Here is a 57,671-nt window from a genome sequence, read left to right on the forward strand (position 1 = left end):
TGTTGATGGGGAGATTATCCGTGCCGGGGCTGATATTGAAAAGATTGCAGCCTTTCTTGCAAAGTGGTGCTGATGAACCCGATTCGTCTTCGTGATTTTATCAAAGATAAAAACGGGTGGTATTATGCCGTTGCTGCTTATGATAATGATTCCCGGATAGGTTCTGTTTTACGGTATATCCCAGATAATTCCGGAGATAGGGTAGATAGTGCGGGCACCAGGTACCGAAAGGTGGATTTTGAAGAGGCATATCAGATAATTTCCAGAGCCCATCCGGACTGGAGTGACCTGGTACATCGGGTTCCGCAATCAGAGGTTTCCTCGGTTCTTAAACCGGATGAACGGTTCGAAGATATCATGGCATCCCACTCCAGGGTTTCAAAACTGGTCAAAGCACTGCATCTGCCTCCCTGTTCGTTTGGGGTCACCGGATCCCTTCTTTGTGGGCTTGGAAGTGTCAGTTCAGATATTGACGGGGTGGTTTATGGTGACGCATTCAGGTATGCCCAAAAACAACTTGTCCAGTCGATAAAAGAAGGGAGTATCGAGGAACTAAGTGATGAACTCTGGAATACGGTGTATAAAAAACGAAATCCTGACACTTCATATGAAGAATTCATTCTGCATGAGAAAAGGAAACTCAACCGGGGACAGGTAGACGGGACCTATTTTGATCTTCTCTATACCCGGGCATACCAGGATCTTCCGGGATTTAAAATGGAGAAAGGGGAGATCCTTGGGAAAAAGACAATTGAAGCAATGGTTACCGATGATCGCTTCGTATTTGATAGTCCGGCTATCTATGAGATTAACCACCCGGAAATCTCAAGAGTCTTATCATTTACCCATACTTACACCGGTCAGGCTTTTACCGGAGAATTGATTGAAGCCAGGGGAGTTATTGAACAGCATGGGAAGGAAAAATGGCTGGTCGTCGGCACCACCCGTGAAGCGAAGGGTGAACATATCCGATCGTTATCACTTCTTGAACAGGCCGGATAATCTCCGTGGTTCATGGCTTTTACATTTTTCTTCAAACCGGCACCATGAACAGGGCGGTTTCATTGGTTTTGGAGGGAATTCTCCATTTTCAATCTTTTGAATCTGCCTGAGGATAAGTAGCACCTGTCTTTTGTCCCTGGGTGATGGTTCGTAATATCTGATGATTCCGGAGGGAATGTATTCAATATAGATACCGGATGGCCGGCCGTTTCCGGTCTCCCATATGCAAAGAAGAAGAGCAGCGGCTCTGATACGGTCTTCCGGCCAGCATCCGGTTTTAGGTGATGGTGTACATCTGGTAAGAGTGCATTCACCCGTTCCGGCATCATATTTGTCAAGAAGTCCGTATAGGTGAAGTTTATTGGAATGGACAGTAATATCAAGATCTGTCCAGGGTCTTACCGGAGCAGTTATCATAGCCTGAAGACAGGATGTGAGAAAGGGTCGTTTATCTGGTGAAATATCCGGGTGTATCATGCAGATGGTATTCCAGATGTTCTCTTCATCTGCATCCTTTTCTGCGACTGATATTTGTTTACAAATGGAATATTTCTCCGACGATTTCCATTCAGTGTTTTTTAAAAAATAATATTGCCTGGGACAATGAAATGCCCGGATTAATGATGATATGGCAATTTCCGGATGATTTTTTTTGCCAGATAAAGATGCGGTCATTTTATGGGAATGGCTGTCACATAGGTGAGAGATGGCATCAAACGAAATTCAGGTAACCATCCCGCCACAATTAGAGCCTGTCTACAGTAATATGATCCAGATTGCGTATAAAGAGGATGAATTTACATTTCTCTTTCTCCACCAGATACCGGGGATCAACCAGGCTAAGGGAAAAGCAGTCGTCAGTATCAGCCCGACACATGCAAAAAACCTGCTAGCAGTTCTGCAACGGACCGTCGGAGAATATGAACAGAAATTCAGAACTCTTGACGCTCCCCAGGAAAAGCCACAAAATGTTACGGCAATGACCGGATATTCTTAAAAAAAATATTTTTTTGGGAGTCTTTTTAGTAGACACCCTGAGCTTTTACCCGGTAGATCTGGTAGAGTAGTCTTCCTACAACCCTGAACATCATATCCAGTTCTTCAAAGGTTGGGATACTGTGTGCATGGAGAATATGTCTTCCTCTATCCATGGATGCTCCACCAAGGAGTGTTGGAACAATTCTTTTATCCGTGGATTTTGAGAATTTCAGGATTTGGTTTGCAAGCTGCTCGGATGAAAGGATGTTATTTGGGAACCCGATGATAAAGCACATGTCCCAGAGTGCATCGTTCTTTGCAAGCACCTCAAAAGTCTTTTCAAACCGTGCCTCGGTTGCGTCACCAAGCAGATCTACAGGGTTTCCCCTGTTCCAGAACTCAGGCAGGAATGAGTCCATCTCTTTTACGAGGTAATCGGGGAGGTCAATGATCTTAATTCCGTACCGTTCTGAGTAATCAGATGACAGGACGGCAAAACCTCCTGCATTAGTAACAACAATTGCACGGCGACCTTTCGGATATCTCTTCGGGTGTGATAGCATCTCTGCTGCAAGGAAAGCTCCGGAGAGCGTGTGAACTAGGAGAACTCCGGATTTTCTAAAGGCCTCGACATAGACATCATATGAACCAGAAAGTGAACCGGTGTGAGACGCGGCTGCAGCCTGACCACGGGCAGATGAACCGGCTTTCAATGCTACAACCGGTTTATGGCGGGATACTTCATTCACTATTTCCATGAATGCTTTGCCGTTCTTGATCTGTTCAATGTACATGATGATGACTTTTGTCTCCGGATCTGCTGCTGCAGCACGGAGATAGTCAAAGAAGTTCAGATCTCCCTGGTTTCCTACAGATACAACCATAGAAAACCCGATATCCTTGGTGAGAGACCAGTCTACAACCGTGTTGACAATTGCGCCACTCTGGGAGATGAATGCAATGTTTCCGGGGTTTGGTGACTGGGACACGTAGGTTGTATCCAGACCGATGGGCGGAATAATAAGTCCCAGACAGTTCGGACCTACGATGCGGGTACCATACCGGTGGGCAATCTCAACAATTCTTTCTTCCAATAACCGGCCTTCATCACTCATCTCCTTAAATCCGGCAGTGATAACCACGGCAATTTTTACGCCCTTCTTACCGCATTCTTCCATGACTCCCGGAACATGACGGGCAGGGACGGTAATGACGGCAAGATCAATCTCTTCTTCAGGAATCTCAAGAACAGTTGGATAAGCCTTCAGCCCCTGGATGGTATCTCGTTTATTATTAATTGGGAAAACCTTGCCTGGGAAATGAAGCAGGTTGTGCATTACTGCATATCCCATCTTGGACTTCTCATCTGAAGCACCAATGACGGCAACAGACTTCGGTTTGAAATATTCAACCGGAACGGGATCACGTTCATCCACATGCAGAAGCTGGATGTTGTCATCAAGAATTACTCTGGCATCCACTGCACAGGCACCGGAGTCATAGAGCCTGATTGGATTGATGTCAAATTCGCGGAGATTTGTGTGGGATTCAAACATCTTGCAGACATTTTTAATGATTTGAATCAGGCATTCAATGTCTTTTGGTTTGGATCCCCGGTATCCGGTGATGAGTGGGTATGAATTAATTTCAGTAACCATTTTTCGGATTTCTTCTTCATCAATCGGAAGTATCCGAAGTGTTACATCTTTCATCAGTTCAACAAGAGTTCCACCAATACCAAAGGTTATAACTTTTCCAAAGGTCGGGTCGGTCTTCCCACCGATAATCAGTTCCAGTCCGGGTGCTGCCTGGTTTTCAACAATGACTCCTTCAATGTGGGCATTCTGGTCGTAAGCCCGGGCATTGGAGATAATCTGGTTAAATGAAGACTGGGCTGCCTCTTTTGTTCCTACTCCGACAATAACACCGCCAGCATCACTCTTGTGGCTGATGTTCGGGGAAATAATCTTCATTACAACCGGAAACCCGATTGCCTCAGCAGCAGATCCCGCTTCTTCGGCTCTGGTTACAATGCGGTACTTGGGTGTTGGTATCCCGTATTTTGAAAGCAGATCATATCCTTCAGATTCACTAAGCATCCATTCTGTCATATCTTACCTCTGAGTGCTCACCGGGATCTCCGGCATCAACAAATGACGTATGAAGGTTCGTCAAATTCTTCACTTACGATTTGATCCATTAAAACATATAAATGATTTGTAATATTTGATCATGAACAATTATGGGAAATAATAAAGACTTTAAGGATTTGTCCATGATAAATAATGATAATTGGAGTGAATTATTATCCCTGCTGAAGAAGTTCTAAAACCGGATCAGAAAGTCTATTATCCTGACCCCTCTTACCAGAATTCGGCGCTTATTCGCGATTATGATGAATTATATCGTGAGTTTGAAAAAGACCCTGATGCCTTCTGGCGCAGGATCGCGTCAGATCTGCTCTGGTTTAAGCAATGGGATACGGTCAGGACATGGGATCACCCACATGCCAGCTGGTTTACCAACGCAGAATTGAATATTACCTATAATTGTCTTGAGCGGCATGTCAATAATGACCGGAGAAATAAAGTCGCAATTTTCTGGGCTGGTGAGAACGGAAAAGAGAGGATTCTGACTTATTACCAGCTGTACAAAGACGTCATGCGAATGGGTAATGCCCTTAAATCTCTTGGTGTCCGGAAAGGTGACAGGGTTTGTATTTATCTTCCTGGTATACCTGAACTGGTCGTTTCCATGCTTGCCTGTGCACGGATAGGTGCAGTTCACACGGTGGTGTTTGCCGGGTATGGTGCAAAAGCTCTGAATGAACGTATCACCGGAGCCGGAGCAAAAATTGTTATCACTGCTGATGCATCGGTCAGGCGTGGGGGAAGTATTCCATTAAAACCGATTGTCGAAGAAGCTCTTATCCATGCCCCGACGGTTGAGAAAGTCATCATCCTCAGGACTCAGGAACCAAAAGTAGGTCTCCTTGATGATTTTGAACTGGATTATGAAGAACTCATATCACAGGCAGACCGGAACTGTGAACCTGAACATGTCAATTCAGAAGATCCTCTGTTTATTCTTTACACCTCCGGAACTACCGGAGCACCTAAAGGAATAGTTCATACCGCAGGTGGCTATATGGTCGGAGCATATTATACGACGAAATATGTTCTGACACTCCGTGAGAATGATGTGTACTGGTGTACTGCTGATCCTGGCTGGATCACCGGTCATACGTATGGTATTTATGGGCCGCTGCTTGTCGGAGGAACTATCTTTCTGACTGAATATACTCCGGATTATCCGGATGCCGGTATCTGGTGGAAACTTATCGAAGAGTACGGAGTAACAATTTTTTATACGGCTCCTACAGCAATCAGAATGTTCATGCGGATGGGTGAAGAATGGTCTGAAAAATATGATCTTTCTTCTCTGCGTCTTCTCGGGTCCGTTGGTGAACCACTCAATCCTGAAGCATTTGAATGGTTTTACAAACATATCGGGAAGAAAAACTGTCCGATTCTTGACACCTGGTGGCAGACTGAAACCGGTATGCACATGATCACAACGATGGTTGGTCTTCCGATGAAACCAGGATTTGCGGGAAAACCAATACCCGGGGTAGTTGCAACAGTTGTTAATGAAGAGGGAGATCCGGTTCCCCCTGGAACAAACGGGTTCCTGGCTATCAAAGAGCCATGGCCATCTATGATGAAAACCGTATATCAGAATGATGAAAGGTATCGTCAGTACTGGAATTTTGGTAAATACGGATACTATAGCAGTAATGATATTGCCATGATGGATGAAGATGGGTATATCATGCTGCTTGGCCGTTCTGATGATATCATCATTGTAGCAGGGCATAATGTGGGAACTGCAGAAATTGAGAGTGCTTTGGTATCTCATAGTGCCGTTGCCGAAGCAGCAGCTATTGGAAAACCTGATCCTCTGAAAGGAAATATTATTAAGGCATTTGTCATCCTGAGAAATGGAGTAAGCCCCACACCAAAGCTCATTCATGATTTGAAATATCACGTCAGAATAATGCTTGGACCGATATCTGTCCCCGCAGAACTTGATTTTGTAGACAATCTGCCTAAAACACGAAGTGGTAAAATTATGCGGCGTGTTTTAAAGGCACAAGAAATGGGAATTGATCCCGGTGATGTCTCAACTCTGGATGAATAATCATCCAACTCTTTATATACTGTTTTAATAGATTTATATCCATGTCTGCAACTCCTGATACTTCGCTCCGGATAGAAAATATCGTGGCTTCAGCGAAGATCTCTGAATCCCTGGACCTTCCTCAAATTGCATCTAGTATAAAAGATGCAGAATATAATAAAAAGAGATTTCCGGGTGTTGTAATCAGAATGCAAAACCCGAAGATAGCAGCTCTTGTGTTTGGATCCGGAAAGGTGGTTCTCACCGGTGCAAAAAGTATGGATAGTCTGAATAAAGGACTTGAAATTCTTGGCGGATTATTACGGGATCTCAATATTGAAATTGCAAGCGAATTGACTTATAAAGTCCAAAATATTGTCACTTCAGCTGATCTTGGTTCTGGTATCAATCTGAATAAAATTGCAGTCGGTTTTAATCTTGAACGTATTGAATATGAGCCTGAACAATTCCCGGGTCTTGTCTATCGGCTGGATGATCCCAAGGTGGTTGTCCTGTTATTTGGATCTGGAAAACTCATCATCACCGGAGGGAAAGAGCCGGAGGATGCAAAGAAAGCTGTTCTTAAGATAGTTGATGATCTCAAGGGACTCGGACTTTTATAATTATCGAATAATTCACAAAATTTTATATTTAAAATTCTATATTTTTAAATACTATAAAATTAAAAATTTATTATACCGCTATCCGGGGGATTTGTTGTGGTAATATCACAAGGATACGGCTCCTTTTTTTTTAAAAAGATTTGATGATTTATCACCGGAACTATTCTATGTTCCTGCCGGATGAATTCATAATGAAATAACTCTTGGTCCTTCTTCTTCACCAATAATTACCGTGGTTTTTTCTGAAAATTCGGCAAATATCCCGCAACAGACTACTCCAGGTATCATGTTGATTGCCGTTTCCAGATCCATCGGATTATATTTTTGTGCCGGGTGGTAATCCAGGATGATATTTCCGTTGTCTGATATGACCGGACCATCCTTTTTCACCCCATCCCGTAAAACCGGATTACCCCCCATTTTTATTAGTACGTTTTGTACATGAGAGAGAGCAAACGGTATAATTTCTATTGGGACCGGGCCGGTGAGTTCCGTGCACAATTTCGTAGGATCAGCAACGATGATAAGTCGGTCAGATATATCTGCAAGTATTCGTTCTCTAACATGAGCAGCACCCCGGCCCTTAATTAACCTGAGCTGAGGATCTATCTGGTCAGCTCCATCTATTGTGAGATTGATTTTTTCTGCCTGTTCAAGACCTATGATCGGGATCCCGAGTTCTCCTGCCCGTATCAGGGTCTGGATGGATGTAGGAACTCCCCGGATTGTTAGACTTTCATCACGTATCCTCTCTTTAAGCCTTGCCATGGTGAATGCAACTGTAGAGCCGGTTCCAAGGCCGATAGTCATTCCATCTTTGACATATTCTGCAGCTTTAAATCCTGCCCGCTGTTTTGCTTTTTCCTGTGGTGATAATTCTATATTGCTCATGGTTTTCACGTATATGATTTTATAAAAAAAGTTTTTTCAATTCATCTGAACCCGAGTATGCCGTACAATCAAGGGTAATCGGGGTAATAGAGATATTTCCCTTATGAATAGAATGAACATCAGTTCCTTCCGGTGCATCTGTAATCAGGGGGCCGTTTATCCAGTAGTACGGTTTTCCTCTTGGATCCAGTCGTTTTTCTACACCGGTTACAAACAGGTGTTCGGCAAGATGGGGTATCTCATATTCTCCGGTTATCACTGATGGAATATTTACATTGATGACATGAGTGAATGTGGGAAATCCTTTTTCGAGGACCCGTAAGATAATATCTTTTACAACCCCTTTTGATTCCAGAAATCTATCTGCCAGATGTCGTGCATCATCGAATTTTTCTTTCTGATCTTCTATCTGGAGTGAGAATGCAACGGAAGGATACCCGTGGTTTGCTGCTTCAAGTGCAGCTCCGACGGTACCGGATGTGGTTATCGCTTCATATGAGACATTTTCACCGATATTAATCCCGGATACGACAATATCCGGTTTCACTCCCAATGCAAAAAGTGCCAGTATTACCGAATCAGTAGGTTTACCACCAACTGCATATGCGGTAACATGACCTCTCTTAACGGTATTAACCCTGAGTGGCTCAAAGATTGAAAGGGATCGTCCGACTGCACTCTGCTGGGTTGCCGGGGCACAGACAATTACTTCCCCAAGTTCTGAAAGGGCTTCATAAGCTGCCCATAAACCCTCGGAATTTACTCCGTCATCGTTGGTAAGAAGAATACAGGGTTTATGAGTCTCGTGAGGGTAGTGGGAGGCCTGGGTTTCAGGAGGAAATCCTGATATCATGTATCCGGATCATTCGCTCTTCACATTCATAAATGGATGAGGAAAACAAGAACTCTTTCCAAATATTGTAAACCTGTTGTAACCCGAAAGACAGATTTTTTTATTCTATTCAGGCAAACAAGTAGCGATGAATATTCTGCTCGCTGAATATACTGTCAGTCATGACCCTGCCCTTGCACCTGAAGGTCGCGCCATGCTTGATGTTCTGACAAGGAGTTTTACAAAAATCGGTTATACGGTTTATACACCTGAAGAAGGAAAAAATTTTGCTGAAGAGATCACCCGACTTGGAAAGATTTGTGACGAAGGTCTTGTCATTGCTCCTGATCATCTGCTTGCAGGATATACAAAGAAGCTAGAAGATGTCACACGCAGCATCGGATGTAATTCATTCTCTATTGCAGTTTGTGCAAATAAAAAGAGAACCGGACAGATATTACGGTCTCATGGTATCGATGTGCCTGGCGAAGTAGAATCCGGAAAAAGAATAGTGAAACAGATATCCGGTTGTGGAGCGGTTGGAGTCAGGATAACAGACGGGCCTTTGGAAGACGGAGAGTTTGGTCAGGAGTATATCGAAGGTGAGCACTTTTCCATAAGCCTTATCGGATCCCGTGTTGTAGGAGAAACCTGCCTTTATTATACCGGTTCTGCTCCATTATTTCTTGCGTTAAATCGTCAGGATATCAGATTTGGTCCGGATGGAACGGTCAGTTATCATGGGGGTGAAACCCCGTTCCTGCATCCGAGAAAAGAGGAGATGTTCGAACTTGCCTCAAAGGCAGTCACAGTACTTGGATGTCAGGGGTATGTTGGGATTGATTTGGTGGTAACACCCGGAAGGATCGTTATTGTTGATGTTAACCCACGACCGACAACCAGTATTGTCGGAATTGCCGCCTGTATGGAAGAAGAGATAGGGCAGCTAATTCTTGATGCTTCGTATGGTAAAGCTCCTGCATCTGTCCATCTGAATGGTCATGCCAGATTTACAGCAGATGGGAAAGTTACGTATGATCGGTGTTGATATCGGTGGGGCTAATCTGAAGGTCTTTGATGGATCTGGGACGCACATTCACTACTGCCCACTTTGGAAAGAGACTCCAATCCGGGAGATATTATCAGAATATTCGTTTGCGGATAATGCAGCGGTGGTGATGAGTGGGGAACTTGCCGATTGTTTCTCCTCCAAGCAGGAAGGAATTGAATTTATCGTGAGTGCTGTCAAAGATGTTTTTCCGGGTGCATGGTTTTACGGGACAGACGGATGCTTTCATCAGGATGCTGTCCCTGAACTTGCTGCTGCAAACTGGCTGGTTATGGCAGATGTCCTTAAGGAGAGATACCCGAATGCACTCCTGATTGATATGGGGAGCACAACTACGGATATTATCCCGCTCAATGCCTGGGATATCCTGAAAGGGCAGACAGATTATACTCGTCTGAAGGCCGGGTTACTCCTTTATTATGGGTTACTGAGAACCCCTGTTTCTTCTCTTCTCCGAACGGTTTCGATTAAAGGGCAGGAAACCGGAATCAGCACGGAATATTTTGCATGCTCTGGTGATGCTCACGTGCTTACAGGAATTATTACTCAAGAAGAATATTCAACGGCAACTCCGGACTCCTGCAGTCCATCAAGGGAACATTCAATGCGACGAATGGCCCGGATGATCTGTGCAGATATTGAAGAAGTCGGTGAAGAGCAGGTTCTTGCGATAGCAGAATCGTTTGTGAATGAAGAAAAACAGGTACTAATACATGCAGTTCAGAGGATCATGGATACGTATCATTGTAACCGGATAATAACTGCCGGAATTGGTTCCCGGCTCCTTTCAACCTGGTTTGATGCCATTGATCTGAATCGTGAGATGGGATCATATTCTGATGCGATGCCAGCATGGGCAGTCCGGGAGGCTTTCTTACGAACCGTCTGATCCTTTCGTTCGTCCTCTTTTTTGGATCACTCGGCCTCAGTGTTCTTCTCTGGACTCTGGGATTTCCTTTCTTCTTTCTGTTTCTCTTCATTCCGTTAATACCATTCCTGGGACAGAAACAAAAAATCCGGAAATGTCCTATCTGCGGTTTTGAGACAAAAGGGAATGAACGATACTGCCCGTATGATGGTGTTCTGCTCGATGAAATTAATCCTGATTGATTATTTATTTAAAAATCAGGTGCTGTTGTCCGTATTGTTTTGTGTCTCCTGACGAAGGAGAGGTTCTTACAGAGCAGGGGGATTCATTGAGTGTTTTCTGTATTTTGTGATTTCTTCCTCCAACTGACTTCCTGATTTTATCTGAGAGAATGATGTACCGGTCAGACAGTGTTCCAAGAGCTTCGATGATGTTGTCATGCCGGACCGATAGCAGAACAACCGGTGCAATGTATCGTGCATGGGTTTTGCATTCCTCGGCAAGGGCAGGGATACTACTCTCGTATTCTTCCAGGTGTTCATGAGAGTACTGGATGAAGAGCAGATGTGATTCATCTTTTTTCATGGCACCGATAAGACCGGAGATTCCCTCAACATTTCTGTAATGGATACGGTGTTTAAGATTTACCGGGAGTGTAAGGAGTGGGTCTGTATATCTGAATGAAAGGTATGAGATTGGGCCATGAGTTGTCTGTACTGGGCCTGATATTAGTGCAATCTGAAGATCCCGTCCTGGAGCGATATAAACTGAGAACGTATTCTGGTTAATTTTCTGAAGTAAATCATATCGCCCGGTCATCAACTACGCATCTTTCACAAAAGGTATGTAAAGATTATCCAAACAGGGTGAAAGTGAAACCGAAATAGAATTGCGTTTATTTCCCGGTTCTTGGAACAGAAGTTATTCTCATCTTTCGAGACTTAAAAGTATATGAAATAATCTGAAAATAATCAGTACCACTATCAAAGAAGGGTCTGACCTAGTACCTGATTTTTATAAAATAAAAATAGTATTCCGGGTTTTAGATTTTCAATAAGGGTCTGAACGGTTCTTTAATTTAACCGTGGTTGTGATAAGGACACATCCAGCCAGCATAATGATGATTCCCAAAATTATGAATAATAATTCAAGAATAATTGCAGGAGCATAAAAAATTGTGATAAAGAGAATCAAAGAGATGATGGCAATTGCTAATCTACTGTAAAAACCTTCGGGTACAGCAGATTTTCCTTTCCTTATCCGGTTAAAAAGAAGAGCTGCACTAAAAAACATCCAGGCACCAAGAATAGAAATCAGGAGCAGGCTCCAGAAAATGAGGGGAATGTATCCGAGAATACATCCGAGAAAAATAGTAAATCCACCGTAAATTATCTCTTTTTTCTGATTCACAACTCGTGATCTCCAATCAATTCCTTTCACAATTGCAATAATACCTACCAGAATGACAAAAAATGGAATAATTTCCTCGAAAAGGCTAACGTACATTTTCTCCGGAGATAAGACGAAGGTTAATCCAAGGAGAATGAGAAATAATCCAAAAAGGGTGCCGTTTCTGATAAATGTTTCCTGGTTTTTTATTATATCCTGGGTATGGGTTGATCTTCCCCTGGCTTCAGAAAAGAGTGTGATTATTGTTTCTGAAATCATGAGGAACAGGGGGGCATCATCGATAAGATGAAGAAACGGGTGTTTCTTTGGATCATAACGGTCAAGATGAATTCGCCACTCTGTTTTAGTCTCATGGACATGATATTGACCATTCCGGTAACTGGCAATAGTTCCTGGTGAAGGAACATTAATGGTGGATTTTACCCATTCTTCACCGGGCAATTCTGTCACATTTTCTTTTGGTATTGCAATCTCCCATACTCCCTGATGCAAAGGTTTTAGGTAATCGTCGATTTTTGTCATAATAATCGAAAGATCTGATGGAATTTTCTATGCGATTAAGAATCTTTATTTGAGAATATTCTTGTAAATGAGTATTGTTTCAATTGATATATGAAGTAAACACATTTTTAAACCGGAAACGGTCTCGACAAATTATTTTTATGAGACCCGGTCATTGAATAATTTTCTTCTTGATAAATTCATATTCTTCTTCTGTAATATTTCCCTCGTCTCGTAATTTTTGTAATTTAATAAGTTCGTCCACGATAGAAAGATGGTTTGATTCATTTTTACTTTCTTTTTTTAATTTTATCTCCTCAAGAAATCCGGAAGCAATGATACCGGTTGGTAATGCAATGATTCCGATTCCAATAAGAAGGCAGATGATAGTTAGAAATTTCCCGAGGTCTGTAACCGGCAGAACATCCCCGTAACCCACCGTAGTCAGGGTAACTACTGCCCACCAGATTGCATTGTCAATATCATGGAATTTTTCCGGCTGTACATCTGATTCGATGATATAGGTTGCATATGAAACAAAAATAAGAAAAATGGTAAGAACGGTCAGAACAGTGAATAAATACTCCTTGTTTTTCCTGAACACGTTCCAGATGACATCTGTTGATCCATAATACCGGAACAGTTTAAAAATTCGGAATAACCGGAATAACCTGAGGAATTTTACAATCCTTGGATCAAGAGGTAAGAGGATTGCCAGATAAAATGGGAATATTGCCAGCAGGTCAATGAGCATATTCAAAGTACAGGCATATGCCATTCTTCCGGTAATAGGGTGTCTGTATTCAGGATAGCAGGTACATGTCCATAATCTGAGGATGTATTCGATGGTGAAAACAAGAATTGTGAAGTATTCAAAAGTATCTAATATCGCTTTATATTGGACATAGATTGAGACGTAAGTTTCAATAAAAATTACAAACAGGTTGAGGATGATGAGGGTAATAATAAACCAGTCAAAAAACTTACTTAGTAATCCCTGCTCATTTCCGGTATCAACTATAGAAAATATCTTTTTTTTCAATGAAATATCATGATTCAAGAAATCACCTGTGATCCGGTTAATGGCAGTAATTAATTATACCTATAGTGGGATTATGACGTTTTTACCTATGTGTAAAAGTATAGTTTTAAGAGATAGTCATATGTAGTTTATCAGAATATAAACAGATTCAATTATCCTGCCTGTTAAAACAAAAGAGTGCGAGAAGCCGGATTTGAACCGGCGAACCCCTACGGGATTAGGCCCTGAACCTAACGCCTTTGACCTAGCTCGGCGATCCTCGCATTTTAGTATGAAAATATACTCTCGTGATTCATCTGATTAAGAATCAGATGCAATCGTGCTTTTACATATTGAACTTCTTCAATATTAAGGATTTGGAATCCTCTTAAAAAAATTATGATTCCTTATATTTTCGCAATTCACGTTCACGAAGTTCGGCACGTTTTATTTTTCCTGAAAGGGTCTTTGGTAATTCATCGACAAATTCAATAATCCGCGGATATTTATAGGGAGCAGTTACTTTCTTTACGTGCTTTTGGATATCACGAATTAGCTGTTCTGATGGTTCATACCCTGATTTCAGAATAACAAAAGCCTTAATTATGAGGCCTCTGATGGGGTCTGGTGATCCAACAACCGCAGATTCCTGCACTGCCGGATGTTCCTGGAGAGCGCTTTCAACTTCAAATGGCCCAATCCGATATCCTGAACTTTTTATGACATCATCGTCACGGCCAACAAACCAGAAATACCCTTCTTCATCCATGTAGGCTTTATCTCCGGTGTAATAAAAACCATCTTTGAAAACCTCTGCATTTGCTTCAGGATTGTCCAGGTATTCTACTACCAGTCCTACCGGGCGGGGGTTTAAACTAATTGCAATTCTTCCTTCCGTCCCCTGGGGTACTGGTTTTCCTTCCTCATCGTGAAGTTCAATCTTCCATCCGGGTGAAGGTTTTCCCATCGAACCAGGTTTGTGTTTCATACAGGGAAACGTCGCAATACAACAACATGTCTCACTCTGTCCATATCCTTCATAAATCGGAAGGCCTGTTTCTTCTTTCCATATTCTGATAACTTCAGGGTTTAATGGTTCTCCGGCAGAAATACAGTGTCTGAGAGAACGAAGATCATATTTTGCAAGGTCAGCGATGATAAGCATCCGGTACACAGTCGGCGGACAGCAGAAGGTGTTAATCTCATATTTTTCAATCAGTGGAAGGAGTTCGGTTGCTTTGAATTTTCCTCTGGCATCGTAAATAAATATACAGGCGCCAACGATCCATTGTCCGAAGATTTTTCCCCATCCGCATTTTGCCCATCCGGTGTCAGAAGAGGTAAAGTGCAGATCATTACTATTAAGGTCCTGCCAGAGACGGGCCGTTACGATATGACCCAGAGGGTGTCCGTGGTCATGGAGAACCATTTTTGGTTCACCGGTTGTTCCTGAAGTAAAGTATATGAGCATCGGATCTGTTGCATGTGTCTTCATAGAAACCGGCATACTAATCGCAGACCGTGAAACCGGAGCCGGGTAAAAGAGTTCGTACTGGAAACTTATCCAGTTCGGGAGCTGACCATCAACAAGCATCCGGTGTTTGATAGAAGGACAGAACCTGCAGATTTTCTCAACTTTTTCTGCATTTTCAGTATCGGTGATGATAAAACTAAATTTTCCCGCATTCACCCGGTATTGTAGATCTTTTGGGGTAAGCATTGTTGGCGCAGGACAGAATATTGCTCCGAGTTTGATTAATGCGATTACAAATATCCACCATTCAGGAATGCGATGAAGCATCAGCATCACGCGGTCTCCTTTTTTTACGCCATACTTCAGGAGGATGTTTGCTGCTTCAACTGAGAGATTCCGGAGGTCACGGAAGGTATATTTCTTTTCTTCTCCAGTCTGACTGACCCATATCATCGCGAGTTTATTTCTGTCAGTTTCTGACCATTTGTCAATGACATCAAATCCGAAATTAAAAAATTCAGGCACATCAATCTTGAATGACTCGGTGAATTCTTCATAAGATGTCATCTGATGCGGGATCTCATATTTCATGGTTACAAAAGGTTGCGCCTTCTGCTTTAATATACCATTGAAAGGTGATGATTGGAGTTAATATAATCGAGACCGGATAGTTTTTCAAAATATTACTGGCATTTCAGAATAATCGTCAATTTACCCGAATTCACCATTAGTATTATGGTATGGAACACCCCATGATAACTGGAATGGAAGATAAACGATACGATAGCCTGAAGATTGAAAATATTGTAGCGTCTGGGGCTATCGCAGACTCAATAGATCTTGAGATTATTTCAAAAAATATCGATGGCTGTGAACTAAATACCAAACGTTTTCCGGGAGCAGTATACAGGATTGAAAACCCGAAAATTGCTTCACTTATTTTTTCATCCGGAAAAGTGGTACTTACCGGTATCAGGGATACTGATTCACTGGAAAAAGGCCTGGTCCTCATCATTGAAAAAATGAGAGCTGCAGGAATTACCTGTTTTGAGGAACCACGGGTTGCGGTTACAAACATTGTCTGTTCTTATGATATCGGAAACAAGATTAACCTGAATAAAGTCGTGATGACCTTAAATCTTGAGAATATTGAATATGAACCTGAACAATTCCCGGGTCTTGTGTACCGAATCAGTGATCCGAAAATTGTTGCACTCCTGTTTTCTTCCGGAAAAATCATTCTGACCGGTGGAAAGAATATGGAAGATATCAAAAAAGGATTAACGTTCCTCGAGCAGAAGCTCGGGAACATCATGTAACTTTTTATTGCCAGAACCGGTGTGTTTTTACAAAATTTCGTTCTGCTTTTAAAATTTCCCGCATCAGTGCATCTCCGTCTGTATATGTGGCAAGAATACGGGATGCAGTCTCCGGACCTACGCCTTTTGCAGAAAGGATAAGTATGGCTTTTTTTCCACTGGAAAGGACCATGTTTGCATTCCGGAAAAGCTTCTGCTCTAGGGCTTTTTCTTCCGGATTCTTTGTTTTTTTATTCGCTGCTGAGTATAGTTCTGTTTCGTAGGGTTTTAGTGCTGCAATGAGTCGTGCTCCACAATTTCCACAGACCGGTTGGTCAGGCACTCTTGAAACAACCGTTTTAGTCTTCCATTTTCTGCAGTTCATACACACAAGAAGTACTTCCTGTTTGTCAAGCCGGTGTTTCAATGCAGATATCACTGCCTGGTCTGCTGTTGGCGGTGGGATCTGATCCCGTGATGAGGAAAAAAGAGCAGCAGCTCCGATCATACTGACCGGGGCGATTGTTACTTCAGTTTCATCATTTTTAATTGCCCTGATAATCTCAATTGCATGTGAAACATCCATGTATCTGCTGAATAATTCCCGGTATGTCTCTTCCTGAATCTGGGGATGGGCAAGGAGGTCAGAGAGGCGATGCAGACTAAGCCGCTCGTAATCTGCATCAGGGTCTATTGCTCCAAATTTTTTTGCAATCTGGACCAGTTTCCATCGAAAGAGAGATGTTCGTTTTAGTGCAAGTTCAAGAATTCCTCTGATGTGTTCAGGCTGCAGTCCAAGCAATGTTTCTCTTACATCTCTCACAGAGATCTCCCGGGGGACCCGGAAAAGAATGCGGTATGCATCAAGTTCAAGGCCGATGGTTGTTCCAAATCTTGCAGAAAGAAGAATTGATATCACTCTCCCGAGAGCTTCGTTTGTCTGGTGCCCTGCACAATTGTTCAGGACAACTCCTTCATCTGATGGTTCCAGGGTTATGAGATGGTCTGTCGGGATTATGCCGTGGTTTTTACATACCAGGTCCAGAAAACCGTTTGCAAATGCAATTGCTGCTTTGTCTGTCGTATAATCTTTAAATGTTCTGGTCCGGCGAAGTCTTCCAACTTCCTGTGCAATCTCGAATGGGACCGGGATCTGCTCACCTTCCCAGGATGGCAATTCTCCCTCGGTATTCCTGGCAGGTTCGACAGTTACTTTTCCTTCTTCAAGGTCAAGAACCCGCCAGAGCTGACCTCGGGCGATAAATACGGCACCGGTATGAAGGGAGGTGATGATAAAAGACTCATCTAGGGTACCCACGGTTCTCCGGGTGACAATATCGTAAACCGGAAATTTTCGTTCATCCGGAATCATCGAAAGATTTCCGGAAAGGTATCTTCTTGCCCGGCTGGTAGTAATTATCTTGTTTCCATCCCGGCGGATAAGATAGTGTTCAGTCAGTTGGGAGATGATTCTTTCAAGTGTGTCTTGTTCTTTTATCCCGATGGATGAATGGGATATGATGGAAAAAATATCATCAATAGAAATTTCCCCATATTCTACTGCAATTGCTGCTATCTGGTTTCCAATAACATCTCCGGCCTGGTACGATGGAATAACATTTTCTACGGCCCCCTGCCGTGCCCGCCCCGCAATTACCAGTGATTCACACAGGTCATCAAACCCACTGGTGATTATGGTTCCGATGGATACTTTTCCTATTTGGTGCCCGGCCCGCCCGACTCTCTGCACCAGTCTGCTGACTTCCCTGGGGGATCCAAACTGGATGACATGTTCGACATGACCAATATCTATTCCCAGTTCCATCGAGGAAGTGCAAATAAGTGTTTTAATATCACCTTGTTTAAACCGGTCTTCCGCTTCTATCCGGATATCCCGCGAGAGAGAACCATGGTGAACATCCACGTTCCCATCTTTAATCAGGGCATGGCCGAGAGATTCAGCGGTAGATCTGGTATTTACAAATATCAGGGTTGAATTGTCCTTTTTTATATGCTTACGAATTGCTGATACCTGGCTTTCGAAACGTTCTCCAGTAATCTCTACATGAATGTCCAAAGTTTTTGCAACCGGAACTTCAACAATAGAGCAGGGTCTCTCACCAGTGAGAAATTCTGAAACCTCTTTGGGATTTCCAACGGTTGCAGAAAGACCTATCCGCTGAAATTCTCCTGCATATCTGCATAATCTTTCAAGAGCAATGACCAGCTGAGTTCCCCGTTTTGTTCCTGCCAGGTCATGGATTTCATCAACAATGACATATCTGATACCCCGGAGATGTTCCCTGAGCCTTTTCCCCATGAAAAGTGCCTGCACTGTTTCCGGGGTCGTAATAAGGAGATCTGGTGGGTGGAGCACCTGTTTTCTTCGTTCAGCCTGTGATGTATCGCCATGTCTGACGCCGCTGGTAAGACCCAGATTCTGGCACCACCATTCCATACGACGGAGAATATCTCTGTTTAAGGCGCGAAGTGGCGTAATATATAGTGTGGTAAACCCGCTTCCGGTTCCTTTAAGCATCCCGCTTAAGACCGGGATCATGGCACTCTCAGTTTTTCCTGTTCCAGTCGGAGCAATGAGAAGGAGATGATCCCCATTCAGGATCTTCGGGATTGCCTGTTCCTGAACTAATGAGAGTTCTGAAAATCCCCGGTCCCGGATAACATCAATAATTCTACTGTCAAGTTGTTGCTGTTTCGTCATAGTGGAGATGAGAGTGAAGACTTCCGGCGTACGTTCCGTCAGGGAGCAGAACTTCGGCGGTTTCAATAATGAGTGACCGTGAGAGCGGAGAAAACGGGGAATGAAATGTTTTCTCAATTCCATACCCGGTCATTTCGTTACATGACGGAATCATCAGGAGTGTTGTTGTTTCACTATCCATTTCTTCTGGAAAGATATGAGAATCAACCTCCCCGAGAATGAAACAGGGGGAACGAAGAGCAACTCCTACCTGGTCCCGAAGTGTAACTGTCGGGTGATGATGTCCACAGAGAATGAGTTTTCCCTGAAGCTCTTCATCCGGTATAGTATGACCATGGAGAATTCCTACCTGATCGATGATTGATCCTTCTTTCTTTCTCATTTCTTCCGGTTTTAAAAATTCTTCTATACCCGGATCATGGTTTCCTGGAGTGACATAAAATGGAATTATCTTCCGAAGAGCTGAAAAAAGGTTCCCCAGTTCATAAAATTCCTGGTATGAGGTTCCCGGGATCCGGTGTTTTACATCACCAAGGATAACCAGAATATCAGGATCTGCTTCTTTTACCAGATCACAAATGCGGGTAATCCGGTCCTGTCCTCTGGTCCGGATAAAAAACCCATGCTTTTGGAGTTCATATTCAATCCCCATATGGATATCTGCAATGAAAAGAATGCGTTTTTCTTCCTCTATCTGCACAGCCGGCCCTGAAGGAAAAAAATCAATGTTCATTCAAATTCAGAGAAGTTTAATATATCCTGGTGAGGGCTGATATACTTCATCCTCGGCAACCAGTGAATGGATTGTTTCTTTGACCTGTTCATCAGAAAGTCCGGCCTTCCTGGTGTACCGGTAAATATCATCAGTATTGATCCCTTTTGGTCCGGAATATTCCTTAATGATTGATAAAATCAGTTCGGCTGGTTCTACCGCGGGCCCAGGCTCTTTGATCACTTCAAGGGCCTTTTTCGTAAGTTCGGCGATTTTTTTCAGATATTCCTGCCGGACGTGATAATGGGAAAGGGCTGATTGTATTGATTTGGTCCCGTTTCCTGTCTGGATTGCAGTATTTGTCTCCTGAAGCCGTTTAGTAAGTGTGTCTGCTGCAGAGAGAATCCACAAATCACGTTCCTGCCTGGTTACGATTCGCGAGGTCTCAATTGTCCACCTGATCAATTTTTCGTTTTGATCAGGATTTTTTTCTCCATATCCGGTAATTGAAAGAAAAAGAGGAGGATCTAAATCTGAAGGATCTACATTCATTCCGTTTGACTGATACTTCATATGCAGAGTGATAACTCCGGTAGGATCGGCAATTCTGATTATCGTCCCTTTTTTTGATGAACTACAGGAAGTAAGGGCTCCGACCATCCAGAAATGAGTAAATTTCAGACCGGAAGGGGTGATAAAGGAGGAAGTCGCTCCTGAATCATAAATAAAGTCAATCGTATCCAATTCAAATGCAAAGACGGGCACATAAACCGGGAGCATGTCTGATGATTGGGATTGATGGATGTTGAGATTATTATTTGTCACGTATGCCGTTTTGTTTGGTGGTGCTGATTGATAGATGCATTGGTTAGATCTGCGCCGCTGTAACATTTTTGCGCTAATATTTTGAATGAAAATTTTGAAAAATAAGGTTGAATAAATCCGAGTACAATTATTATGGGGTAAATTTCGCGGTGATTTTGAAAAAAAGGTAGAATTTCTCCTGAAAGTTTTAAAATCCGAATTTTGTTCATAAATAAAATATCATCCTACATCCAGCGTGGTTCTCAAATAGCCAAACTGAATTTTTCTCCGAATGACCAGATCTTTCGATATGTTTTTAATCGTTTGTGATTTATAGATCCGTATAGATAATTTCGACCGCGGGTAATTTGTATGATGGGGAATGCGAAGACTGTGTGGTGCCTCATTCTGGCCATATTCTTATTCTCAGGTACTCTTGTATTTGCAGATGAGATTGCGGACGAGGATACGAAGGCTCTGCAAGCAAATCTGGCTTCAATGCCCCTTGTTTTTATTCAGAACAATGGGCAGTTTGAAGATGATGTATCGTACCAGACCCGTTCCACAGACCAGGTAATTACGGTCTTTGAGAATGGAATGGAATTTAATCAGAACCCGGGAAACAGTTCTGTGTTCATGCTTTTAAACGGGTCTAACCCGGAAAAGAAGATCATAGGTCTGAATCCGCTTAACGGAACAGCCAACTTCTATCATGGAACTGATCCTTCTGCATGGGTGACCGGAGCACAGCTTACGTCCGGTGTCATGTATGAGGATGTCTATGAAGGAATTGACTATACGGTGTCAGGAACGGAAGGACTTCTGAAGAGTGAGTTTTTCCTCGATGCCGGAGCAGATCCGTCACAGATCATGCTGGTTTACCAGGGACATACTGGAATCAGTCTGAATGAAACAACCGGAGATCTGGTTATTGAGACGCCGTCAAGGCAGATAATTGATGAAGCACCGGTTGCGTACCAGGAGATTGACGGGAACAGAACTGATGTTGCCTGTTCTTATGTGCTTGGTGAGAATACGACGGTTACCTTTGATTTAGGTGAATTTGATCCCTCTCTTCCGTTGGTAATTGATCCGGTTCTTCGGTACTCTCTCTATTTTGGAGGTGACGGCCGGGACCAGGGCAATTCTATAAAGGTAGATGAGAATGGGTATGCGTACTTCATTGGAACTTCCTGGTCAGATCATCTGAAGTATTTTGAAAAATACGACAAGGACCCGATCTCAAATCATAATCCTCCTGCAGTTGAAGCTCTCAGTACTGGTAACATTTCAACTGAAGGAGCCGGAGGTCCTGCACCCGGAAGTATTCAGCCATACTTTGGTGGCGGAGAAAAGGATGCATTTGTTGTAAAAGTCAATCCGGATGGAACTGAACTTGTATATATTACCTACATCGGTGGAACAGGAACTGATGAAGGGACCGGTCTTGTCATTGATGATGAAGGAAATGCCTACATCACCGGTGGAACAAACTCGCCAAATTTCCCGGTAAAAAATGCTTACCGGAGCGAAAATGCAGGGTCATATGATGCCTTTGTTGCAAAACTGGATCCTACCGGAAATGACCTTGTCTTCTCAACATATTTCGGTGGAGTACACGATGACTTTGGTTTTGATGTCGATATTGATAAAGACCATAATGTTTTTGTCACCGGACAGACTGCTTCGTGGAACTTCCCGGTAGTGAACCGGTACCAGCTTTCACCATATGGCGGTCTTCCTGATGCATTCATCACCAAGTTCACCTCAACAGGAAATTCAATCGTTTATTCCAACTTTATTGGAGGATCTGCATATGATGCAGGTTCAGCAGTTTCAGTTGATACGAATGGATATGCCTGTATTGTGGGACAGACTGAATCCCCGAATTTCCTGACTATCAAGCCATACCAGGATAAACTTCGTGGTGGTTTTGATGCCTTTATTACAAAGTTTGATCCGGAAGGGAAATATCCGGCAATGTATTCCACCTACTTTGGTGGATCAGGAACAGATGATGCCCGTGATGTTATTTCCCTCCCTGACGGAAGCCTGACTGTTGTAGGTACAACAAAATCAAAGGACCTTCCAACGGTAAATCCAATTCAGGGTGAACTTAAGGGACTTCAGGATGGTTTTATCACTACTTTGAATGCCGATGGTTCAGCACTTACCCAGTCATCATTCTTTGGTGGTTCACTTATTGATTCAATAAGTGGTGCTGCCCGTGATGGACAGGGTAATATCTACGTTGTCGGGACGACCGATTCCACCGACCTGCCGGTTACCATGGCCTACCAGAGCAAGCCGGGTGGCAGTTCTGATGTGATGATTGCAAAGTTTTCTGCTGACATCTCGGAGATCGGCTATGTAACATACCTTGGTGGTGGGAACATTGATGAAGGTCGTGCCATTGATGTGATGTCAGAAGGAGAAGCTTATCTGACAGGTTACACTCAGTCAAAGAACTTCCCGAAGGTCTGGCCATATCAACAGAACTATGGTGACGGTGACCGTGATGCATTCATTGTGTCCCTTTCAGAGCATGACATTATTCCATTGCCTGATTTCATCGGAGTTCCGACTGAAGGCGATGCACCGCTTACCGTTCAGTTCACTGATAAATCACTGGGTATCCCGACATCCTGGTCCTGGGAATTTGGTGATGGTGGAACCTCTACTGAAAAGAACCCGCTCTATGTCTATCAGAACCCCGGCGTATATTCAGTTACTCTGACTGCAAAGAATATCGTGTCCAGTCAGTCTGTTACCAAAAAGGACTATATTACCGTTTACGAGCCAATCAAACCGCCGGTAGCAGACTTTAATGGAAATCCGACTTCCGGTATGGTACCGCTGACCGTTACGTTTACTGATCTTTCAACCAATGAACCGGAAACCTGGTCATGGATATTTGGAGACGGTGGCACGTCAGCCGAACAGAATCCTGTTCATACATACACTGAAGTAGGTGTCTACACGGTTAACCTGACAGTCAGTAACCGGGCAGGAACTTCATCCAAGGAGAAACCAGAGTTTATTCATGCACAACCATCGGTTATTCCACCGGTAGCAGACTTTAATGGAAACCCGACTTCCGGTATGGTTCCGCTGACCGTTACGTTTACTGATGCATCACAGAATAATCCAACAGCATGGTCCTGGAAGTTTGGTGATAATGTAACATCAGTTGAACAAAACCCGGTTCATACATACACGGTACCTGGAACTTATCCGGTCACCCTGAACTGTAGCAACAGTGCAGGATCAGATGAGATAACAAAACCAGAATTCATCCATGCACAGCCATCAGTAATTACACCGGTCGCAAAGTTTGTTGGTGAGCCAAGAAGTGGCACAGTACCACTTATGGTTACCTTTACTGACCTATCAGAGAATAACCCGACCAGTTGGGAATGGAACTTTGGAGATAACAAGAATTCATCCGAGAAGAATCCGGTTCATGTATATGAATCAGCCGGTAGTTACACGGTTTCTCTTACGGTGACAAATTCTGCAGGTTCAGATACCCTTGTTGAACAGAATTATATTGTCGTAACAGCGCCCATCCTCCCACCAATTGCTGACTTTAACGGAGCACCCCGGGAAGGAAAAGTACCACTGACGGTAACATTTTTGGATCTTTCAAAGAATAACCCAAAACAATGGTACTGGAAATTTGGTGACAACACAACCTCTGAAGAGAGAAATCCGGTTCATACGTATACCGCAGAAGGTATCTACACCGTTGAACTGACTGTCAGCAATGAAGGTGGAGCAGATACCAAGATTGCAAATGAATACATCACGGTTACTCCGGCAGGTTATCCACCGGATGCACAGTTCCGTGGAAATCCAACATCAGGTACTGCACCACTATCAGTCAGCTTTACTGATCTTTCAACAGGAAGTCCGACTTCCTGGCAGTGGGAGTTTGGTGATGGTGGCACTTCAACACAGCAGCACCCTGAGCATACCTACAATTCACCTGGTGAATACACGGTTACTCTGACGGCAGTCAATGCCTTTGGTATGTCTACTGAGATCCGTGAGAAGTATATACGGGTCTTTGAAAAGCCGGTACCATTAAAAGCGTCATTCATGGGTGAACCGACATCCGGAAAAGAACCATTAACTGTCCAGTTTACTGATCTTTCTGCAGGAAATCCGGAAACATGGATGTGGAACTTTGGTGATGAAGGAACGTCATCTGAAAGAAACCCTGTGCATGTATACCAGAAAGCAGGGACCTACACTGTATTCCTGACGGTTACCCGTGGAGAAGACAGATCCAGTGAAATCAGGTATAATTATATCACCGTTCTTCCAGCAGGAAAGCCACCGGTACCAGACTTTGTTGCCTCTCCGACGACCGGCTATGTTCCACTGGATGTTCAGTTTACTGATCTGAGTACTGATAATCCGACAGCATGGAGATGGGACTTTGGTGATGGAACCTCTTCATCAGAACAGAACCCGGTTCACCGGTACACAACTCCGGGATCTTACACCGTCTGTCTTGAAGCATCGAACGAGTTTGGTTCAGCAGCAATCTGTAAGGATAACCTGATTAAGGCAACCGAGGCACCACTTGAACCAGCCGAGTTCTTTGGTGATATTACCATTGACGGAAGTCCAGGCTTTATCGGAACCATTGTAGAAGCACGGGGAAGTGGCATTGACACCGGAATCTTTGGAAACCCGGTCACTACTTCGATAGAAGGTTGTTATGGTACACCAGATCCACTGGTGGTAAAAGGCAAAATCAAGAATGGTGAACTGATTACCTTCTGGGTCAAGGGTCCGGGTATGAAGGACTTTGTCCAGGCTGATTGCTTTGATGTCTATGGCGGAAATGAATGGCAGAAGTCATTCGCTTTCAGAGCAGGTGCCAAGACCCGTCTCGACCTTCGGTATGGTGAAGCACCAATTCCACCAATGCCGGTCCTTCCGCATGAATTCTATGGAGAAGTAACTTCCAATGGAATGGCAATGCCGGTAGGGACCATGATAATGGTCAAGGGTGAGAATGTGGTTGAAGGTCACCGGGGTAACCCGCTTGCTGTTACTTCACCTGGAGTTTACGGATTTAATGAGCTGAATAAACTTGTAGCACAGGGAGACCTGAAAGCCGGACAGGATCTTACCTTCTGGGTAATTCCTGTAGGTTCCGGAGAACCAGTCATGGCTGAAGTCAGGGACGTTGATGCAGGTGGAGAATGGGCAAATTCATACCCATACATTGAAGGAGGTCTTACCAGACTTGATATCCGGATTGAAGGAGGTACACCTCCAATTCCGGTTGTCCCAATGACCTTTACCGGGACGGTAATGATTGATGGAAAACCAATCACACCCGGATCCATGGTTACCGCTGAAGGTAAAAATGTAAGAATTGGCATTGATGGAAACCCTGTATCTGTCGGTAATGATGGTAAATTTGGTGACGGAAGAAAACTCACTGTACAGGGAGAGATTGAAACAGGAAGTCTGATAACGTTCCTTCTGTATGATGCTGCCTGTGGAAACCAGTATGTTGCTGAAGTGAAGGATCCACAAACAGGAACCTGGGTTCAGTCGATTCCATTTAAGCCTGGAGCAGATTTGCAGATTGAACTTCGAAACAGTGGAGTGATTCCAGCAGATAAAAAGAGTCCATCAGATGGTCCTGCTGAACCTGTTGATGATACCCCGATAGTTGCAGCATCTGTTCAGTAATTCCAGAAAATCTAATAATCTTTTTTTGACCGATTTATAGTCGCAAACTTTTTTTCACTCTTGTTTTTAGATGATGTGAAACAGGATACTAATGGAAAATATAATCGTAAAAAATTACTAAATCGAATAATCCTGAATTTTTTTATTCACATTAACAAATCAAAAGGATTCTGCGATCACAAAAAAAATTCTGTAATGAATATCCGCTATACTCTCTTTTCCTATTTTATTATAATGTACTACATATTTATCTAAATGGAAAGCGAACTTTACTTTGCAACGTTATTCTCCTGACAAACAGAGATTTTGAGTCTGGATAATTATTCAGGAGCTATATTTCCATGAACGAAGAAATTCAATCACTAACTACCCGGGCAAAGGAATGTGCAGATCTGCTCATACCTCTGGAACATGAGATAGGACAGGTCATTGCCGGACAAAAACCCATTCTTGAACGGCTTATTATGGCAATAATTGCTGATGGGCATGTTCTTCTGGAAGGGGTTCCGGGAATTGCAAAAACCCTGATGATCAAGACCCTTGCACAGTGTATCGACTCCGGATTCTGCCGGATACAATTTACTCCGGATCTTCTTCCGGCTGATATTACCGGAACAAAAATATATAATCAGCAGGACTGTACCTTTAAAACAGTAAAAGGTCCTGTATTCACGCAGTTTCTCCTGGCGGATGAAATAAACCGTGCTCCTCCGAAAGTGCAGTCAGCTCTTCTTGAAGCAATGCAGGAGAGACAGGTCACTATTCAGGGAGAAACCTATGAATTACCTGATCCTTTCTTTGTTCTTGCTACGGAAAACCCGATTGAACACGAGGGAACCTATCCGCTTCCTGAAGCCCAGATGGACCGGTTCATGTTCAAGGTACTCATGGGATATCCCTCAAAAACAGAAGAACTTCTCATTCTTGACCGTTTTACAGAAGGAATTCATTATCATCCAAAATCGGTAATCACGGCATCGGATATAAAAAAAATTCAGGCAGTAGTTCCGATCATTTATGCTGATCTTGAAATAAAAAAATACATCACTGCTCTTGTTGATGGTACGCGAAATCCTACCGATTATCAGATACCACTTGCATCATACATTCGTTACGGTGCCTCACCTCGTGCCTCTATTTACCTGATGCTTGGAGCAAAAGCCCATGCCCTCCTTCGGGGACGGGGATTTGTTCTCCCGGATGATGTACGTGCAGTAGCCCCGGATGTCCTCCGGCACCGGATACTTCTCTCGTACCTGGCGGAAGCAGAAGAAATTACTGTTGATACAATCATCGATCAGATAATCAAAACCGTACCGGTCCCCTGAGCTGGTGGAGCCATGCCGGATAATGATACGTATTCTGAGTTGATTCAGAAGATAAGGACCATTGATATCCTGACCCGTGCCAGAGTATCCGGTCAGCAGGCAGGAGTTCATATCTCCCTTTTTAAAGGGCAGGGTGTTGAATTTTCTGATATCAGGGAGTACATTGCCGGAGATGATATCAGGGCAATAGACTGGAAGATAACGGCACGATATAACATTCCTTATGTCAAGGAATTTGTTGAGGAACGTGACCATATTCTGTACCTCATTGCAGATGTATCAGGATCCGGATCATTTGGCTCAAAAGTATCAAAATTCAGCACCCTTCTTTCAGTACTGGCAACTCTTGCATTTTCAGCGGTAAATTATCATGACCGGGTTGGTCTGATCCTGGTATCTGACCGGATAGAAAAATTCATCCCTGCACGAAGTGGAAGAAACCATGTAATCCATCTTCTACAGTCGGTTATTACTCATAAATCAGAGTCCAGGGGTTCAGATCTTCGTCCTGCTCTTCATCTGATACTCCAGCAGGTCAGACGGATGTCAACTGTTGTTCTGTTATCTGACTTTTTTACTCCGGATTGTTCCCGTGAATTATCTATGGTAAAACGCCATCATGACCTCCTTTCTATCCGGGTATCCGATCCCCGCGAAGGAGAACTTCCTGATGTTGGTTTGATAGAACTGGAGGATGCCGAAACCGGAGAACAGATTCTTGTTGACACATCTGATCCTGCTATCAGGGATCTCTACATGGAAGCTTCAGCAAATCACCATAATGAAGTGTCCCTGATGATGAAAAAATACAAAATTCCCTTTGTAAATATTCGATCCGGAGAAGATTTCGTGCCTTTATTAAAGCATCTCATGATGGCCAGACCTGGAGGTGAATTATGACCGGTTTTTATCACCCGGAGTGGCTGATTGCATTGGTCATTCTACCGGCACTCTATTACTATTATATTCATGAAACAAAAAGAAAAAAACAGGAAGCAATTGTATTTTCAAATATCGGATTTTTAAAAAGTGCTCTTCATGGCAGTTCCCAGTCATCAAGACCTAGAACTCTTCTTCTTCTCATCCTAGCCTCGGTCGGTTGTATTATTATCGGTCTTGCTGATCCGCATATCCCTCTTGAGCAGGCTAAAGAGGGTGTGAACGTCGTTCTGGTAATTGATGTCTCCGGGAGTATGCAGGCGAATGATTACCAGCCGACAAGACTGGAGTCTGCAAAACGTTCAGCTGAAATTCTGCTTAAATCCCTTGATATCAAAGATTATGCAGGGGTTATAACCTTTGAGACCGGTGCAACAAGTGCAGCCTATCTTTCTCCGGATAAAGACCGGGTCATTAAAAAATTACGGGCAATCGAACCAAAGGAAGGAGCAACTGCCATTGGAGACGGTCTTGGACTTGGAATTGATATGGCAGAATCTATTCCGAATAAGAAAAAAGTTGTAATTCTCCTCTCTGACGGAGTGAATAATGCTGGTGTTATTGCACCAGAAGAGGCTGCACAATTCGCCCGGGAAAAGGGTATTCAGGTCTTTACCATTGGAATGGGTTCAGAAAGTCCTGTCGTTCTCGGGTATGACTGGTTTGGAAATCCTCAGTATGCAATGCTCGATGAAGAACTTCTGCAATCAATTGCCGATAGCACTCAGGGAAAGTACTATAAGTCTGTGGATGACCGGACTTTATCAGAAATTTACAAAAATCTCAATAAAGAAATTAATCGTGAAAAGGAAGAGACCAGTATTGCAACCTGGTTCTTTACCCTGTCAATGGTATTCATGGTGGGAGAAGTCCTCCTGCGATATGGACGGAGGCGGATTATTCAATGAAGATGAAAATAGTATGGTTAATTCTGACCGGATTTATTCTTCTGTCCGGATTTAATGCACTGGCAGACGATATCTCCATGTCATCAGAACAGACTGATTATTACTTTCTAGCCGGAACTGATGCAAAGGTTCCTTTCATCATTGAAAGTTCTTTTCAGAATACTATTCCCGGACAATTACAGTACAGTCTGACTGAGCACCAGGATGGCGGAGGGTTTTCGCTTTCAAAAATCAGTACACAGTCACAATCATTTCCGATTGCACCGGGTAGATCAAATCATGGATTGTCTCTTTCTTCAGAAACGACAACTGATTTCGATCTCTCATTGATTCTTCTCTATTCTCGGAATACCCAGGATTATGCAGCAATATTACCGACAATTTCAGTCCATTTTGTATCTGATATGAAGGATATAAAACAGGAGAAAAATACTGTCCGGTCAACCACTTCCGAAGCAACCAAAACACCTTCTTCATCCTCTCAATCGGATCCATTTGCTGCTATGGATGAACAGATGGAACAGATGAGGCAGGAACAGCAACAACTCATGCAAAATTTCATGTCAATGAGTAGTTCTTCTTCCAAGATGAGTTCGTCTTCTCAGCAATCCTCACAAAATCCACAGCAAGCCCTACAGAATAATCAGATGTCTTCTTCAGGCGAAGCTCTCAAACAGCAGATGATGGCTGAAAGCCAGCAGTCAAAAGAAGAAAAAGAAAAATTATCTGAATCACTGGAACAGGATCCCCTCCTTCAACAACAGGCATCTGAGCTTCGGGATGCCGGATATAACCAGACAAACGGAAGAATTGTTTCAACAGGTCCGGATAGCGGAGAGGTTTCTATTGATTTTGAAAATTATGATAGTGAGAAAGTATCCCTGACCGGAAAAGCAGAAGATAGTAAGATCTCTTCTTTGAAAGCAGAGAAATCGGGAGAAATTCCAGTCCCTCAGGAGCTTGCTTCGAACTCCACATGGAATGACATGAAAAATGATTTACATAACAATTCTATGACTCCGACATCCGGTACTGTTACCCGGACTCCCAATAATACAACGGTGAAGCAGAATTATTCAGCTCTGGACGGTAGAAATACAACTCTTTCAGCCAGAATCGTAAATGGTACGGTTGAAGAGGTAATTCTTGAAGAAGAAAAGGAATTTCCGGTATTTTGGTTATTGGGGATTCTTCTCATAATTATACTGATAGTCTTATGTGCAGGTATCACCTGGTGGTATTTCTCTACCCGAAAGGATGAAGTCATGAGTAATCAGGAGATCGTGATTCCGGTAAGAGATTTTAAAGAGGTTGTTTGGGAACTTATCGGGCATGCTGAGAAATCGTATGTCTCCGGTGATAAAAAAGAAGGATATGCTTTGTTAGGTCAGGCTGTGAGAGTTTATATCTCCGGCAGATTTGGAGTTGGTGAATCATTCACGAGTGAAGAGATTGTATCTGGGAAATGTAATCTCTCTATCCCGGAAAAAGACCGGATTTATCAGATTCTTAATGCCTGTTCCACAGTTGAATATATCAGGGGAGCTCCGGTTGATGATGATTTTTTCGCGATGTTATCAGATATTAAAGCTTTTATCTCTGATGGTCCTAAGAATTCACTCAATTTATAATTCATTTCTTTTTTCAAAGAAATCAGAAAAATTTATCAGCATACGAAATTTTTTTCATCAGTATTTGAATGATGAGCGAAGTTAAAAATTCTGAAGTAAAGTACTATCCGGGAAATTATGGAAATTCCTTATGGCAATGAAAACATCTGTCAGTTCTGTGGCAAACCTGCAATTGGTATCGAAATACTTGGTTGCTGTAAACAGGTTGTTTGCGAAGAACATGCTAGTTCTTTTTTAAAAAACCTCTCACCTGGTGAACATCTGAATGCTGATGCCTGTTACTATGTCCGATATTTATAATAGTTCCGGATTATCATAGTGGGAGAATCATATGCAGAGTGAAAATAAGGATCTTATTTTTCTTCTCCTCATTACCGGAGGAATAGCTGTCTTTGGTTTTTCAATATTCTCTCTTTTCCAGGGAATTTTTGTATCAGATCTCATGGTGAGTTCGTATGATGCCACTTTTTCATGGGATGGAACACTTAACGAATCATATGTCTACTCCGTTAATGTTGATGATCAGTACAGAAGTCTGAATAGAAATTTCAATGTTCCTGTTTATACAAGTCAGGGCTCCGGTTCCTATATTCGGTATCTTTCCATGATTCCACCTCCCGATACTATAGGATATCTGAAAGATGCATCGGGTAAAGTAACTCTCACGAGAGAAAAAAACCAGTATTTATCGGTAATTGAGAGTCGTGCAGGAAAAAATGAAGCCGGAGTATTTAATCCGGTTTATTATTCCCGTGGAATATATCCGGTCTCTTATGCCTGGGATGTGGTGCCTCCCATTGAACGGGGCAGTGACTCTGACCATCTCAATATTGATCTGGCAACAATCCATATACCTTATGAATCGGTCAGAATAATTATACCCTCAGAGGGAGTAATCGCTCTCTATCCTCATCCGGCTGACCTCAAAGTGCAGAAAACCGATGATTCTTATATTCTTTCCGGAGGTGTGGCTGAAGATATTCCCCTCGGATTTGAGGTCCTGATTGATGAATCGGTTACCAAAAGCCTTGATGGAAAAATATCTTCAGTTTCCGGAACGGTAAAGGATTTGGCGGATAAGGCAAATCCGGGATATGTTTCGTATATAAATACAATTTACCGGATACTTTCATGGATATCACTCGGTTTTATATTCTTCATTCCTGCTGCACTATTATTAGTTTGGTTTTTGTTTGGGCGGGAAAAATCCTTTTCAGTGCCGGAACACCTGAGTTTTGTTCCTGATCCTTCCCTGAAACCTTGGTTGGTAAACCTAATATTCGCCGGTAACCCCCAGAAGTTTACTGAAGAAGGTCTCCATGCAACACTTCTTGACCTTCACCGGAGAGGGGTAATTGTAATTGAGCCACAATCAGACAACGGGTTTACGATTCGTGTACTAAAAACTGAAACCGGAGACCAATATGAAGAACAGGTAATCAGGACCCTTTCTGTTCTGTCAAAAGATGGTGAGATAACTCAAAATACTTTTAAGGATATGGCTGAAGATGCCAATTCTAATTCCACAATGAGGAACCAGCTTTTGGAATACCAGAAATCATTCAATGAAATTCCGGCAGGCCTTTCAGACAGTATGGTTTCGCAATATATCAGGGGCGGTCATTCTCACCTGATTCCCCTCCTCATTATTGCTATCGGGTTATTTTTCATTTCACTCGTGTTAATTCTGATAGGCCCCGGGGACAGGCTCATTCTAGGTCAGGCGGTATATTATTCCTGTCTGAGTATTCTACAGGTAATCATTGCCTTTTTATTCCCTATTTCACTCTTTGGAACATGGAAATCTGATTACTATAAGGAAAGATTACAGTGGGAATCATTCAGAAATTTCCTCTCTGATTCGGTAATGATGCAGCGATATAAGCCGGAGGACATCTCCATGTGGGGTACCTGGATGGTGTACGGAACAGCTCTTGGGGTGGGGGACCAGGTATCAAAAGCCCTGAAGTCTCTTGATATCCATGTTCCTGATCTACCATCAGGAGGATGGTATGCCCCTGCGTTATTGCATATCGGATTTTCACCCATGCTTGCATACGTCCCTCCTTCATCAGGTTCAGGTGGCTCATTTGGAGGAGGAGGCTTTGGCGGTGGCGGTGGATTTGGTGGGGGAGGTGCTGGTGGATGGTGATTTTAATAGTTAATGGCATAACATTTTGAATGTCTGCCTTAATCTATGAAGTGCATTTAGCGTCCAGGCTTTAGAATAACCGTCGTTTTATTTCGATTATTCTAAATCCTTTTATCTGGCACTATAAGAAACACCTATCTGCCGGTGCAGCCAATTTTATAAGGAATTTTTGAGGAAATATCGTGCAAGAGGTTACCAGCAGTTTTACACCCAGGGATATTGAAAACTCTGTTCAGAAATTCTGGAACAAAGAGGACATCTATGCCAGGGTAAAAGATCAGAACCGGAATGGAAAAACATGGTTTTTTGTAGACGGTCCGCCGTATACAACCGGTCATATTCATCTCGGAACAGCCTGGAATAAAATCCTCAAAGATAGTATTCTCCGGTTTAATCGGATGCATGGACTTAATGTAATCGACCGGGCAGGATATGACATGCACGGACTTCCGATTGAAGTCAGGGTTGAACATGAACTCGGGTTTGAAAATAAAAAGGATATCGAGTCATACGGCATTGGTGCTTTTATTGAGAAATGTAAAAGTTTTGCCTTAAGTCATAAAGACATCATGTCCGACCAGTTCAGGTCTCTTGGAATTTGGATGAACTTTGATGATCCCTATCAGACTGTCATGCCCGAATATATTGAAGCGGCATGGTGGACCCTGAAACAGGCACATGAAAAAGGACTCCTGGAGCGTGGTCACCGGGTGGTAAACTGGTGTCCCCGGTGTGAGACAGCGATCGCTGATTCTGAAGTTGAGTACTGGGATGAAAAAGATCCGTCAATATTTGTAAAGTTCCCAATCCATGGTCTTGAGAATGAATATCTCGTCATTTGGACCACCACTCCATGGACCCTTCCGGCTAATGTAGCTGTTGCTGTTGATAAAGATTTTATATATGCCCGGGTTGAGGCTGTAAAAGATGGAAATAAGGAAATCCTCTGGATTGCCAAAGACCTTGTTGAATCCGTCTTAAAACGAGGAAAATATCAGAACTTTTCAATTCTTAGTGAAAAGAGCGGTTCTGATCTTTCCGGAACCAAATATTCTTCTCCGCTTGCTCACCTTATTCCACGTCAGAAGGAAATTGATCATAAAGTTGTAATCGCCGGTTTTGTTGAAATGGATAACACCGGAATGGTCCACATCGCACCCGGACATGGATGGGATGATTATCTTCTTGGCGTTGAAAAAGGGCTTGATATATTCTGTCCGGTAGATGGAGCCGGATATTACAATAAAGAAGGTGGGGTATATGAGGGTCTTTTTGTCCGTGATGCAAATGATAAAATTTTGGAAGACCTTGGATCCCATCTTCTTGGACGGATGAAAATTACCCATCGGTATGGTCACTGCTGGAGGTGTAAGACCCCAATTATCTACCGGGCAACTGAACAATGGTTCATCTCGGTTCCGAAGATGAAAGAAAAGATGCTATCAGAGATAAAAGCTACTTCCTGGTATCCGGAATGGGCAGGAAGTGCCCGTTTTTATGATTTTGTCTCTGATGCACGGGACTGGTGTATTTCAAGGCAGCGATATTGGGGTATTCCGATTCCGGTCTGGCAATGTTCATCATGTGGTGCCAGCCGGGTATTTGGAACAGTTGCAGAACTGAACGAAGCAGCAGGTAGTAATCTCACTGATCCTCACCGGCCATATGTTGATGAGATATCTGTCCCCTGTTCCTGTGGCGGGTCAATGAAACGGGTTGAAGATATCTTTGATGTCTGGTTTGACTCGGCAATGGCATCCTGGGCCACTCTTGGGTTTCCCCGGAATGATGCCCTGTTTCATGAGATGTGGCCTGCTGATTTTATCACTGAAGGACAGGATCAGACCAGAGGATGGTTTTACTCACAGCTTGGAGCTTCTACCATTGCATTTAATCGGTCACCCTATAAGAGCGTCCTGATGCATGGGTTTGCTCTTGATGCTGATGGCCGGAAGATGAGCAAGAGTCTTGGAAATGTGGTCACCCCTGAAGAAGTAATTGAGAAATTCGGGGTTGATGTTCTCCGTCTCTATATTTTATCATCCAATGCACCATGGGAAGATCTGAAATTTAACTGGGACGGCGTATCTACTGTGAACCGGACGATGAATATCCTCTGGAACGTGTACCGGTTCCCGCTTCCCTACATGATTCTTGACGGTTTTTCACCTGCTCAATCATCAGACGGGATATATGATGATGAATACATCGTTCGTTCCTATAGAGAGATGCCGGAGATTGATAGGTGGATAATCTCTCGTATTAATTCAATCACCAGACAGATCTCTGCCGACATGGGTGAGTACCAACTCCATAGGGTCACCCGTCAATTGATGAATTTCATCCTTGAAGATCTCTCAAGGTGGTATGTCCAGATTGTCCGGCCCCGGATGTGGCTTGAGGAAGATTCTCCTGACAAGAAGTTTGCCTATGAAACCATTGCATACTGTCTTCGCACTCTCTGCAGACTTCTTGCCCCATTTGCCCCCCATATCACCGAGGCAATGTATGAAAATCTCCGGCTTTCTGCAGATCCGGTCTCGGTTCACATGCTGGCATGGCCTGCAGGAGATATCCGGCTCATTGATGAGAACCTTGAACGTCGGATGGATGTGGTCCGGTCCTTTGATGAGGCAGTCGCAAATGCACGGCAGGCAGGTAAGAGAAAACTTCGCTGGCCGGTGGAGAATGTGATTGTTGTGACATCAAGTGAATCAGTCACCGAAGCCTTCAGTTCGATGGAAGAACTGGCAAAGGATCGTGCCAATGCCCGGAATATTGAGGTCATCCAGGGATCCTGGGACCGGATGCGGTATAATGCAGAACCGATCATGAAGAAGATCGGACCATCGTTTGGGAAGAAAGGACCGGTTGTAAAGAGTCTCATTGAGACTGCTGATGGTTCTGCCCTCAGAAAACAACTGGAGGAGTCTGGTTCGGTGACCCTCAGTGACGGAACTGAAGAATTTGTTCTCACGGCTGAGCATATGACGTTCAGTCAGCATCTTCCGGAAAGGATCTTTGGTGCAGAGATGCCTGATGCGTCGGTATATGTTGATATAACCCTTACTCAGGATATAGAGGCTGAAGGCTACAGTCGTGAGATCATCAGAAGGCTCCAGGAGATGAGAAAACAACTTGATCTGAATGTCGAGGATAATATCCTGATTGATGCGGTCATTGGGGATGAACATCTGCGGGAGCTTCTTTCTACTTCATGGCAGGATCTCATAAAACAGGAGGTTCGGGGGAAGATACTGAAGATTCATGAATCTGTAAGTGGCAGGGATGGGTCAGTATTGTTCCAGCTTGATCGGGATTGGGATATTGAAGGAGTGAATGTTACGCTGGGGATATCTCTGGCCGGATGAGATATCCATTTTCTGGACTTCAAGTAACGATAAAATTATTAAAACAATCCCTTTTTTACAAGCCAATCAAATATTTTCCGAAAATGAAAAAGGTGTTGGTTCTGTTGAACCGTTTATGGGAAAATCATGATTGTCCGGATTTTCAAAAGAATGATTATGCCATGAGTCATGGATACAATATCAGACAACTAACAATAATACGAAAAGAATTTTTCAGATCTCTTATCCCTCTGGAAATAATGTAAAGTTATCTGAAAATAATGAAAAGTCATCTGAAAATAATTCATCATTCTTTTGAGAATTCAAATTAAAAAACCGCGAATCATCTTTCAAGTTATATACCTGAATCCGGTTTGTTATACAGTCGGTTAGATATACGAATCCTGAACTGTTGATGGCAATTTCATCCGGACACCGGAAATCACCCTCATCTGTTCCATATGATCCCCATTTGGATAGAAAAATTCCATTTGCATCAAATTTCTGTACCTGATGGCGGGTGAGGTCAGTGATATATACATTATTTTGAGTGTCTTTTGCAATTGATCCCGGATTTAAAAATTCACCATTTTTCGTTCCGGATCCTCCCCATCCGGCAAGATAATTTCCCATCAAGTCAAACTGCTGTATCCGGTCATTTCCGTTATCAATGACATATAATGTTTCGTTTATGCCTGATACTATTCCTGTGGGAAAATTGAACTGTCCGGGAAACCCTCCCTGAGATCCCCAGGTCATGAGAAATTGTCCATCTCCGGAAAATTTTTGAATTCGGTGGTTATTGGTATCACAAATATAGACATTATCAGCATTATCCACGGTTAATCCACAGGGATTTTTAAACTGTCCCTTCTCTGATCCTTCTGTTCCCCATGTTGTCTGAAACATTCCGTCTGAATTAAATTTCTGGATACGTCTGTTTCCTTTGTCTATCACATACACATTACCGGTTTTGGATAATGCAACAGATCCCGGATAAATAAAATTTCCAGTACTATTCCCATATCCTCCCCATTCCCTGATGAGAGTTCCATCAGGAGAAATCTTTTGGATAACATTTCGTGATGAGTCTGATAGAATTAGATTATCTGCTGAATCAATTGCAAGGGCTTCAATCACCGGATTTTCCAATTCAGAACTTCCTGTAAGTATCATATCGGAAAAAAATGAATAATACTGGGTATTCTCTCCGGTTATGGAAAAACAATCAATACAGGTATCGTCTCTTCCATTTGGTTTTTTTACGGTCAGGTTCCAGTAACCTATCGGTTCACCGGTTAGATCGAATTTACAGGAAAGGGTATTATTCGTGAGCATCTGAATGTTTGTTGCATATATCGGGGAAAATCCTTTCCTGGTTAAATAAATGGAATCCCCATATGAAAAATGGGTGATATTGAGTTTTGTAATATTAAAAATTTCCGTATTTGGTCCTGTAATTGGTGATATTTCTTCAATCTCCGGTTTGTTCGGAGTATGAATTGTAAGTGCATCATAGATTCTGGCAGTTTTTCCATCAGGGTTTGTTACCCCTACTGAAAAAGTATCAGAGGGCAGGTTAAGGTTTGAAAATATTGCTGAAATATTTTTTCCTGAAACAATTGTGGCGTTATTGGAATAAATCTCTCCATAATCCGTTCCTTCTATCCATACTTTTGCACCAGGAAGGAAATGTTCTCCGTAAATATTTATTGAAAAATTCGTCTGGATATTTAAGATATTCACCGGATGAATTTTAGAAATGTTTGGATATTTTGTCTCGGTTGGAGTGGGCAACTCCACATGGAGAAACAGGTTGTCAGTCAGGTTGTCAGAAATGGGTAAAATTTCTCTTTTCTCTGGAATTTCTAAATCATTTCCCTGAGAAAACCCGGTAATAATCCAGGGTTGTTCTTTTTCGGAAAGAAAACTGGCTCCCAAAACCAAAGAGGTTTTATTTCCGGAAAATTCGGCGAGATTGAGATAAGCGGTATTGGAATAATTTCCAGGAGGAACAGAATAGATTTTGATATTATCAGGACGTACAGTATCTTTAACTAAAAATGCTAAAGAATCCATAATTGAAATATTTCCATTTATAAAAAAGGAAAAACCCGGTTTATTATCTGGAATGGTTACTGATGAAAATAAGAGGATACCTTTCTCATGGGTTGCAGGAGGTATGGTAATTTTTTTATTAACCGGATTATTCAACTGTGATGAAACGATAATTGTTCCCTCTGGTTCGGTTGATAAAATCCAGTCTAATGGAATATCTCTCCATCGTTCCAGGGGGATATATAATTCGTTACTATTTGCATCATGAGGAGAATAAGAGTAATTATCCCCGATTATCTGAATTGAATCAGAATTTTTTTGTAAATCCCGAATGTCTTTAAATTGATTCGGGATTTTTATTGAATTTTCCAGAAAAAGGTTTTGCTTTAGGTAAGCCTGGTTTTCATTATTCCATGGAAATGATAATCCCAAAATATTATTTTTTATTTCTGGATTCGTGGAAATATTGTGAATATATTCAAAAATTGCCCGGTCTGGAATGAAAGCACTGGCTGGTATCTGAATTGAAAACAGAATTAAAAAAATTATTCCAACGATGATTGCCCCATTGCAGATGGATTTTTTCATAAATATCTTTGTATTTTTGGTAGTTTTTCATGAAACTCTGTTATTGCATATCACATACATTCCTTATCAGTCCGTTGATGAGGTTTTTTCCCTCCGGATTTGTAAACAATGGGATATCCCTGTCTATTGTAATAATATTTCTTAATGCTGTTACCTGCTTACCAGTTTTCGGATTATATCCATCCTTCTGGGCAACAGTCCGGTACACCAGAATACCCCGTCTTTGCCAGGCGGGAGTCATGGCAAGATTTACTCCCCGCTGAAAACAGAATTCATGAATATCAGCAGCTTTCATAGCATGGAGCATGGAGGCTGTTTCCTGAGATGTATATCCTTCATCCTTCAGCAACTTCTGGCTCCAGCCGTTTATGTGGTTTCGCCATGCCTCCTGTTGTCTCCAGGAAAGATAGGGCAGGACATGATCCGGTGTGACCGGAATGATTCGTGCATCAAATGAGACTGGCTCTTTTAGTTCTAACGCTATGGTGAGGCTACTCGAAGCAAATGAGGCAAGAACCGAATCAATCTTTTCTATTCGCCCAAGAAAGGGACTTTCAGTAAAATAGAGACTTATCTCGTCAGAAAAAGTAAACCCAAGTACTGGGGCAAATCCCGCATCACTGAGCAGGCTTTTCGTAACTTCAGCCATCGCAGATGAAAAAATCTCATCAAAAGGTTCTGAAAAGGAAAGAGTTTTGGTAACCTGATGAAATGCTCGTCCGTCAAGACGAACCATAAGAGGAGAGAGAGTTTTAAGGTCTGCATATATCTCCCTCTCTTTCATAAAAACCTGGGATTAAAGTTCTCCACCACTATTAAACATATGAGGGATGTGTCTTATTACAATAACATCAGATATGCTCTTTACCAGACGGTATGGAATCTTAACACCTTTATGGGTTTTTACTTCTACAACCTCAGGGTTGAGTTTACCTGCCGCAAGAGCATCAATACGTTTTGAATCAATATCAAGGACAACATCTTCTACTTCTCCGATAAACATCCCGTTTTCCGAATATATTTTCAGTCCGATCAGGTCTGTTATCTGATTCTTCATATTGCATTGACATTACTACCGGATAGATAAAAATGTTATCGAATTTATTGATAGATTTTAAAACTGTGGGTTTATCCCGGATCGTTGAATAACAGGGTTTTTATTGAATAGTTGTATTTATAGGTATTGATGAAGAATTCCCTGATATTATGAAAATGGATATTCTGGTCAGAGTAAAAATTTTAAAATGTCAAGGTATTCATCAGTTATCTGGTCTTCAATATGTAAAAAAAAGACTGGTTTATATGCATAGTAGTAATTTAAGAATGAGCGAGGATTTGTAAGGAACATATGGGACTTCATGGAGATTGTCCAGACTCTCGTGAGTTGAAAAACCTCAAAAGCGCAGGTTATGATCAGTATTAGTTATCGGGTAAGGAAGTTATGAGAATTGGAAGTATGAGATACTTATACTGGTTCTCAGAGACTATGATTACAGGATAGTATGGATGGATCATTTAAACTTGGCCGGCTTTTTGGAATACCCGTCCTTATTCATTTTACGTTTCTTCTCATCATTCCGTTATTTGCATGGATAATTGGTTCAGAGATTACATTCTACACTGAAATTGTCAGCAATACCTTTAGAATATCTATAGATGAAACCATTATTACCGCCGGATTTTTTCCATATATTCTGGGAGTCATCATTGCTCTTGGGCTTTTTATTGGGGTTTATATTCATGAACTTGCTCATTCTCTCATTGCTATCAGGGCAGGAATCCGTATTGACAGTATAACTCTCCTGTTTTTTGGGGGAGTTGCTTCGATTGAGGAACAGGAGCCGGAACCTGGAACAGAATTTGTGATGGCACTTGCAGGTCCCCTCACCAGTCTTGCAATTGGCATAATCTGTTCTCTGCTGATGTACCTGACATCATTTGTTTTAACAAATGGTCCACAAGCAGGAGTTCTGGTTTTTATTTTTGGATATCTGGCAATACTCAACTTCCTGCTCTTTGCATTTAATCTCCTGCCTGCTTTTCCTATGGATGGCGGCCGGGTTCTTCGTGCATATCTTGCCAGCAGGATGCCTCTTCATCAGGCGACTTCTATTGCTTCAACTATTGGTAAAGGATTTGCTGTAGCCTTTGGTCTTATAGGGCTGCTGCTCTTCTCGCCTATTCTCATTCTGATAGCATTTTTTATTTACATCGGTGCCGGGCAGGAATCAGCGGTAACCAGGTATAATTTTCTCTTAAAGGATGTTACCGCAGGTGATGTCATGTCAAAACCGGTGATGGACCTTCCCCCCCAGATGCCTCTCTCTGAAGTTTTAAATCTGATGTATCAGACAAAGCATCTTGGGTTTCCGGTTACTGATCGGGGGATATTATCTGGTATTATTACTCTTACTGATCTTGCCCGGACTCCGGTTCTTGACCGTGATGCAATGCAGGTACGAGACGTGATGACCAGGGATGTTGTAACTCTCCCTCCTCATGCTCCGATTATGGATGCTCTCCGGATTATGACACGTCAGGATATCGGCAGAATTCCCATAGTAGAAGACGAGAAAATCGTTGGGATTATAACCAAGTCTGATATTTTCACCGTTATTGAGCTCAGGGAACTGTAAGATCAATAAATCCGGGTGGAAAGGTTAGTCCCGTTGCTTTTTCAAATGCTGGTATCGTTTGAAAGGGCCGGTTTGCGAGTATTTTGACGATGCCCTTTTTAGATAATCCAGGTATCCATTTTAGAGCCTTATGAGGGAGGGTGTTAATAAGCACCGGATAAGGAAGAGCTGTTAGAGATCGCATTCCGTGACTTATTACAACTGTGTCAATAACACTCCCTTTAGGTATCGACATGGGAATTCCTACAAGAATCGGATACGATCCCATCTGCCTTCCAAAAGAAATCTCTCCTTCTTCTTCAATCACTACGGATTTCAGTATTGTCTGCTCCGGGAAAACCTTTCGAAGCATGGGGAGATCAAATTGTTTTCGTGTCCATTCCTTAAAAGTATGAAAGGACTTTTCATTGACCGGAAGTTCATTCAATGAAAAAGCCTTTGTTCCTTCAAAGGGCATGAGTTGCCGAATATTCACTCTTCTGATAAGGTATTCACTCTGGAGAATTTTCTCTAAAAATTCACGGTTCAGCTCATATGTCCGGGATGTTTCCCCTGCAAGGCCGGCGATAAAATTAAGACCTGGAAGGAGTTCCGGAATTCCATCGTTTCGTATATTTCCTGCTTCATTTACTATTCTGATGGCTTCAAAGACCATATCCGGAGTGGCCTTAAGATTATTTGCTTCAATCACTGCTGGATCTGCGGTTTCTAATCCGAATGCTGCAACGTCACCTGGAGTATGATGTCTAACAATGGCAAGAAGTCCTTCATATGCAAGTTCCTGGTGACGTGCAATCGTTCCAGGATTGACATTATCAATATGCAGGGTTTTAAGAGATGGAGCTGCAATCCTTATGGCTGAAAAAAGTTTTTCGATAAGATCTGGTTTAGGCTTTGGAAATTCTCCTGAACCTGCCTGCCATGCCAGTATGTCCGGTTGTCTTCCAATTCTGAAATGGATCGCACCAGATGATGAAAGGGCCGCAACTTCAGCCACTATCCCCTTTTGTTCCCGGTATTGGGGTTTACCATAAAACGGTTCAGTACAAAATGCACATCCACCGGTTACCTCTCTGCTACATCCCCGGGCAGTTTCAATTTCACACATAACATGGGGATAACATGGATGCTGAGTAATGATGGAGGCACCCTTAACAGACCATGGGTCTTCTATGTGGTAATCAAATGTTGCTGATGGGGTATTACCTGAAAACCATCGCGAAAGAGCTCCTGCTGGTGAACCAATAAGGTGTGTATCAACATGGAAATTTTCTTTTTTTACTGCAGTCTTTCCTCCGCTTTTTCCTGCTCCAAAAAGAACGGGTCCTCCAAGAAATGTATGTGGTCCATTGAGAGCTGATCCAAGTTGTTCTATTTCCTGCCAGGTTGCCGGTGTTCCTCCGAGGTATTTTCCCGGAACCGTCATACCGGCGATAATCACTATATAATCAACAGTTCCCGCTTCTATGAGGAGACCTGGATTTTTCTTAATCTCATCAATCGTATGATAGGTAACCGGAATCTCTTTATCCAGAAATACTCCTGCTACGGTCCTGATATATGGAGAGATGTATGGGGGGACACCAAGACAGGCCGGTTCATCAACATACCCGTCAATAATCCAGGCTTTAGCACTCATATCCAAGTTTTTTTAGTAGTCTTCGTGCCCACAAGAGTTTTCCTTTTTTCATGGGTGTTACATCCTGATCATCAAGGCAAAAGCCCACAAGATTTACTTTTCGTGCCTGCATGGCATGTGCCAGGAAAACCGCCCGGTCTCCGTCTGTAAACCCACCAAAATTGTATACATTACCAAAGGGTTTTCCCTGCGTGGTAAGGACCAGTGGCCCCTCAAATTTTAAAACCCATGAATTGATTCGGGAAATATTATCTCCATGAGCGTGCACCACAAGGATAGTCCCGTTTTTATTCAGTTCAACTGCATAATCATCGATACCGTCAAGATCTGTTACAATTACGTCCGGAGTGATATCGTTTTTGATGAGGACTCCTGAGGCGGCGTCTGCTGCGATTATTATCCCCGAAATTTTATTTATCTCATTTTCAAGGGTGGGTGCATTACCACAAACGGTAACTACCTGGTTATTGATAAGAGTCCTCAGTTTTTGTGTTGCATCCTGATTTGTCAGGTTTGAAAGAATGTGTGCTGCCTTATCGTCTTCAAGGGGATCAAAGGAGAAGTAATCACATATTTCATGGTATATCGGTTCCCATTCTTCATACCTCACTCTCCTCATCCTCCAAAAGTCCCACCAGCCGGTAAAAATTTTGTAAAACCGGGTCGATAACAAGTTGCAGAAGGTCTTCTTTCTCTTTCACATTGGTGAAAACATAGAGCGGAATGCTTGCTGCAGCCATCGTCGCATGTCCTCCGGCATCTCCGATATCAGAAAAAGCCTCACTCATTACATTTCCAAGGTTCAGACGAAGATCCCGGTTTCTTCCGGACATAATAATCGCTTCATCGGTTATCCCATAAACAAGAGCGGTGCTGATTCCTTCAAGATTTATCAGGAGATCAGCAGCCTGAGGGAGGGCATCCCTGTTTCTTACATATCCCACATTAGAAAAGAGATAACCATTCCTGGTTTTCCGGTTGCGGATTGAAGCCCCGATAATATCAATGGTTTCATGAGAATACTGGGGTGACATTATCTTTTCAAGAAGGTCCGCATCACTATATTCCAAGAGGAATGCTGCCATTTCAAAATCAAATTTTGAAACATTTCTCCGGAACTGTTTGGTATCTGCCCTGATACCATAGAGAAGGGCCGTTGCTACTTTCTGCTCTGGTTCGATATTGAGTTCTTTCAGGTATTCTGTAAGGATTGTTGCACAAGCGCCCAAATTTGGCCTTATGTCAATAAACTGTGTTTTATCAAGAGATCCGACATCTTCCTGATGGTGATCGATAATGATATCAACCGGCATAGAGTGGATAAGACCGTTATTGGTTCCCGGACCTTTGCTGTCCACCAATGCGATATGCGTACATTCATCCAGGGTTTCCGGCCGAATTCTTTCCATCCTGATATCAAGAAGATTTACCAGTGTCCGGTTCTCCTGGTGTCCGATTATCCCGTCATAAAAAATTCGTGTTTCAAGATTTTTGTTGGCATGTTTTGCAATTTCTGAAAGGGCCATGGCACTGGCAATTGCATCCGGGTCAGGGTTTGTATGGGTGACAATTCCAAAAACACCTGACCATGAGGAGAGAAGAGCATACAGGTCGCGTGATAAATGGTGTTTTTCAAGTCTTTGCAGGTGTTCTATTGCAGCTTTTGCCACAACCTGTTGCGGGTAGAGAACCAGATCCGCGCCCTCCTGCATGAGAAGTTTTTCATTAATGGGATCCTGCGCCCGGGCTACAATGTGAACTCGAGGATGGACTCTTCTGATGGTTTTCAGCCCTGCAAGATTTGCTTCATGATTATCACTCACCACAAAAACGATGTCAAAATGGTTTAATCCCTGAAGCATTTCAGGATCTGTCAGGTCACGAAGATAAGCTTCTATTTTCTGCTCTCGTAATTCCTGAACCCGTTCAGGATTGCTATCCATGCAGAGCAGTCTGCCTCCTTCTTTCTTCAGTTCTTCAAGAATCAGATATCCGACACTTCCGCAACCGCAGATAAGGTAGGTTCTGATTCCAGGTGAGGATGCAGGGCTGAATCCAGGCATATTCAGGTATAGGTTGGATTATAGAGGTATAAATGGGTGCAAGAAATCTTTATATGTTCGATATGCTAACATGTATTGGCACAACGGGTCTGTAGCTTAGTCGGTAGAGCGGCGGACTCTTAATCCGCAGGCCAGGGGTTCGAGTCCCTTCAGGCCCGCTCGTTGTTCACTTTTTTAGAATAATTAGATCGATTATTTATCTTACTCTCTCATAAAATTCTCTGATGACTGGTGAAGAACCAGAATATGTAGAAGTTACCTGCCAGCATTGTGAAGGTGCTGGATGTTGTTTTTGTGATACGAAAGGTACCGTGAGTGTAAAATGGCCAGAGAAAATGTGCCGGCATTGTAACGGAGTCGGCTGTATCTACTGTGGTTACACCGGATGGGGCGGACTTCGTGGTAAATACGACTGATGGTGGGTATTCTGCAATTCTGAATAATTAAGTTTGATGGGGATACGGGGGATATGAAACAAATCTTCAAACCTAATCCGGAACGGATGAGACTAAAAGGGGATCTCAAAGGGCTACTCAAATTACTGGATTCAAAATATGATAATTCTTTGAGGTCTGAAGTAATTCTGGCACTAGGCAGAATGCAGACACCGGCTGCTGTTGATTTTCTTATCTTGCTCTTTCAGGATCCTGATCCTGCCATCAGGGCTGCAGCTTCGAATGCGCTCATCCATATCGGGGTTGATGCATTGGATCCGCTCATTTCATCCCTCTCAACCTGTGACGAGCAGACCGCAAGAATGGTTCATATCACTCTCGCAGAGATGGATAGTGTTGCTGCCAGGGAGATTGTCCGGAAAATTCCTTTTCTTCAGGGGATCGGATATGAAAGAGCCGGGTTTGTGCTCAACTTAATGGGAATTGATGTTATTCCGGTCTTAATTGATGCCCTTGATACGAGGGATCCGACAACAATTCGGTTTGTTGAGGGTCTTTTGGAAACTTTTGGAAGAGCGGCCATTCAACCGTTAATTAAAGGTCTTGCACATGACAAGGAGGAAATCAGGGCACGGATATCTGCTCTGCTCATCGTTCTGGGAGAACAGATTGTCGGGGATCTTTTAAGTTCCTGTGGACAGGATGAAGACTGGCTACGCGAGCTCAAATTTTATATCATCAGTGAAATTGGAAAACCCGCTTTAGATCCCTTATATCTGGCTTTGAAAGATCCAAATCCGGTTACCTCTTCAATGGCTCAGAAGGCTTTTTTGGAATTTGGAGAATCTGCAATAGTGCCCCTCATATCAGGTCTCTATGATGATGATTTTGAAATCAGAAAAGTTTCGGAAAATGCTCTTGCCAGAATAGGAGAGCCTATTATTCCTCATCTGCTGGAAGAATTATCATTTAAGAGTGAACCTGAGAGAGAGCCCCTTATTGGAGTAATTCAGCAAATCGGAGAACCTGCAATTCCCTATCTAATCAAAAATCTGGTAGAGGGAAGAGGTGAAGTCAAAAAGACGATGATTCAGATCCTATCACGAATGGGTGCAATAACGATTCCATATCTGATTAATGCAATCAGCACCGTTTCTGACACTTCATCTCTCCGGGATGCATTTCTTTCAATGGGACGTATTGCATATCCTTTCCTCGAAGAAGCATCAGAAAGAGAACGGGGGAAAACCGCGGTTTTTACTGTTGACATTCTAAGGCAGATTGATCCGGTAAGGGCGGTTGAACCTATGATTACTGCTCTTTATCATACTGATCAGGAGGTCCGGGAGACAGCACTTGAAAACCTTGTCGAGACCGGAGAGATGGCAATTCCCCGTCTTGTTCAGGTTCTTGGGTCCGGAAACGAAGAAGCGGTAAACCTTGCAAAGACAGCTCTTATCCGGAACGGGCAGCAGGCAGTCCCTCACCTGATTGATTCTCTAACCGACCCGATGGGTTTTGACCATGCAATAATTCTGGATATTCTTCGTGAGAGTAAGACCGATGCAATTCCTTATCTTATTCCTGCTATGGTTCCCGGAAAAGATGGGCATGATGAAGCGATGGCTCTGATATCAGAGAATGGAATTGATGCTACCCCGTACCTCCTTGACGGTTTACATGGAGCAGCACCGGATCTTGAGCAGGTAATTAAAACACATCTGGAAAATCTGTTCAAACAGAATCCGGAAGCCTTTTTGAATCTGCTTTTTTCCGGAAATGTTCTTGATACTGATCTGATGTACGAACTTGTCAGCTCTAATCCTGATCTGGTAATCCCGAACCTCATTGAAATATTCCAGGGAGACGATAATGAAAAAGCCCTGGTTGCAGGAGATCTTCTTTCACGATTTGGAGAAGCTGCAATTACTCCGTTTATCACTGCACTCCGGAATGAAACGGATGATGACCGGAAGCTGGAAATTACCACATTTTTAATAAAAATCGGTCCTGATGTGGTTCCTGAGCTTGTCAGTCATCTTGGTGATGAAGAAATTGCTCCGTATGCAATGGCTGCATTAAGTGCAATTGGAGAACCTTCAGTTCCGGCTCTGTTACCATTACTAAAGCATTCTGATACAATTACACAACAATACGCAATTCATGCCCTGACACGAATTGGAACTCCTGCTGCTTCTGCTCTCATGACCCTTATGCAGGAGGATGAAAGCCTTGTTCCCCTGATTACCCGGATTCTGGCAAATATGGGTGGGGCTGCCCTTCCTGACCTGATTCAGGAGCTTCAGACTCTGCAGAGCGTCGGAGAAGAAGGAAGCAGCAGAGGTATTGCAGTTATGTCACTTATTACCGAGATTGCACTATCTCGTCGTGATGACCTGCAACATCTGTTTACCATCCAGGATCCTGCTCTGAACATGATGTTTGAAAGGATTCTGATTAGTAAGGGCGATCAAATTCTAAATCCCTTATTGGATGCAGTGATGTATGAGCCAGAGGTTCCTCCCCTTGCATCTGCTATCTTCTCTTCAATGCGTCCACAGACCCAGAATGCCGCGACAAATATATTAAAATCACTTTCCCCCGGAGACAAAAAGAAGATTGCACTGCTTAAAGTTCTTGGGCTGCTTAAGGATCCATCATCTGCCAATCTTATGTATGAGGCCCTCAAAGACCCGGACCATGATGTCAGAATGACAGCCATCCGGGATCTAGGGAAATTTGGTCGTGAAGCGCTCGAACCACTCACAGATGCGATGCATGATAGAGATCCGGATGTACGGGCGGCAGCAGTGCAATCGTTAGGTGATATCGGCCTTCCTGTTCTGGACCAGCTGATTTCAGCATTAAAAGATAAAGATGGCAATATCAGGGCTGCTGCAATTACCGGAATCGCAAAGATAGGTGAACCCGGACAATTCATGCTTATTCAATCCCTTGATGATAAGGACCGGCAGGTCAGAATTGCTGTTGCTAGACTCCTGGAAAAGAGCGGGTGGAAACCAAAATACACAACCGACCGGTTAAGTCTCCTGTTTGCAAAAGAGATGTTTGACGATCTGGTAAAAATCGGACCCCCTAGTGTTGACATTCTTGCACGTGGTCTTCACGATGATGATCCTGAAATTCGTGAAAAATCAAGAGACGCACTCGCTACTATCAGAGATTCAATTCAGACCTAACAACAAAACATACTAGCGGAAATAAATCATTAGTACCTGTACCGGAGGAGAAGACATACGTCGATGAATCATATCATCTCCATCCATGATCTTGACAGGGACCAGATTGATCATATTCTGTCAAGAGCTGGAGCAATTACCACTGAATATGCAGGAAAAGAACCGTTAAAAGGAAAAATCCTGGGTCTTCTCTTTTTTGAACCCAGTACCCGGACCCGTATGTCTTTTGAATCAGCAATGCTCAGGCTCGGGGGATCATGCATGAACCTTGGCGGAGTGGAAGTCAGTTCTATGGCCAAAGGTGAAACACTTGCTGATACTATCCGGGTGGTCAGCGGATATGCAGATGCCATAGTTCTCAGGCATCCAAAAGTTGGAGCTGCACGTCTTGCCAGCGAATTTTCAGATATCCCGATTCTAAACGGGGGAGATGGTGCCGGTCAGCATCCTTCGCAGACGCTAATTGATCTGTACACGATTCGCCAGTCCATGTCTCTTGACAATATTAACATCGGTCTTATCGGAGATCTGATGTACGGACGAACCACCCACTCACTGGCATATGCACTGACACATTACAATGCCAGGATCCATACCATCGCACCCAAAGGTCTTGGTCTTCCTGATTCGATACGCGACAATCTTGAAGAAAAAGGATCAAAAGTATTTGTCCATGATTGTATTGAGGATGTGATTAACGAACTCGATGTGTTGTATATTACCCGTCTTCAGCGTGAAAGATTTCCTGATCCGGCAAAATTTTTTGATATCTCTTCCAATTACCGGATAACTCCCAGTCTTCTTACCGATGTAAAAGAACACCTTGCAATCCTTCATCCTCTTCCGAGAGTGGATGAAATTGATCCTGCTGTTGATAGTATGCCGTATGCACGGTATTTTACCCAGGCCAGGAATGGAGTTCCGGTCAGAATGGCAATGCTCACCGAGGTGATGACATGACTGGGGAAGAACCAAAACGCACTCTTGTCATCAGCACAATTGAGAACGGGACCGTGATAGATCACATAAATCCCGGTGAAGCACTCATTGTTCTTCGAATTTTAGGTATAACAGGAAGCACAAGGGAATGCGTCAGTGTTGCAACGAATGTAACCAGTAAGGCTCACGTAAAAAAAGACGTGGTCAAGATTGAAAACCGGGAACTGAAGACCAAAGAAGTTGACCGGATTGCTCTTGTGGCACCAGATGCGACGATAAATATTATCCGCGATTACAGGGTTATTGAGAAGAAAGGAGTTATTATTCCTCCGGTTCTGATGGGTGTTCTCAAATGTCCGAATCCCTGTTGTATCACCAATACCAATGAGCCTGTAATGAGCCGGTTCGAAATGCAGGGAAAAAAAGCAGTGTGTTCTTATTGTGATGCGGTAATTTCATCAGATATATCTGCACATATCATCTGATTATTCTGATTTTTCCTCTTTCTGGATGATTTTTCCATGAATATCAATTTCTCCGCGCCATATCCGGGTACTTGAGATCCATCTCCCGTCTTCTGCCAGAACACAACGGATCATATGGATTTCGACGCAGGGTTTTCCTCTCTCCCGCCTTAAGTGGTTGATATTTTTTCCGACCGGAAATGTCTCTTCACTTACTACAAGTGCATCAAAGTCTGTATCCAGGCTTGATCCATATTGATCATGTAATTCTTCAATCTCCCATGGAACATCTGTATTCAGCGATGTTATACATCTGACGAGGTCTTTATATCGTTCATTATAGGGATGAATCGGATGGACTTTCCGATTTGCGAATGTGTCATTGGTAAGGCCGATAATTACTTTACCATCCGGAGAGGCAAGGTCAAAAGCGCGCTTAATGAGGAGGCGGTGTCCATCATGGAGAGGATCAAATGTGCCCCCTACCATTATTTTCATGGAAATAATGTTTCATGCAATTTTATAAAATCTGATTACATTTGTTCATCATCATCCTGACATCTACCCAAATATTTCTCTTTGAAAATTCATCATAGAAACAATCAGAATGGATTTCACTGATGCTATTATACTATGTCATTCTAAAAGTATGAGAAACAATTATCAGTAATACCCGGATTCCGGGATGTCTGATAGTTCATTCCATGTGGACGTCTTATGCAGATTCATAAAAATATCCCTCATGCATCCTTTCTGGCACCAAATGCAACTGTTATTGGTGATGTTGAGGCAGGTCCGGATGTCAATATCTGGTATGGAGCGGTTATTCGTGCCGATAAAGACCGGATTTTGATTGGTGAACGTTCAAACATCCAGGATAATTGTGTCGTTCATACCTCAAAGGGTCATCCGGTCATAATTGGTGATGATGTATCGGTTGGTCATGGCGCAATACTTCATGGCTGTACGATTGGTAATACGGTTCTTGTCGGCATGGGAGCTATCGTATTAAACGGAGCGGTTGTTGGAGAAAATACAATCATAGGGGCCGGGGCACTTGTCTCTGAAGGGAAAACTATCCCGCCAGGTTCACTTGTTATTGGTATTCCTGGAAAAGTAGTCCGGCAGATTACCGAAGAGGAAATTGCCGGAATAAAGACAAATGCCTCCGGTTATGTAACTCTTGCAAAGGAACATGCACATGAATAATGCAGTGGTTATCGGAGGAGGAATTGCCGGAATTACTGCAGCCATTGACATTGCCTCTCATGGTATCCATGTCTCACTTATAGAACGTGAGCCTACTATTGGCGGTCATATGGCAATGCTTGACAAGACTTTTCCTACAAATGACTGTTCAATGTGCATCTTAAGTCCTAAAATGGTAGAAGCACAACGTCACCCGAATATTACTCTTTATACCTTAAGTGAGGTCACAGGTGTCGAGGGACAGGCTGGTGATTTTACGGTTCATGTAATCCAGCATCCCCGATATATCAGGGAAGAAGATTGTACTGGGTGTGGGGACTGTGTTGAAGTCTGTCCGGTAGAGGTTTACAACCGGTTTGATGCAGGAGTCGGGGTGAGAAAGGCAATATACAAGGCTCATCCGCAGGTTGTTCCGAATATTGTAATCAGAGATAAGGAACATTGCATAGATTGTGGGTTATGTTATAGCATCTGTGGCAAAAATGCAGTTCTTCATGATAATGAAGATGAAGGAAAGGAATTTCTTCTGAATGCAGGAACAATTGTTATTGCTACCGGTTATGAAATCTTTGATGCAAGGAGAAAGTTACCCTATAAATATCTCTCAATTCCTGATGTCATCACCAGTCTTGAATTTGAACGGTTAATTAATGCAAGTGGGCCTACCAACGGGAAAATAAAACGGTTATCTGATGGAAAAACTCCGAAGGAAATTGTGTTTATCCAGTGTGTTGGTTCACGGGACATACCTTTAGGGTGCACCTCGTGTTCGGCTGTCTGCTGTATGTATGCAATAAAAAATGCCATGCTTATCAAGGAAAAGTATCCTGACTGTAATGTTACCATATTGTATATGGATATTCGGGCATATGGAAAAGGATACCAGGAATACTATGACCGGGCAGAAGCTCTTGGGGTTAATTTTGTTCGTGGATTGCCTGGAGATCTATATGCTGGTGACGGAAAAGTAATTCTTCAGGTAGAAAACAGTGAAACACAGGAGGTAAAAAAGATTCAGGCCGATCTTGTTGTTCTTTCTGTAGGTATCCGACCGACGAATGATGCATCTGCTTTAGCTGAAAAACTTGGTATCACCTGTGATGATACCGGATTTTTTGAATCTGCAGATGTGAAATGTGGTCCGGTAAAAACACTAAAGCCCGGAATTTTTATTGCCGGGACCTGTAAGGAGCCAATGGATATTCCTGATTCTGTAATGGAAGGCGGGGCTGCAGCAATGCAGGCGGTAATCGCAACATTTCGTGGATGAAAATGGAGCCGCTTCGTCCTATTCTTTTTCATCCTCATATCCCGGAGATTGAATATATTGAACAAACACTTCTTCCGGATATCTATGAGGTCAGAAAAGCACAAACCGTTGAAGAGCTTGCAGGAGCTATTCGTCGTCTTGGAATAAGGGGAGCTCCTGCTCTTGGCTGTGCCGGTGCATGTGGGGTTGCTTTATCCGCACTAGTGGCAAAGGCAGGAACATTTTTGGAATTTCTTTTTTTGGTCAGATCTGATGCTGAGCGTCTCCGGGAAACCAGACCAACCGCCGTCAATCTTTTTTATGGTATAGATTTTGTTTTATCTGCAGTCCTTACATCATCATCAATCGAAGAAGCGAAATGTAATGCAGTTGATGCAGCAAAAGCAGTGATTGATGCAGACACCAGAACCTGTCATGCAATCGGAAAAACCGGTCTTTCTGTAATTCCGGACACCGCACGGATACTGACTCATTGTAATGCCGGGGCACTTGCCTGTGCAGAATGGGGAACTGCTCTTGGTGTTATCAGGTCTGCTCATGAAGCTGGGAAGAATATATCCGTATACGCCTGCGAGACCAGGCCACTTTTACAAGGAGCAAGACTTACGACCTGGGAATTACTCCGGGATGGTATTGATGTAACGCTCATTACCGATTCGATGGCAGCGGTCCTGATGAGAAAAAGAAAAATTGATCTTGTGATTGTGGGCGCTGACCGGATTGTATCTGATGCCGTCTTTAATAAAATCGGTACGTATATGCATGCAGTATGTGCAAAAGCTCATAATATTCCTTTTTTTATTGCAGCTCCCCTGTCTACCTTTGATGAAGAAAATTCTGAAGATAAGGTGATAGTTGAGGAACGAAATCCTGATGAAGTCAGAAAATTCCGGGGCTGTGTCACTGGTCCGGAATTGGTTCCGGTCTGGAACCCTGCATTTGATGGAACTCCTGTAGATCTGGTAACTGGTATTATCACAGAATATGGAATTTTCTCGCTTCCGCGTGACATTGAAACCATAAAACAATTAAAGCGGGGAAAAGATATGGGGGAGACATAGAGCGATGAGTATTGTTGGACCATATCTTCCGGTAGTAACGCTCATTGGTGAACTTACAATCCTTATCATCTCATCAATCATATTTTGTGGATTTATCCTGCTAATTCTCACCTTTTATTCCATGAAGTCCGGGAATATCCTTTTTCCCCGGTTTATGAGAGCCGGTCTGTTGTTTCTTGAAGGATTAATGCGGGCGCTTTTCAGACTTTTTGGATTTGAAGATAGTGATTTTTTAAAAATTATCGTGACCCTTCAAAATTCTTTGAATTGGAAGGCATTTCTTGCAATTCCTGTCCATGATCGAGTTGTTTTTATCCCTCATTGTCTTCGATCCAATTCCTGTCCGGCTCATCTTCATGACGAAGGCCTTAAATGTCGTGAATGTGGATTATGCCGGGTCGGAGAAGGAAAACGGTTTCTGGAAGCTCTTGGATACCGGGTTTTTATCATTCCGGGTTCCTCGTTCATCAAACGAATGATAAAACGGTATCATCCGAAAGCAATTATCGGGATTGGGTGTCTTATGGAGGTGAAAGAAGGACTTGAGATGGCTAACCAGGTTGATATTATTGCAATGGGTGTTGTCAATTTATCAGATGGATGTGTTGAAACAACAGCGGACTGGGACCAGGTGTATAAGATAGCCCTTCTTGGAATTCCCGCCAAAAATGTTCCGGATGAGATGAAAAAATATCTTGATTGATTATAATAAGACTGCTGATCCCAGGAATACCAGGAGAGAAGCAAACATTCCCATTTTTAATTTCTTTGAACTTTTTGTCTGAATAATCTCTTCTGAATTTGTTGCTTTTATTCCAGATATTGCTCCATACAGGATAAATGCATCTACCAGTGATATAGCAATAAGATATGTTGTGCCCCATTTTGAAACCATAAAGAGACTAACTAAAACACCAGCAATCGCACATCCCAGAGCAAGGTAAAGTGTTGGTCTGATACCATAAAGCAGGGGAAATGTTCGTGCTCCATGTTCATTATCGCCGGGCATATCCTCAGCATCCTTAATCAGCTCCCTTGCAAGCATGACTCCAAAAGTGGCTCCTGCAATGGGAAGTACAGATATCAATCCGGGAATACCTTCAATAGCTCCTCCAAAAAGGAAAATACTGGCCGCAAGATATGAGACCGAAATATTTCCAAATAGTGGTGTTACTTTCAGGTATGCTGCATAAAGCCAGAGCAGAATTGAATTTACCAGAGCAATACCTGCTAATGATATCGGAGTAAAGGCAATTGCAATTGTATTCCCTGCCATGAATAGAATAGCAGCATAAGCCAATGCATTTCCTGATGAGATGAGTCCTGAGGGGATTGGTCTTTCAGGCTGGTTTATGGCATCAATCTCCCGGTCATAATAATCGTTAATTACATTCCCTGCACCGGTGATAAAAAGAACAATAAGAAAGATGAATACGAATATCGATGGAATTGTTCCGGTGGCGATGATAACTCCCAGAATTCCGGCAAGACCGGCAACAACTGCATTGACCGGCCTGATAATAGAAATATAAGCTGCGCCGTTCATTTCACACCTGTTTCAAAAAAGTGATACGGACGTGGAGGGATTTGAACCCCCGGCATTCAGCTTAGGAAGCTGACGCCATATCCTGACTAGGCCACACGTCCTTCCCCACTATATGGAGCAGGGATAGGTATAAGACTATCGAACGCCATTTTTAGCGGAATGGACCTCACCCAGGTCACGGAAGGCAGGACCACGATTGCTGTGCCCTGCCAGAATCCTGACGTACCCTTTCCTCCCGGAACGGCGCCGGTCTTTTACAACTCCCGAATGGCGCTGAACCGGGATACTACTGTTCTTGTTATAAGGCAGACAACTCCGCATTCCTACCTTGATGCCATGGCAGCTTCCGGTATTCGTGGTCTTCGGGTAGGATATGAAACAGGCGTTCCGATAACTCTCAATGATAAAGATCCACTTGCAATTGATCTCATCACGCATAATGTGAAAGCCCTGGACCTTGATGCCCGGATAACCTGTCGGGATGCAAACAGTCTGATGTCGGATGAAAAATTCGGGTTTGTAGATCTGGATCCCTTTGGGACTCCGGCACCATTTATTGATGCAGCAATACGGTCTTCCGGAAAGTATCTTGGTGTCACAGCAACCGACACAGCACCTCTATGTGGTGCTCATTTAAAAGCAGGCATCAGACGGTACATGGCACGACCGCTCAATACTGAATACCATACCGAAGTGGGTCTTCGCATTCTTCTGGGTAATGTTGCCAGACATGCAGCAGTATATGACAAAGGAGTGAGTCCGCTTTTCTGTTATGCTCACGAACATTTTGTCAGGCTTCATCTCCAGCTGAAAAGTAGTGCATCAGCTGCAGACAAGAGTATTGCACAGCTTGGGTATATTCACCAGTGTCCGAAATGTCCGTATCGGATGGAAGAACAGAGATTTTTTCCCGGGGTCCACACCTGCCCCTTTTGTGGAGTACCACTAACACCCACCGGACCACTCTGGACCGGTTCAATCCATGATCCGGATATTCTTGCCGGAATGATAATGGATGCTGATACATTTGTAGCCGGAGATAAGGCAGGACTTTCAAAATTGTTACCGGTGTGCAGGGATGAGCCTGATATCTCCTTTAGTTATGACTATCATAAACTTGGGAAGTTTTATCGCCTTTCACCCGGACCGATTGATGTGCTGCTTAACCGTCTGAGGGATAAAGGGTACCATGCTGGCCGGGTCCATTATTCAGGGTATGGTATTAAGACCGATGCACCGTTGGATGAAATCAGGGAATGTCTTAGTCCCTGACCCGGTTTAGAGAGAAAAAAGGGTAACTTGGCTTTGGAATGAACATATCAGCACAGATTATGCTGATATCCCTTCTGTAATTCTGTATTGGTATCGGATAATTATCGTTCGATGATGATTTGTAGGATATCCTCATCTGCAAGGCTATGTGCAATACCTACCCGTTGTGCCTCATGCTTGACGGATGTTCCCCAGATTCGTGCATATCTGAATTTATCAACAAAGTCACGATGAAGTTTCCGGCAGACATCTTCAATTTTTGAACCGGTTCTCATGATGAGTGGTTCGTCCAGATCCGCAGGTCCTGATTGTGGTTTGAGGAATATCCTGATGAACCCAAGGGCATCGTACACAGCATCCTTTAATTCCTCCATATGGTATCCGGTTGCTGCAGATATCATAAGCGGGTTTTGTCCAAACCGCTCAGTAAGATCCTCTTCGATCTTCTTTCGGTCTGCTTCATCAATAAGGTCTACCTTGTTTACGGCAATTATTGCCGGAACATATACTCTGCTTCCCATTATTGCATCAATGAGGTCATCCTGTGTTGCATTTCCTCTGATGAGGATATCAGCACTTGCTATCCGGTTTTCTGTCAGGATTGAACGAACTTCTTCAATATCCAGATCCAGTGATCCAACCGCATTTAATCTGACACCTCCGCGTGAGGTTTTTTTAATAGTGATATCCGGTCTTGGTACATTGACTCTTATTCCGGCATCATAGAGTTCACGAAAGAGGACATCAACATGCTTTTCATTGAAAACGTCTACTAAAAGGACGATCATATCGGCATTCCTGACAACAGCAATGACTTCTTTTCCTCTTCCTTTTCCCATTGCGGCACCTGCAATAAGCCCGGGGATATCCAGAAGTTGTATCTTTGCGCCTTTATGTTCAAGAGCGCCGGGAACCACTGTC

General features: G+C 43.1%; 47 protein-coding genes and 3 tRNA genes (2 of these 50 running past the window's edge). 28 read left to right on the forward strand and 22 right to left on the reverse strand.

Annotated features, from left to right (window positions below; all coding sequences use genetic code 11):
* Both DLD82_RS07185 and DLD82_RS07190 read left to right on the forward strand, forming a co-directional pair.
* Window positions 1–73 carry the final stretch of an L-threonylcarbamoyladenylate synthase gene (locus tag DLD82_RS07185; protein ID WP_245920393.1) on the forward strand. 470 nt of this gene lie to the left of the window's left edge, so only the last 73 of its 543 coding nucleotides appear in the window; its start codon lies off the left edge, out of view; the stop codon is at window positions 71–73.
* Complete coding sequence (locus DLD82_RS07190) at window positions 73–1,002, forward strand: DNA polymerase subunit beta (protein WP_109940506.1); 930 nt, start codon at window positions 73–75, stop codon at window positions 1,000–1,002. Before DLD82_RS07185 ends, DLD82_RS07190 begins: the two co-directional genes overlap by 1 nt.
* Here DLD82_RS07190 and DLD82_RS07195 read toward each other — a convergent pair.
* Window positions 979–1,677 (reverse strand): CRISPR-associated protein Cas4, encoded by a 699-nt coding sequence (locus DLD82_RS07195; RefSeq protein WP_109940432.1) that lies wholly within the window; start codon window positions 1,675–1,677, stop codon window positions 979–981. The two genes, DLD82_RS07190 and DLD82_RS07195, sit on opposite strands and share 24 nt — an antisense overlap.
* Window positions 1,678–1,708: 31 nt before the next feature.
* Between DLD82_RS07195 and DLD82_RS07200 the strand changes: the two genes are divergently transcribed.
* Window positions 1,709–1,999 (forward strand): DUF3467 domain-containing protein, encoded by a 291-nt coding sequence (locus DLD82_RS07200; RefSeq protein WP_109940433.1) that lies wholly within the window; start codon window positions 1,709–1,711, stop codon window positions 1,997–1,999.
* A gap of 25 nt (window positions 2,000–2,024) precedes the next feature.
* Here the strand turns inward: DLD82_RS07200 and DLD82_RS07205 are convergent, their stop codons facing one another.
* A complete protein-coding gene (locus tag DLD82_RS07205; protein ID WP_109940434.1) occupies window positions 2,025–4,091 on the reverse strand; it encodes an acetate--CoA ligase family protein in 2,067 nt (688 codons plus the stop codon).
* A 196-nt stretch (window positions 4,092–4,287) separates the two neighbouring features.
* On the opposite strand from DLD82_RS07205, the gene acs reads away from it, so the two are divergent.
* Window positions 4,288–6,180: an acetate--CoA ligase gene (gene acs / locus DLD82_RS07210; protein ID WP_109940435.1), complete on the forward strand. Its 1,893-nt coding sequence runs from the start codon at window positions 4,288–4,290 to the stop codon at window positions 6,178–6,180.
* Window positions 6,181–6,221: 41 nt separating this feature from the next.
* A complete protein-coding gene (locus DLD82_RS07215) occupies window positions 6,222–6,782 on the forward strand; it encodes a TATA-box-binding protein (RefSeq protein WP_109940436.1) in 561 nt (186 codons plus the stop codon).
* Between the two features lie 186 nt (window positions 6,783–6,968).
* Here DLD82_RS07215 and rpiA read toward each other — a convergent pair whose 3' ends face one another.
* Together rpiA and surE are read right to left on the reverse strand one after the other, a co-directional pair.
* Window positions 6,969–7,673, reverse strand: a complete 705-nt coding sequence (rpiA, locus tag DLD82_RS07220; RefSeq protein WP_109940507.1) for a ribose-5-phosphate isomerase RpiA — start codon at window positions 7,671–7,673, stop codon at window positions 6,969–6,971.
* Between the two features lie 19 nt (window positions 7,674–7,692).
* Entirely contained in the window at window positions 7,693–8,526 is an 834-nt protein-coding gene (gene surE / locus DLD82_RS07225; protein ID WP_109940437.1) for a 5'/3'-nucleotidase SurE, read from the reverse strand.
* 127 nt (window positions 8,527–8,653) lie between these two features.
* Between surE and DLD82_RS07230 the strand changes: the two genes are divergently transcribed.
* Genes DLD82_RS07230 through DLD82_RS07240 form a run of 3 tightly spaced genes read left to right on the forward strand, consistent with a single transcriptional unit; the run spans window position 8,654 to window position 10,684 of the window.
* Window positions 8,654–9,553 (forward strand): ATP-grasp domain-containing protein, encoded by a 900-nt coding sequence (locus DLD82_RS07230; RefSeq protein ID WP_109940438.1) that lies wholly within the window; start codon window positions 8,654–8,656, stop codon window positions 9,551–9,553.
* Window positions 9,525–10,463, forward strand: a complete 939-nt coding sequence (locus DLD82_RS07235; protein WP_245920394.1) for a hydantoinase/oxoprolinase family protein — start codon at window positions 9,525–9,527, stop codon at window positions 10,461–10,463. The genes DLD82_RS07230 and DLD82_RS07235 overlap by 29 nt, the downstream gene beginning before the upstream one ends.
* Window positions 10,427–10,684 carry a hypothetical protein gene (locus DLD82_RS07240; protein ID WP_109940439.1) on the forward strand — a complete coding sequence of 86 codons (258 nt, stop codon included), beginning with the start codon at window positions 10,427–10,429 and terminating at the stop codon, window positions 10,682–10,684. The genes DLD82_RS07235 and DLD82_RS07240 overlap by 37 nt, the downstream gene beginning before the upstream one ends.
* Before the next feature lie 4 nt (window positions 10,685–10,688).
* Here the strand turns inward: DLD82_RS07240 and DLD82_RS07245 are convergent, their stop codons facing one another.
* From DLD82_RS07245 to DLD82_RS07265, 5 genes are all read right to left on the reverse strand, one after another.
* Window positions 10,689–11,261, reverse strand: coding sequence for a hypothetical protein (locus DLD82_RS07245; RefSeq protein ID WP_109940440.1), 573 nt, complete (start codon window positions 11,259–11,261; stop codon window positions 10,689–10,691).
* Between the two features lie 231 nt (window positions 11,262–11,492).
* Window positions 11,493–12,374 carry a hypothetical protein gene (locus tag DLD82_RS07250; RefSeq protein ID WP_146199721.1) on the reverse strand — a complete coding sequence of 294 codons (882 nt, stop codon included), beginning with the start codon at window positions 12,372–12,374 and terminating at the stop codon, window positions 11,493–11,495.
* A gap of 151 nt (window positions 12,375–12,525) precedes the next feature.
* A complete protein-coding gene (locus tag DLD82_RS07255; protein WP_181391305.1) occupies window positions 12,526–13,413 on the reverse strand; it encodes an ion transporter in 888 nt (295 codons plus the stop codon).
* Window positions 13,414–13,573: 160 nt separating this feature from the next.
* A tRNA-Leu gene (locus DLD82_RS07260) sits at window positions 13,574–13,658 on the reverse strand.
* A 113-nt stretch (window positions 13,659–13,771) separates the two neighbouring features.
* Complete coding sequence (locus DLD82_RS07265) at window positions 13,772–15,439, reverse strand: AMP-binding protein (RefSeq protein WP_109940443.1); 1,668 nt, start codon at window positions 15,437–15,439, stop codon at window positions 13,772–13,774.
* A gap of 173 nt (window positions 15,440–15,612) precedes the next feature.
* Between DLD82_RS07265 and DLD82_RS07270 the strand changes: the two genes are divergently transcribed.
* Window positions 15,613–16,167, forward strand: a complete 555-nt coding sequence (locus DLD82_RS07270) for a TATA-box-binding protein (RefSeq protein ID WP_109940509.1) — start codon at window positions 15,613–15,615, stop codon at window positions 16,165–16,167.
* Window positions 16,168–16,171: 4 nt separating this feature from the next.
* Here the strand turns inward: DLD82_RS07270 and DLD82_RS07275 are convergent, their stop codons facing one another.
* Genes DLD82_RS07275 through DLD82_RS07285 form a run of 3 tightly spaced genes read right to left on the reverse strand, consistent with a single transcriptional unit; the run spans window position 16,172 to window position 20,405 of the window.
* Entirely contained in the window at window positions 16,172–18,868 is a 2,697-nt protein-coding gene (locus tag DLD82_RS07275; protein WP_109940444.1) for a DEAD/DEAH box helicase, read from the reverse strand.
* Window positions 18,846–19,601, reverse strand: coding sequence for a metallophosphoesterase (locus DLD82_RS07280; protein ID WP_109940445.1), 756 nt, complete (start codon window positions 19,599–19,601; stop codon window positions 18,846–18,848). Before DLD82_RS07280 ends, DLD82_RS07275 begins: the two co-directional genes overlap by 23 nt.
* Before the next feature lie 6 nt (window positions 19,602–19,607).
* Entirely contained in the window at window positions 19,608–20,405 is a 798-nt protein-coding gene (locus tag DLD82_RS07285; RefSeq protein WP_146199722.1) for a hypothetical protein, read from the reverse strand.
* A 351-nt stretch (window positions 20,406–20,756) separates the two neighbouring features.
* Here DLD82_RS07285 and DLD82_RS19320 point away from each other — a divergent pair, with 351 nt between their 5' ends.
* The 8 genes from DLD82_RS19320 (at window position 20,757) to ileS (ending at window position 36,431) form a co-directional block, all read left to right on the forward strand.
* Window positions 20,757–26,102, forward strand: a complete 5,346-nt coding sequence (locus DLD82_RS19320; RefSeq protein ID WP_109940447.1) for a PKD domain-containing protein — start codon at window positions 20,757–20,759, stop codon at window positions 26,100–26,102.
* A 341-nt stretch (window positions 26,103–26,443) separates the two neighbouring features.
* Window positions 26,444–27,430, forward strand: a complete 987-nt coding sequence (locus DLD82_RS07295; RefSeq protein WP_109940448.1) for an AAA family ATPase — start codon at window positions 26,444–26,446, stop codon at window positions 27,428–27,430.
* A 12-nt stretch (window positions 27,431–27,442) separates the two neighbouring features.
* Window positions 27,443–28,330, forward strand: a complete 888-nt coding sequence (locus DLD82_RS07300) for a DUF58 domain-containing protein (protein ID WP_109940449.1) — start codon at window positions 27,443–27,445, stop codon at window positions 28,328–28,330.
* Window positions 28,327–29,277, forward strand: coding sequence for a vWA domain-containing protein (locus DLD82_RS07305; protein WP_109940450.1), 951 nt, complete (start codon window positions 28,327–28,329; stop codon window positions 29,275–29,277). The genes DLD82_RS07300 and DLD82_RS07305 overlap by 4 nt, the downstream gene beginning before the upstream one ends.
* A complete protein-coding gene (locus tag DLD82_RS07310; protein ID WP_109940451.1) occupies window positions 29,274–30,908 on the forward strand; it encodes a hypothetical protein in 1,635 nt (544 codons plus the stop codon). The genes DLD82_RS07305 and DLD82_RS07310 overlap by 4 nt, the downstream gene beginning before the upstream one ends.
* A 117-nt stretch (window positions 30,909–31,025) precedes the next feature.
* The gene (locus DLD82_RS07315; RefSeq protein WP_109940452.1) at window positions 31,026–31,208 is read left to right on the forward strand and encodes a hypothetical protein; all 183 of its coding nucleotides are present in this window, start codon (window positions 31,026–31,028) and stop codon (window positions 31,206–31,208) included.
* 31 nt (window positions 31,209–31,239) lie between these two features.
* Window positions 31,240–33,060 carry a DUF2207 family protein gene (locus tag DLD82_RS07320; RefSeq protein ID WP_109940453.1) on the forward strand — a complete coding sequence of 607 codons (1,821 nt, stop codon included), beginning with the start codon at window positions 31,240–31,242 and terminating at the stop codon, window positions 33,058–33,060.
* Between the two features lie 182 nt (window positions 33,061–33,242).
* Window positions 33,243–36,431, forward strand: a complete 3,189-nt coding sequence (gene ileS, locus DLD82_RS07325; RefSeq protein WP_109940454.1) for an isoleucine--tRNA ligase — start codon at window positions 33,243–33,245, stop codon at window positions 36,429–36,431.
* Window positions 36,432–36,653: 222 nt separating this feature from the next.
* Here ileS and DLD82_RS07335 read toward each other — a convergent pair whose 3' ends face one another.
* From DLD82_RS07335 to DLD82_RS07345, 3 genes are read right to left on the reverse strand one after another with little or no spacing between them, the layout of a single operon-like run.
* A complete protein-coding gene (locus tag DLD82_RS07335; RefSeq protein WP_109940456.1) occupies window positions 36,654–39,056 on the reverse strand; it encodes an NHL repeat-containing protein in 2,403 nt (800 codons plus the stop codon).
* 40 nt (window positions 39,057–39,096) lie between these two features.
* Window positions 39,097–39,840 carry a tRNA(His) guanylyltransferase Thg1 family protein gene (locus tag DLD82_RS07340; protein ID WP_109940457.1) on the reverse strand — a complete coding sequence of 248 codons (744 nt, stop codon included), beginning with the start codon at window positions 39,838–39,840 and terminating at the stop codon, window positions 39,097–39,099.
* Between the two features lie 12 nt (window positions 39,841–39,852).
* Window positions 39,853–40,113 carry a PRC-barrel domain-containing protein gene (locus tag DLD82_RS07345; protein WP_109940458.1) on the reverse strand — a complete coding sequence of 87 codons (261 nt, stop codon included), beginning with the start codon at window positions 40,111–40,113 and terminating at the stop codon, window positions 39,853–39,855.
* 445 nt (window positions 40,114–40,558) lie between these two features.
* On the opposite strand from DLD82_RS07345, the gene DLD82_RS07350 reads away from it, so the two are divergent.
* Window positions 40,559–41,692: a CBS domain-containing protein gene (locus DLD82_RS07350; RefSeq protein ID WP_109940459.1), complete on the forward strand. Its 1,134-nt coding sequence runs from the start codon at window positions 40,559–40,561 to the stop codon at window positions 41,690–41,692.
* On the opposite strand, the gene DLD82_RS07355 is transcribed toward DLD82_RS07350, so the two are convergent.
* The 3 genes from DLD82_RS07355 to DLD82_RS07365 are packed head-to-tail and all read right to left on the reverse strand — an operon-like array spanning window position 41,679 to window position 45,394.
* The gene (locus DLD82_RS07355) at window positions 41,679–43,331 is read right to left on the reverse strand and encodes a radical SAM protein (protein ID WP_109940510.1); all 1,653 of its coding nucleotides are present in this window, start codon (window positions 43,329–43,331) and stop codon (window positions 41,679–41,681) included. The two genes, DLD82_RS07350 and DLD82_RS07355, sit on opposite strands and share 14 nt — an antisense overlap.
* On the reverse strand, window positions 43,321–43,941 hold the full coding sequence (locus DLD82_RS07360) for a 6-hydroxymethylpterin diphosphokinase MptE-like protein (RefSeq protein WP_109940460.1): 621 nt from the start codon (window positions 43,939–43,941) through the stop codon (window positions 43,321–43,323). Before DLD82_RS07360 ends, DLD82_RS07355 begins: the two co-directional genes overlap by 11 nt.
* Window positions 43,931–45,394 (reverse strand): DHH family phosphoesterase, encoded by a 1,464-nt coding sequence (locus tag DLD82_RS07365; protein ID WP_109940461.1) that lies wholly within the window; start codon window positions 45,392–45,394, stop codon window positions 43,931–43,933. Before DLD82_RS07365 ends, DLD82_RS07360 begins: the two co-directional genes overlap by 11 nt.
* 85 nt (window positions 45,395–45,479) lie before the next feature.
* On the opposite strand from DLD82_RS07365, the gene DLD82_RS07370 reads away from it, so the two are divergent.
* From DLD82_RS07370 to pyrI, 5 genes are all read left to right on the forward strand, one after another.
* Window positions 45,480–45,552, forward strand: a tRNA-Lys gene (locus tag DLD82_RS07370).
* Between the two features lie 66 nt (window positions 45,553–45,618).
* A complete protein-coding gene (locus tag DLD82_RS07375; RefSeq protein WP_109940462.1) occupies window positions 45,619–45,810 on the forward strand; it encodes a hypothetical protein in 192 nt (63 codons plus the stop codon).
* A 53-nt stretch (window positions 45,811–45,863) separates the two neighbouring features.
* Window positions 45,864–48,989 carry a HEAT repeat domain-containing protein gene (locus DLD82_RS07380; RefSeq protein ID WP_109940463.1) on the forward strand — a complete coding sequence of 1,042 codons (3,126 nt, stop codon included), beginning with the start codon at window positions 45,864–45,866 and terminating at the stop codon, window positions 48,987–48,989.
* Window positions 48,990–49,052: 63 nt separating this feature from the next.
* On the forward strand, window positions 49,053–49,949 hold the full coding sequence (gene pyrB, locus DLD82_RS07385; protein WP_109940464.1) for an aspartate carbamoyltransferase: 897 nt from the start codon (window positions 49,053–49,055) through the stop codon (window positions 49,947–49,949).
* A complete protein-coding gene (gene pyrI, locus DLD82_RS07390) occupies window positions 49,946–50,413 on the forward strand; it encodes an aspartate carbamoyltransferase regulatory subunit (protein ID WP_109940465.1) in 468 nt (155 codons plus the stop codon). Before pyrB ends, pyrI begins: the two co-directional genes overlap by 4 nt.
* Here pyrI and DLD82_RS07395 read toward each other — a convergent pair whose 3' ends face one another.
* The gene (locus DLD82_RS07395) at window positions 50,414–50,890 is read right to left on the reverse strand and encodes a phosphopantetheine adenylyltransferase (RefSeq protein ID WP_109940466.1); all 477 of its coding nucleotides are present in this window, start codon (window positions 50,888–50,890) and stop codon (window positions 50,414–50,416) included.
* A gap of 219 nt (window positions 50,891–51,109) precedes the next feature.
* On the opposite strand from DLD82_RS07395, the gene DLD82_RS07400 reads away from it, so the two are divergent.
* The 4 genes from DLD82_RS07400 to DLD82_RS07415 are packed head-to-tail and all read left to right on the forward strand — an operon-like array spanning window position 51,110 to window position 54,635.
* Window positions 51,110–51,601, forward strand: coding sequence for a gamma carbonic anhydrase family protein (locus DLD82_RS07400; RefSeq protein ID WP_109940467.1), 492 nt, complete (start codon window positions 51,110–51,112; stop codon window positions 51,599–51,601).
* A complete protein-coding gene (locus DLD82_RS07405) occupies window positions 51,594–52,871 on the forward strand; it encodes a CoB--CoM heterodisulfide reductase iron-sulfur subunit A family protein (RefSeq protein ID WP_109940468.1) in 1,278 nt (425 codons plus the stop codon). The genes DLD82_RS07400 and DLD82_RS07405 overlap by 8 nt, the downstream gene beginning before the upstream one ends.
* Window positions 52,868–53,932, forward strand: coding sequence for an S-methyl-5-thioribose-1-phosphate isomerase (gene mtnA / locus DLD82_RS07410; RefSeq protein WP_109940469.1), 1,065 nt, complete (start codon window positions 52,868–52,870; stop codon window positions 53,930–53,932). The genes DLD82_RS07405 and mtnA overlap by 4 nt, the downstream gene beginning before the upstream one ends.
* A 4-nt stretch (window positions 53,933–53,936) precedes the next feature.
* Window positions 53,937–54,635, forward strand: coding sequence for a DUF116 domain-containing protein (locus DLD82_RS07415; protein WP_181391306.1), 699 nt, complete (start codon window positions 53,937–53,939; stop codon window positions 54,633–54,635).
* On the opposite strand, the gene DLD82_RS07420 is transcribed toward DLD82_RS07415, so the two are convergent.
* Together DLD82_RS07420 and DLD82_RS07425 are read right to left on the reverse strand one after the other, a co-directional pair.
* On the reverse strand, window positions 54,636–55,478 hold the full coding sequence (locus tag DLD82_RS07420) for a geranylgeranylglycerol-phosphate geranylgeranyltransferase (protein WP_109940470.1): 843 nt from the start codon (window positions 55,476–55,478) through the stop codon (window positions 54,636–54,638).
* A 26-nt stretch (window positions 55,479–55,504) separates the two neighbouring features.
* Window positions 55,505–55,579 (reverse strand) — tRNA-Arg (locus tag DLD82_RS07425).
* Window positions 55,580–55,637: 58 nt separating this feature from the next.
* Between DLD82_RS07425 and DLD82_RS07430 the strand changes: the two genes are divergently transcribed.
* Window positions 55,638–56,750 (forward strand): tRNA (guanine(10)-N(2))-dimethyltransferase, encoded by a 1,113-nt coding sequence (locus tag DLD82_RS07430; protein WP_109940471.1) that lies wholly within the window; start codon window positions 55,638–55,640, stop codon window positions 56,748–56,750.
* Between the two features lie 101 nt (window positions 56,751–56,851).
* Here DLD82_RS07430 and DLD82_RS07435 read toward each other — a convergent pair whose 3' ends face one another.
* On the reverse strand, window positions 56,852–57,671 hold the 3' portion of the coding sequence (locus tag DLD82_RS07435) for an OBG GTPase family GTP-binding protein (protein WP_109940512.1). The gene runs 293 nt beyond the window's last position; the window shows 820 of its 1,113 coding nt (coding positions 294–1,113); its start codon lies off the right edge, out of view; its stop codon occupies window positions 56,852–56,854.

Origin of the sequence: Methanospirillum stamsii (assembly GCF_003173335.1) — an archaeon.
In the GTDB taxonomy this organism is placed as follows: domain Archaea; phylum Halobacteriota; class Methanomicrobia; order Methanomicrobiales; family Methanospirillaceae; genus Methanospirillum; species Methanospirillum stamsii.

Bases quoted from the DNA above. Each gene is read 5' to 3' on its own strand.
- DLD82_RS07190 (WP_109940506.1), top strand. From the start codon at position 73: ATGAACCCGATTCGTCTTCGTGATTTTATCAAAGATAAAAACGGGTGG.
- DLD82_RS07195 (WP_109940432.1), bottom strand. From the start codon at position 1,677: ATGACCGCATCTTTATCTGGCAAAAAAAATCATCCGGAAATTGCCATA.
- DLD82_RS07200 (WP_109940433.1), top strand. From the start codon at position 1,709: ATGGCATCAAACGAAATTCAGGTAACCATCCCGCCACAATTAGAGCCT.
- DLD82_RS07205 (WP_109940434.1), bottom strand. From the start codon at position 4,091: ATGACAGAATGGATGCTTAGTGAATCTGAAGGATATGATCTGCTTTCA.
- DLD82_RS07215 (WP_109940436.1), top strand. From the start codon at position 6,222: ATGTCTGCAACTCCTGATACTTCGCTCCGGATAGAAAATATCGTGGCT.
- rpiA (WP_109940507.1), bottom strand. From the start codon at position 7,673: ATGAGCAATATAGAATTATCACCACAGGAAAAAGCAAAACAGCGGGCA.
- surE (WP_109940437.1), bottom strand. From the start codon at position 8,526: ATGATATCAGGATTTCCTCCTGAAACCCAGGCCTCCCACTACCCTCAC.
- DLD82_RS07230 (WP_109940438.1), top strand. From the start codon at position 8,654: ATGAATATTCTGCTCGCTGAATATACTGTCAGTCATGACCCTGCCCTT.
- DLD82_RS07235 (WP_245920394.1), top strand. From the start codon at position 9,525: ATGGGAAAGTTACGTATGATCGGTGTTGATATCGGTGGGGCTAATCTG.
- DLD82_RS07240 (WP_109940439.1), top strand. From the start codon at position 10,427: ATGGGCAGTCCGGGAGGCTTTCTTACGAACCGTCTGATCCTTTCGTTC.
- DLD82_RS07245 (WP_109940440.1), bottom strand. From the start codon at position 11,261: ATGACCGGGCGATATGATTTACTTCAGAAAATTAACCAGAATACGTTC.
- DLD82_RS07250 (WP_146199721.1), bottom strand. From the start codon at position 12,374: ATGACAAAAATCGACGATTACCTAAAACCTTTGCATCAGGGAGTATGG.
- DLD82_RS07265 (WP_109940443.1), bottom strand. From the start codon at position 15,439: ATGAAATATGAGATCCCGCATCAGATGACATCTTATGAAGAATTCACC.
- DLD82_RS07270 (WP_109940509.1), top strand. From the start codon at position 15,613: ATGGAAGATAAACGATACGATAGCCTGAAGATTGAAAATATTGTAGCG.
- DLD82_RS07275 (WP_109940444.1), bottom strand. From the start codon at position 18,868: ATGACGAAACAGCAACAACTTGACAGTAGAATTATTGATGTTATCCGG.
- DLD82_RS07280 (WP_109940445.1), bottom strand. From the start codon at position 19,601: ATGAACATTGATTTTTTTCCTTCAGGGCCGGCTGTGCAGATAGAGGAA.
- DLD82_RS19320 (WP_109940447.1), top strand. From the start codon at position 20,757: ATGATGGGGAATGCGAAGACTGTGTGGTGCCTCATTCTGGCCATATTC.
- DLD82_RS07295 (WP_109940448.1), top strand. From the start codon at position 26,444: ATGAACGAAGAAATTCAATCACTAACTACCCGGGCAAAGGAATGTGCA.
- DLD82_RS07300 (WP_109940449.1), top strand. From the start codon at position 27,443: ATGCCGGATAATGATACGTATTCTGAGTTGATTCAGAAGATAAGGACC.
- DLD82_RS07305 (WP_109940450.1), top strand. From the start codon at position 28,327: ATGACCGGTTTTTATCACCCGGAGTGGCTGATTGCATTGGTCATTCTA.
- DLD82_RS07310 (WP_109940451.1), top strand. From the start codon at position 29,274: ATGAAGATGAAAATAGTATGGTTAATTCTGACCGGATTTATTCTTCTG.
- DLD82_RS07315 (WP_109940452.1), top strand. From the start codon at position 31,026: ATGGAAATTCCTTATGGCAATGAAAACATCTGTCAGTTCTGTGGCAAA.
- DLD82_RS07320 (WP_109940453.1), top strand. From the start codon at position 31,240: ATGCAGAGTGAAAATAAGGATCTTATTTTTCTTCTCCTCATTACCGGA.
- DLD82_RS07335 (WP_109940456.1), bottom strand. From the start codon at position 39,056: ATGAAAAAATCCATCTGCAATGGGGCAATCATCGTTGGAATAATTTTT.
- DLD82_RS07340 (WP_109940457.1), bottom strand. From the start codon at position 39,840: ATGAAAGAGAGGGAGATATATGCAGACCTTAAAACTCTCTCTCCTCTT.
- DLD82_RS07345 (WP_109940458.1), bottom strand. From the start codon at position 40,113: ATGAAGAATCAGATAACAGACCTGATCGGACTGAAAATATATTCGGAA.
- DLD82_RS07350 (WP_109940459.1), top strand. From the start codon at position 40,559: ATGGATGGATCATTTAAACTTGGCCGGCTTTTTGGAATACCCGTCCTT.
- DLD82_RS07355 (WP_109940510.1), bottom strand. From the start codon at position 43,331: ATGAGTGCTAAAGCCTGGATTATTGACGGGTATGTTGATGAACCGGCC.
- DLD82_RS07365 (WP_109940461.1), bottom strand. From the start codon at position 45,394: ATGCCTGGATTCAGCCCTGCATCCTCACCTGGAATCAGAACCTACCTT.
- DLD82_RS07375 (WP_109940462.1), top strand. From the start codon at position 45,619: ATGACTGGTGAAGAACCAGAATATGTAGAAGTTACCTGCCAGCATTGT.
- DLD82_RS07380 (WP_109940463.1), top strand. From the start codon at position 45,864: ATGAAACAAATCTTCAAACCTAATCCGGAACGGATGAGACTAAAAGGG.
- pyrB (WP_109940464.1), top strand. From the start codon at position 49,053: ATGAATCATATCATCTCCATCCATGATCTTGACAGGGACCAGATTGAT.
- pyrI (WP_109940465.1), top strand. From the start codon at position 49,946: ATGACTGGGGAAGAACCAAAACGCACTCTTGTCATCAGCACAATTGAG.
- DLD82_RS07395 (WP_109940466.1), bottom strand. From the start codon at position 50,890: ATGAAAATAATGGTAGGGGGCACATTTGATCCTCTCCATGATGGACAC.
- DLD82_RS07400 (WP_109940467.1), top strand. From the start codon at position 51,110: ATGCAGATTCATAAAAATATCCCTCATGCATCCTTTCTGGCACCAAAT.
- DLD82_RS07405 (WP_109940468.1), top strand. From the start codon at position 51,594: ATGAATAATGCAGTGGTTATCGGAGGAGGAATTGCCGGAATTACTGCA.
- mtnA (WP_109940469.1), top strand. From the start codon at position 52,868: ATGAAAATGGAGCCGCTTCGTCCTATTCTTTTTCATCCTCATATCCCG.
- DLD82_RS07415 (WP_181391306.1), top strand. From the start codon at position 53,937: ATGAGTATTGTTGGACCATATCTTCCGGTAGTAACGCTCATTGGTGAA.
- DLD82_RS07420 (WP_109940470.1), bottom strand. From the start codon at position 55,478: ATGAACGGCGCAGCTTATATTTCTATTATCAGGCCGGTCAATGCAGTT.
- DLD82_RS07430 (WP_109940471.1), top strand. From the start codon at position 55,638: ATGGACCTCACCCAGGTCACGGAAGGCAGGACCACGATTGCTGTGCCC.